At 60.6% G+C, this 56,666-nt stretch carries 56 protein-coding genes (1 of these 56 running past the window's edge); 33 read left to right on the forward strand and 23 right to left on the reverse strand.

Features of this window, described 5'->3' with window-relative positions; genetic code table 11:
- Positions 1-406: 406 nt before the first annotated feature.
- On the reverse strand, positions 407-1,627 hold the full coding sequence (locus BM416_RS10805) for a CaiB/BaiF CoA transferase family protein (RefSeq protein WP_092488064.1): 1,221 nt from the start codon (positions 1,625-1,627) through the stop codon (positions 407-409).
- A gap of 12 nt (positions 1,628-1,639) precedes the next feature.
- Positions 1,640-2,821, reverse strand: a complete 1,182-nt coding sequence (locus tag BM416_RS10810; RefSeq protein ID WP_065937843.1) for an acyl-CoA dehydrogenase — start codon at positions 2,819-2,821, stop codon at positions 1,640-1,642.
- 158 nt (positions 2,822-2,979) lie between these two features.
- Between BM416_RS10810 and BM416_RS10815 the strand changes: the two genes are divergently transcribed.
- The 20 genes from BM416_RS10815 to BM416_RS10910 all read left to right on the forward strand — a co-directional run bounded on the left by BM416_RS10815 (position 2,980) and on the right by BM416_RS10910 (position 23,485).
- Positions 2,980-3,879, forward strand: coding sequence for a LysR family transcriptional regulator (locus BM416_RS10815; RefSeq protein WP_141156404.1), 900 nt, complete (start codon positions 2,980-2,982; stop codon positions 3,877-3,879).
- 452 nt (positions 3,880-4,331) lie between these two features.
- Positions 4,332-5,453: a Re/Si-specific NAD(P)(+) transhydrogenase subunit alpha gene (locus BM416_RS10820; protein ID WP_092488070.1), complete on the forward strand. Its 1,122-nt coding sequence runs from the start codon at positions 4,332-4,334 to the stop codon at positions 5,451-5,453.
- Between the two features lie 15 nt (positions 5,454-5,468).
- Positions 5,469-5,789 (forward strand): NAD(P) transhydrogenase subunit alpha part 2, encoded by a 321-nt coding sequence (locus tag BM416_RS10825; RefSeq protein ID WP_003187417.1) that lies wholly within the window; start codon positions 5,469-5,471, stop codon positions 5,787-5,789.
- Positions 5,789-7,225: an NAD(P)(+) transhydrogenase (Re/Si-specific) subunit beta gene (locus BM416_RS10830; RefSeq protein ID WP_027608003.1), complete on the forward strand. Its 1,437-nt coding sequence runs from the start codon at positions 5,789-5,791 to the stop codon at positions 7,223-7,225. The genes BM416_RS10825 and BM416_RS10830 overlap by 1 nt, the downstream gene beginning before the upstream one ends.
- A 179-nt stretch (positions 7,226-7,404) precedes the next feature.
- Positions 7,405-8,898, forward strand: a complete 1,494-nt coding sequence (locus BM416_RS10835; protein WP_092488073.1) for an acetyl-CoA hydrolase/transferase family protein — start codon at positions 7,405-7,407, stop codon at positions 8,896-8,898.
- A gap of 318 nt (positions 8,899-9,216) precedes the next feature.
- Positions 9,217-9,432: a DUF1127 domain-containing protein gene (locus BM416_RS10840; protein ID WP_003187413.1), complete on the forward strand. Its 216-nt coding sequence runs from the start codon at positions 9,217-9,219 to the stop codon at positions 9,430-9,432.
- 259 nt (positions 9,433-9,691) lie between these two features.
- Entirely contained in the window at positions 9,692-9,877 is a 186-nt protein-coding gene (locus BM416_RS10845; protein WP_027608005.1) for a DUF1127 domain-containing protein, read from the forward strand.
- Positions 9,878-10,013: 136 nt separating this feature from the next.
- Positions 10,014-10,334, forward strand: coding sequence for a DUF2388 domain-containing protein (locus BM416_RS10850; protein ID WP_092488076.1), 321 nt, complete (start codon positions 10,014-10,016; stop codon positions 10,332-10,334).
- A gap of 113 nt (positions 10,335-10,447) precedes the next feature.
- Complete coding sequence (locus tag BM416_RS10855) at positions 10,448-10,756, forward strand: DUF2388 domain-containing protein (protein WP_092488236.1); 309 nt, start codon at positions 10,448-10,450, stop codon at positions 10,754-10,756.
- A gap of 26 nt (positions 10,757-10,782) precedes the next feature.
- Positions 10,783-11,103 (forward strand): DUF2388 domain-containing protein, encoded by a 321-nt coding sequence (locus BM416_RS10860; RefSeq protein WP_027608008.1) that lies wholly within the window; start codon positions 10,783-10,785, stop codon positions 11,101-11,103.
- Positions 11,100-13,061: a DUF7844 domain-containing protein gene (locus BM416_RS10865; protein WP_092488078.1), complete on the forward strand. Its 1,962-nt coding sequence runs from the start codon at positions 11,100-11,102 to the stop codon at positions 13,059-13,061. Before BM416_RS10860 ends, BM416_RS10865 begins: the two co-directional genes overlap by 4 nt.
- 313 nt (positions 13,062-13,374) lie before the next feature.
- A complete protein-coding gene (locus tag BM416_RS10870) occupies positions 13,375-14,682 on the forward strand; it encodes a CitMHS family transporter (RefSeq protein WP_092488081.1) in 1,308 nt (435 codons plus the stop codon).
- A gap of 68 nt (positions 14,683-14,750) precedes the next feature.
- Complete coding sequence (locus tag BM416_RS10875; protein ID WP_027608010.1) at positions 14,751-15,518, forward strand: TerC family protein; 768 nt, start codon at positions 14,751-14,753, stop codon at positions 15,516-15,518.
- Positions 15,519-15,731: 213 nt separating this feature from the next.
- Entirely contained in the window at positions 15,732-17,390 is a 1,659-nt protein-coding gene (locus BM416_RS10880; RefSeq protein WP_092488084.1) for a Na/Pi cotransporter family protein, read from the forward strand.
- Positions 17,391-17,447: 57 nt separating this feature from the next.
- The gene (locus BM416_RS10885) at positions 17,448-18,830 is read left to right on the forward strand and encodes a M16 family metallopeptidase (protein WP_092488087.1); all 1,383 of its coding nucleotides are present in this window, start codon (positions 17,448-17,450) and stop codon (positions 18,828-18,830) included.
- 72 nt (positions 18,831-18,902) lie between these two features.
- Complete coding sequence (locus tag BM416_RS10890; protein ID WP_092488089.1) at positions 18,903-19,934, forward strand: DUF5924 family protein; 1,032 nt, start codon at positions 18,903-18,905, stop codon at positions 19,932-19,934.
- A 54-nt stretch (positions 19,935-19,988) separates the two neighbouring features.
- A complete protein-coding gene (locus BM416_RS10895; RefSeq protein WP_027608014.1) occupies positions 19,989-21,137 on the forward strand; it encodes an ABC transporter permease in 1,149 nt (382 codons plus the stop codon).
- Positions 21,134-21,937: an ABC transporter ATP-binding protein gene (locus BM416_RS10900; RefSeq protein ID WP_065937854.1), complete on the forward strand. Its 804-nt coding sequence runs from the start codon at positions 21,134-21,136 to the stop codon at positions 21,935-21,937. Before BM416_RS10895 ends, BM416_RS10900 begins: the two co-directional genes overlap by 4 nt.
- A gap of 1 nt (position 21,938) precedes the next feature.
- A complete protein-coding gene (locus BM416_RS10905; RefSeq protein WP_027608016.1) occupies positions 21,939-22,877 on the forward strand; it encodes an MlaD family protein in 939 nt (312 codons plus the stop codon).
- Positions 22,874-23,485 carry an ABC-type transport auxiliary lipoprotein family protein gene (locus tag BM416_RS10910; RefSeq protein WP_092488091.1) on the forward strand — a complete coding sequence of 204 codons (612 nt, stop codon included), beginning with the start codon at positions 22,874-22,876 and terminating at the stop codon, positions 23,483-23,485. Before BM416_RS10905 ends, BM416_RS10910 begins: the two co-directional genes overlap by 4 nt.
- An 88-nt stretch (positions 23,486-23,573) precedes the next feature.
- Here the strand turns inward: BM416_RS10910 and BM416_RS10915 are convergent, their stop codons facing one another.
- The 5 genes from BM416_RS10915 to BM416_RS10935 all read right to left on the reverse strand — a co-directional run bounded on the left by BM416_RS10915 (position 23,574) and on the right by BM416_RS10935 (position 27,962).
- On the reverse strand, positions 23,574-24,803 hold the full coding sequence (locus tag BM416_RS10915; RefSeq protein WP_027608018.1) for a nucleoside recognition domain-containing protein: 1,230 nt from the start codon (positions 24,801-24,803) through the stop codon (positions 23,574-23,576).
- Positions 24,804-24,901: 98 nt separating this feature from the next.
- Positions 24,902-26,233, reverse strand: a complete 1,332-nt coding sequence (gene gltP / locus BM416_RS10920) for a glutamate/aspartate:proton symporter GltP (RefSeq protein WP_092488092.1) — start codon at positions 26,231-26,233, stop codon at positions 24,902-24,904.
- A gap of 727 nt (positions 26,234-26,960) precedes the next feature.
- Entirely contained in the window at positions 26,961-27,428 is a 468-nt protein-coding gene (locus tag BM416_RS10925) for an inhibitor of vertebrate lysozyme family protein (protein ID WP_027608020.1), read from the reverse strand.
- 2 nt (positions 27,429-27,430) lie between these two features.
- Positions 27,431-27,595, reverse strand: a complete 165-nt coding sequence (locus BM416_RS10930; protein WP_003170804.1) for a DUF1328 domain-containing protein — start codon at positions 27,593-27,595, stop codon at positions 27,431-27,433.
- Positions 27,596-27,677: 82 nt separating this feature from the next.
- On the reverse strand, positions 27,678-27,962 hold the full coding sequence (locus BM416_RS10935; protein WP_092488093.1) for a hypothetical protein: 285 nt from the start codon (positions 27,960-27,962) through the stop codon (positions 27,678-27,680).
- Between the two features lie 378 nt (positions 27,963-28,340).
- On the opposite strand from BM416_RS10935, the gene algB reads away from it, so the two are divergent.
- Both algB and BM416_RS10945 read left to right on the forward strand, forming a co-directional pair.
- Positions 28,341-29,687, forward strand: a complete 1,347-nt coding sequence (gene algB, locus BM416_RS10940) for a sigma-54-dependent response regulator transcription factor AlgB (RefSeq protein WP_092488094.1) — start codon at positions 28,341-28,343, stop codon at positions 29,685-29,687.
- A gap of 10 nt (positions 29,688-29,697) precedes the next feature.
- Complete coding sequence (locus BM416_RS10945) at positions 29,698-31,485, forward strand: KinB sensor domain-containing domain (protein WP_092488095.1); 1,788 nt, start codon at positions 29,698-29,700, stop codon at positions 31,483-31,485.
- A gap of 8 nt (positions 31,486-31,493) precedes the next feature.
- On the opposite strand, the gene BM416_RS10950 is transcribed toward BM416_RS10945, so the two are convergent.
- The 6 genes from BM416_RS10950 to BM416_RS10975 all read right to left on the reverse strand — a co-directional run bounded on the left by BM416_RS10950 (position 31,494) and on the right by BM416_RS10975 (position 37,077).
- Positions 31,494-32,270: an N-acetylmuramoyl-L-alanine amidase gene (locus tag BM416_RS10950; protein WP_027608024.1), complete on the reverse strand. Its 777-nt coding sequence runs from the start codon at positions 32,268-32,270 to the stop codon at positions 31,494-31,496.
- Positions 32,271-32,357: 87 nt separating this feature from the next.
- Positions 32,358-34,424, reverse strand: coding sequence for a GGDEF domain-containing protein (locus BM416_RS10955; RefSeq protein ID WP_092488096.1), 2,067 nt, complete (start codon positions 34,422-34,424; stop codon positions 32,358-32,360).
- The gene (locus BM416_RS10960) at positions 34,421-35,299 is read right to left on the reverse strand and encodes an endonuclease/exonuclease/phosphatase family protein (RefSeq protein WP_027608026.1); all 879 of its coding nucleotides are present in this window, start codon (positions 35,297-35,299) and stop codon (positions 34,421-34,423) included. Before BM416_RS10960 ends, BM416_RS10955 begins: the two co-directional genes overlap by 4 nt.
- Positions 35,300-35,309: 10 nt before the next feature.
- Positions 35,310-35,945 (reverse strand): thiol:disulfide interchange protein DsbA, encoded by a 636-nt coding sequence (gene dsbA / locus BM416_RS10965; protein WP_027608027.1) that lies wholly within the window; start codon positions 35,943-35,945, stop codon positions 35,310-35,312.
- A 169-nt stretch (positions 35,946-36,114) separates the two neighbouring features.
- Positions 36,115-36,741, reverse strand: a complete 627-nt coding sequence (locus BM416_RS10970; protein ID WP_065926859.1) for a c-type cytochrome — start codon at positions 36,739-36,741, stop codon at positions 36,115-36,117.
- Between the two features lie 33 nt (positions 36,742-36,774).
- Positions 36,775-37,077: a c-type cytochrome gene (locus BM416_RS10975; protein ID WP_027608029.1), complete on the reverse strand. Its 303-nt coding sequence runs from the start codon at positions 37,075-37,077 to the stop codon at positions 36,775-36,777.
- Positions 37,078-37,269: 192 nt separating this feature from the next.
- On the opposite strand from BM416_RS10975, the gene yihA reads away from it, so the two are divergent.
- On the forward strand, positions 37,270-37,911 hold the full coding sequence (yihA, locus tag BM416_RS10980; RefSeq protein ID WP_027608030.1) for a ribosome biogenesis GTP-binding protein YihA/YsxC: 642 nt from the start codon (positions 37,270-37,272) through the stop codon (positions 37,909-37,911).
- Between the two features lie 269 nt (positions 37,912-38,180).
- Here the strand turns inward: yihA and polA are convergent, their stop codons facing one another.
- Positions 38,181-40,964, reverse strand: coding sequence for a DNA polymerase I (polA, locus tag BM416_RS10985; protein WP_092488097.1), 2,784 nt, complete (start codon positions 40,962-40,964; stop codon positions 38,181-38,183).
- A gap of 74 nt (positions 40,965-41,038) precedes the next feature.
- On the opposite strand from polA, the gene BM416_RS10990 reads away from it, so the two are divergent.
- Both BM416_RS10990 and BM416_RS10995 read left to right on the forward strand, forming a co-directional pair.
- Positions 41,039-41,329: a DUF2782 domain-containing protein gene (locus BM416_RS10990; RefSeq protein WP_060756492.1), complete on the forward strand. Its 291-nt coding sequence runs from the start codon at positions 41,039-41,041 to the stop codon at positions 41,327-41,329.
- A gap of 56 nt (positions 41,330-41,385) precedes the next feature.
- A complete protein-coding gene (locus BM416_RS10995; RefSeq protein ID WP_092488098.1) occupies positions 41,386-42,339 on the forward strand; it encodes a homoserine kinase in 954 nt (317 codons plus the stop codon).
- 126 nt (positions 42,340-42,465) lie between these two features.
- On the opposite strand, the gene BM416_RS11000 is transcribed toward BM416_RS10995, so the two are convergent.
- The gene (locus tag BM416_RS11000; RefSeq protein WP_043293815.1) at positions 42,466-43,395 is read right to left on the reverse strand and encodes a zinc ABC transporter substrate-binding protein; all 930 of its coding nucleotides are present in this window, start codon (positions 43,393-43,395) and stop codon (positions 42,466-42,468) included.
- Between the two features lie 58 nt (positions 43,396-43,453).
- On the opposite strand from BM416_RS11000, the gene zur reads away from it, so the two are divergent.
- Genes zur through BM416_RS11020 form a run of 4 tightly spaced genes read left to right on the forward strand, consistent with a single transcriptional unit; the run spans position 43,454 to position 46,259 of the window.
- Complete coding sequence (zur, locus tag BM416_RS11005; protein ID WP_026136513.1) at positions 43,454-43,936, forward strand: zinc uptake transcriptional repressor Zur; 483 nt, start codon at positions 43,454-43,456, stop codon at positions 43,934-43,936.
- Positions 43,936-44,721 (forward strand): zinc ABC transporter ATP-binding protein ZnuC, encoded by a 786-nt coding sequence (znuC, locus tag BM416_RS11010; RefSeq protein ID WP_027608035.1) that lies wholly within the window; start codon positions 43,936-43,938, stop codon positions 44,719-44,721. The genes zur and znuC overlap by 1 nt, the downstream gene beginning before the upstream one ends.
- Positions 44,714-45,502, forward strand: coding sequence for a zinc ABC transporter permease subunit ZnuB (gene znuB / locus BM416_RS11015; protein WP_092488099.1), 789 nt, complete (start codon positions 44,714-44,716; stop codon positions 45,500-45,502). Before znuC ends, znuB begins: the two co-directional genes overlap by 8 nt.
- Positions 45,503-45,539: 37 nt before the next feature.
- Positions 45,540-46,259, forward strand: a complete 720-nt coding sequence (locus BM416_RS11020; RefSeq protein ID WP_092488100.1) for a PA5502 family lipoprotein — start codon at positions 45,540-45,542, stop codon at positions 46,257-46,259.
- An 81-nt stretch (positions 46,260-46,340) separates the two neighbouring features.
- On the opposite strand, the gene katE is transcribed toward BM416_RS11020, so the two are convergent.
- Positions 46,341-48,482, reverse strand: coding sequence for a catalase HPII (gene katE, locus BM416_RS11025; RefSeq protein ID WP_092488101.1), 2,142 nt, complete (start codon positions 48,480-48,482; stop codon positions 46,341-46,343).
- Positions 48,483-48,747: 265 nt separating this feature from the next.
- Here katE and BM416_RS11030 point away from each other — a divergent pair, with 265 nt between their 5' ends.
- Genes BM416_RS11030 through BM416_RS11040 form a run of 3 tightly spaced genes read left to right on the forward strand, consistent with a single transcriptional unit; the run spans position 48,748 to position 51,254 of the window.
- Positions 48,748-49,755, forward strand: a complete 1,008-nt coding sequence (locus BM416_RS11030; RefSeq protein WP_092488102.1) for a methionine ABC transporter ATP-binding protein — start codon at positions 48,748-48,750, stop codon at positions 49,753-49,755.
- A complete protein-coding gene (locus BM416_RS11035; protein ID WP_065926851.1) occupies positions 49,755-50,429 on the forward strand; it encodes a methionine ABC transporter permease in 675 nt (224 codons plus the stop codon). Before BM416_RS11030 ends, BM416_RS11035 begins: the two co-directional genes overlap by 1 nt.
- A 51-nt stretch (positions 50,430-50,480) precedes the next feature.
- A complete protein-coding gene (locus BM416_RS11040) occupies positions 50,481-51,254 on the forward strand; it encodes a MetQ/NlpA family ABC transporter substrate-binding protein (protein WP_027608041.1) in 774 nt (257 codons plus the stop codon).
- Between the two features lie 124 nt (positions 51,255-51,378).
- Here the strand turns inward: BM416_RS11040 and BM416_RS11045 are convergent, their stop codons facing one another.
- The 5 genes from BM416_RS11045 to BM416_RS11065 are packed head-to-tail and all read right to left on the reverse strand — an operon-like array spanning position 51,379 to position 55,302.
- Positions 51,379-52,014: an SCO family protein gene (locus BM416_RS11045; protein ID WP_092488103.1), complete on the reverse strand. Its 636-nt coding sequence runs from the start codon at positions 52,012-52,014 to the stop codon at positions 51,379-51,381.
- Positions 52,011-52,910: a heme o synthase gene (gene cyoE, locus BM416_RS11050; protein ID WP_027608043.1), complete on the reverse strand. Its 900-nt coding sequence runs from the start codon at positions 52,908-52,910 to the stop codon at positions 52,011-52,013. Before cyoE ends, BM416_RS11045 begins: the two co-directional genes overlap by 4 nt.
- A complete protein-coding gene (locus tag BM416_RS11055; protein ID WP_092488104.1) occupies positions 52,898-53,977 on the reverse strand; it encodes a COX15/CtaA family protein in 1,080 nt (359 codons plus the stop codon). Before BM416_RS11055 ends, cyoE begins: the two co-directional genes overlap by 13 nt.
- A 10-nt stretch (positions 53,978-53,987) precedes the next feature.
- The gene (locus BM416_RS11060) at positions 53,988-54,572 is read right to left on the reverse strand and encodes a hypothetical protein (RefSeq protein ID WP_092488105.1); all 585 of its coding nucleotides are present in this window, start codon (positions 54,570-54,572) and stop codon (positions 53,988-53,990) included.
- Entirely contained in the window at positions 54,538-55,302 is a 765-nt protein-coding gene (locus tag BM416_RS11065; protein ID WP_065937873.1) for an SURF1 family protein, read from the reverse strand. Before BM416_RS11065 ends, BM416_RS11060 begins: the two co-directional genes overlap by 35 nt.
- A gap of 45 nt (positions 55,303-55,347) precedes the next feature.
- Between BM416_RS11065 and BM416_RS11070 the strand changes: the two genes are divergently transcribed.
- Positions 55,348-55,551: a twin transmembrane helix small protein gene (locus tag BM416_RS11070; RefSeq protein WP_016978774.1), complete on the forward strand. Its 204-nt coding sequence runs from the start codon at positions 55,348-55,350 to the stop codon at positions 55,549-55,551.
- 6 nt (positions 55,552-55,557) lie between these two features.
- On the opposite strand, the gene BM416_RS11075 is transcribed toward BM416_RS11070, so the two are convergent.
- Together BM416_RS11075 and BM416_RS11080 are read right to left on the reverse strand one after the other, a co-directional pair.
- Positions 55,558-56,445: a cytochrome c oxidase subunit 3 gene (locus BM416_RS11075; RefSeq protein WP_027608047.1), complete on the reverse strand. Its 888-nt coding sequence runs from the start codon at positions 56,443-56,445 to the stop codon at positions 55,558-55,560.
- A gap of 35 nt (positions 56,446-56,480) precedes the next feature.
- Positions 56,481-56,666, reverse strand: partial view of a cytochrome c oxidase assembly protein gene (locus BM416_RS11080; RefSeq protein WP_092488106.1) — the final stretch only. 366 nt of this gene lie beyond the right edge of the window; only the last 186 of its 552 coding nucleotides appear in the window; its start codon lies beyond the right edge, outside the window; it ends in the stop codon at positions 56,481-56,483.

Below are 56,666 nucleotides of genomic sequence, written 5' to 3' on the forward strand. Positions count from 1 at the left end.
TGCTGTCAAGTGATTATTTTCAGAAGCTTTCGAAGATTTCTTCAACAACTTCAACCACTTGCGCTTGCGATCTCTCGTCAGCGGGAGGCGAATTCTACAGCGTTACACGCTGCTGTCAACACCTCTTTTTCTCCGCTTTCGACCGAGAAGATCGAATCGTTAATAGTGTCAAACAACATGACGCCATCAACTCCTTCTGGGCTTCGATGAACTGAAGCAATCCGCTGCCTTATTCTGCATAACTCGTTGTTTACCAAGGAGTTTTACGTTTCGACTGCGCCGGAAGTGGGGCGAATTATAGACGTCCAGAATCTGCCGTCAACCATTAATTTGGTTTTTCTATCAATCAACTGAAGTTGATTAAAAAACCACCAAAATATGCTCCTCTATATAGAAGAGCCCCCCCCTAGATGACTCCCGCTTCTTTTAAAGCCTTCACATTCGCCAAGCCCAACCCCAACACATCCTGCAGCACCTTGGCCGTATGCTGCCCCAATAGAGGAGGCGCAGTACGGTATTCCACAGGCGTCTTGGATAACCGAATCGGACTGGCCACCAGCGGCACCACCCCTGACAACGCATGTGGCAGCTGTATCGCCAACCCTCTTGCCTTCACCTGAGGATCGGCAAACACCTGGGCCAGGTCATTGATCGGCCCACAAGGCACACCAACCCGCTCCAGTTGTGACACCCACTCAGCCGTCGTCTTGAAGACCGTAACCTGGCGAATCAATGGAATCAGCTCAGCGCGGTTGGCTACCCGAACCTTATTAGTAGAGAACCGAGGGTCATCCGCCCACTGCGGCTGCCCAGCCACTTCGGCGAACTTGCGAAATTGCCCGTCATTACCCACGGTCAATATGAAATCGCCATCCGCCGTAGGGAAATCCTGATAAGGCACGATATTCGGATGAGCATTACCCAGCCGTTTTGGCGCCGCTCCCGTGGCCAGGTAGTTCATCGCCTGGTTAGCCAGGCAGGCCACCTGCACATCAAGCAACGCCATATCGATATGCTGCCCACCACCGTCATGATCCCGATGCGCCAGCGCAGCCAGGATCGCCACTGTCGAGTAGAGCCCAGTGAGAATGTCAGTCAGCGCCACCCCTACCTTCACCGGTCCGGCGCCCTCCTCACCTTCCGGCCGGCCGGTAAGACTCATCAGCCCACCCAACCCCTGGATCATGAAGTCATACCCCGCCCGAGCGGCATAAGGCCCCGTCTGACCGAAGCCAGTGATCGAGCAGTAGATCAACTCCGGATTCACCTTCTTGAGCGACTCGTAGTCCAACCCATACGCCGCCAGTCCACCCACCTTGAAGTTCTCGATCAAGATGTCGGACTTGGCCGCCAGATCTCTCACCAGTTGCTGCCCCTCCGGCCGCGTAAAATCGATAGTCACCGACTCTTTGTTGCGATTCGCCGACAAGTAGTACGCCGCTTCACTCGTGTTCTCGCCATCCACGTCCTTAAGGAAGGGCGGGCCCCAAGCACGCGTATCGTCACCGCTACCAGGTCGCTCGACTTTGATCACCTCAGCCCCAAGGTCCGCAAGGATCTGCCCGGACCAGGGGCCTGCCAACACTCGCGATAAATCCAATACCCGCAGATGCGAAAGCGCGCCCATGCCGTTCTCCTATTAATAGAACGCCTGAAGACCGGTTTGCGCGCGCCCCAGAATCAGGGCATGCACGTCATGGGTGCCCTCATAGGTGTTAACCACCTCTAGGTTCACCAGATGACGCGCCACCCCGAACTCATCGGAGATGCCGTTGCCCCCCAACATGTCCCGCGCCATACGCGCGATGTCCAAGGACTTGCCGCACGAGTTGCGCTTCATGATCGATGTGATTTCAACCGCAGCCGTTCCCTCATCCTTCATACGCCCCAAACGCAGGCAGCCTTGCAGCGCCAGGGTGATCTCGGTCTGCATATCGGCCAGCTTCTTCTGGATCAATTGAGTTGCCGCCAATGGCCGGCCGAACTGCTGACGATCCAAGGTGTACTGGCGAGCGGTGTGCCAGCAAAACTCCGCAGCCCCCAAAGCCCCCCAGGAGATGCCATAACGCGCCGAGTTCAGGCAGGTGAAAGGGCCCTTCAAGCCGCGCACATCCGGGAAAATGTTCTCTTCCGGCACAAACACGTTATCCATCACGATCTCACCGGTGATGGAGGCGCGCAGGCCGACCTTGCCGTGAATCGCCGGCGCACTCAGGCCCTTCCAGCCTTTCTCCAGGACAAACCCACGAATATCCCCAGCATCGTCCTTGGCCCACACCACAAACACGTCCGCAATCGGGCTATTGGTGATCCACATTTTTGCGCCGCTCAGGCTGTAGCCGCCATCCACTTTGCGTGCACGAGTAACCATCGCGCCGGGATCGGAACCGTGATCAGGCTCGGTCAAACCAAAGCAGCCAATCCATTCGCCCGAGGCCAATTTCGGCAAGTACTTCTGCTTTTGCGCTTCGGTGCCGAACTCATTGATAGGCACCATCACCAGTGACGACTGCACACTCATCATCGAGCGATAACCGGAGTCGACGCGCTCAACCTCACGCGCAATCAGGCCGTAGCTGACGTAGTTCAAACCACTGCCCCCGTACTGCTCAGGAATCATCGCCCCCAGCAAACCGGTCTCACCCATTTCACGGAAAATCGCCGGATCGGTCTTTTCATGGCGAAAAGCTTCGAGCACACGCGGCGCCAGCTTGTCCTGGGCGAATTGCTCAGCACTGTCGCGCACCATGCGCTCCTCTTCGGTGAGCTGTTGATCCAGCAGCAGTGGATCGATCCAGTTGAAGCTTGCCTTGCCAGCCATGAATGAGTCCTCGCAAAGAAAAATCAGAAGTCGTGCATGGAGCCTAGGCCGGGCAGGCAGGGAGAGCAAACGAGGTTTTTGCATACGCTTGTGCTAATTTCTCACTTCGTAACACCTACAAGCTTCGCATCTGCACTTTTTATGTGAGGACAAGGTACATGCGTAGAAAAATCCCCAGCACCACGGCCCTTGTCAGTTTTGAAGCGGCAGCCCGCCACGAGAGCTTTACCAAGGCGGCGCATGAGCTTTCCATCACCCAAGGCGCCATTTGCCGACAGATCGCCAGCCTGGAGGAGTTTTTAAGTGTCGAGCTGTTTCGGCGCTCACGGCGCGGGGTAAAGTTGACGGAGGCGGGACTTTCATACAGCCGTCGCGTGGCCACCCAACTGGACGCCGTGGAGCGCGACACCCTGTCCGTCATGGGGCAGCAAGGCGCAAACACCATTGAACTGGCCGTAGTACCCACTTTTGGTACGCAATGGTTGATCCCTCGCCTCAAGGACTTTCAACGAGAGCATCCAGAGGTGACGGTAAACCTGACTAACCGCACGCGCCCCTTTCTGTTTGCCGATACAGAATTCGACGCAGCAATTTATTTCGGCGACGCAGATTGGTCCGGCACCGAATCCCACAGGCTCATGGGAGAAAATCCCGTACCCGTGTGCAGCCCGCGACTATTGGGCGAACTTGAGCGATTCACCCCCCAGGAGATTGCAGAACTGCCATTGCTGCAGCAGACCACCCGCCCTTACGCCTGGCGCCAATGGTTCAACGCCCAGCAACTGAACGTGCCCCGCGACATGACAGGCCCACGTTACGAGCTATTCTCGATGTTGTCTCAAGCCGCCATGCATGACATGGGTATTGCACTGATCCCGCCATTCCTTATCCAGCGAGAACTGGACGAACAGCGACTGGTGATCGCAAGCCCGCAGGCCCTGACCAGTTCGAAGGCTTATTACCTGATGATTCCTGACAGAAAAGTCGAATCAGCTTCACTGCACGCGTTCAGAGACTGGTTGATAGACCAATCGCAGCGCTACAGCCCCAGCATTTAAAAGACACGCCTCACATGCTGACTTTGTAGTCAGCTAAATTTCAAGCCTACAGATGTACGTATATGTCGCATTTAAGCAGACTGTACCTGTCAGCCTGAAACAAGGCTTAAAGCCATGATTTTCGTGGCTTGTAGCGACTCCTATCAGCCAATGCCCGACTATTCACAACAACGATGGAAAAAAACACACGAATCACCTGAAACCCTTTAAACACCTGTATTTAAAGAGGTTATTTCAGAGCGTTGCGACAATCAGTCACAGGGTGACTTGTAGTTAATTTTTCGTCACCCGTCATAATCCCTTGAAGGCCGTAAAGTTCGCCTGCAAAATGCCGCGCCCCGCTGTCATTTCAGCGGGATCGTGCTGATCGGCCGCCCCAGCTGCGCCACTCGCGGTGCACTGGCCTTTTTACAAAAAGATCAAAAGCAAAAAGATCATGCAGGAGATTTGACGTGCACATTGGTGTTCCTCTCGAAACCCAGACCGGTGAAACGCGGGTGGCTGCCACCCCGGAAACCATCAAGAAGCTGATCGGCCAGGGCCATAAGGTCACTGTTCAAAGCGGCGCAGGCCTCAAGGCCAGCATCGTCGACAGTGCCTATGAAGCGGCGGGCGCGACCATTGGCAATGCCGGCGATGCGTTTGGCGCCGAGCTGATCCTCAAGGTGGTCGCCCCCAGCGACAGCGAACTGGCGCTGATCAAAAGCGGCACCGTGTTGGTGGGCATGCTCAATCCGTTCAGCAACGAAACCATTGCCAAGCTGGCCGAGCAGGGCATCACTGCCTTTGCGCTGGAAGCTGCGCCACGTACCTCGCGGGCCCAGAGCCTCGACGTGCTGTCTTCCCAGGCCAACATCGCCGGTTATAAAGCCGTGTTGCTCGCCGCCCATCACTACCCGCGTTTCATGCCGATGCTGATGACCGCCGCTGGGACGGTGAAAGCCGCACGCGTGCTGATCCTCGGCGCCGGCGTCGCGGGCCTGCAGGCGATCGCCACGGCGAAACGCCTGGGCGCCGTGATCGAAGCATCCGACGTGCGACCTGCGGTAAAAGAGCAGATCGAATCCCTTGGCGCCAAGTTCGTCGACGTGCCCTACGAAACCGACGAAGAACGTGAATGCGCCGTCGGCGTCGGCGGTTACGCGCGTCCGATGCCCACCAGCTGGATGCAACGTCAGGCCCTGGCCGTGCACGAACGTGCGAAGCAGGCCGACATTGTCATCACCACCGCCCTGATCCCCGGCCGCAAAGCACCTACCTTGCTCAGCGCCGACACCGTCGCGCAGATGAAGCCCGGCTCGGTGGTCATCGACCTCGCGGCCGCCCAGGGTGGCAACTGCCCGCTGACCGTCGCCGACCAGGTGGTGGTGGAGAACGGCGTGATCATCTGCGGCCCGACCAACCTCGCCGGCGCCGTCGCCGCCGATGCGTCGGCCTTGTATGCGCGCAACCTGCTGGACTTCCTGAAGCTGGTCTTCAACAAGGAAGGGCAGCTTGAAATCAACCTCGAAGACGACATCGTCGCCGCGTGCCTCATGTGTCGCGACGGCCAAGTCATCCGTAAAAACGCCTAAGCAGGGATTCAGACGATGGAAGAGCTTATCTCCCCCGGTATCTACAACCTGATCATCTTTGTGCTGGCGATTTATGTCGGTTACCACGTGGTCTGGAACGTAACGCCCGCACTGCACACACCGTTGATGGCAGTGACCAACGCCATTTCAGCGATTGTGATTGTCGGCGCCATGCTCGCTGCAGCGCTGACCGTTACGCCACTGGGCAAGACCATGGGCACACTGGCTGTGGCCCTCGCAGCCGTGAACGTGTTCGGCGGTTTCCTGGTAACTCGCAGGATGCTGGAGATGTTCAAGAAGAAAGCCCCGAAAGTAAAAGAAGAGGCGCCGAAGTAATGAGCATGAATCTGGTGACGACGCTGTACCTGATCGCGTCGATCTGCTTTATCCAGGCCCTCAAAGGCCTGTCGCATCCCACTACGTCGCGACGCGGCAACCTGTTCGGCATGCTCGGCATGGCGCTGGCGGTACTCACGACCGTGGGCCTCATCTATAAGCTCGGCGCTGAGCTGGCCACCGCCGGTATCGGCTACGTGATCGTCGGCCTACTGGTCGGGGGCACCGCCGGCTCGATTATGGCCAAGCGCGTAGAAATGACCAAGATGCCCGAACTGGTCGCCTTCATGCACAGCATGATCGGCCTGGCCGCGGTGTTTATCGCGATTGCCGCCGTGGTCGAGCCGCAGTCCCTGGGCATCGTCAAACACCTGGGCGATGCGATCCCGGCGGGCAACCGCCTGGAGCTGTTCCTCGGCGCGGCCATCGGTGCGATTACCTTCTCCGGTTCGGTGATCGCATTCGGCAAGCTGTCGGGCAAGTACAAGTTCCGCCTGTTCCAAGGCGCACCGGTACAGTTTGGCGGCCAGCACAAGATCAACCTGGTGCTCGGCCTCGCAACCCTGGGCCTGGGCCTGGCGTTCATGTTCACCGGCAACCTCACCGCCTTTGCGCTGATGCTGGCATTGGCGTTTGTGCTCGGCGTGCTGATCATCATCCCGATTGGCGGCGCCGATATGCCGGTTGTTGTGTCGATGCTCAACAGCTACTCCGGCTGGGCAGCGGCGGGCATTGGCTTCTCGCTGAACAACTCGATGCTGATCATCGCCGGCTCCCTGGTGGGCTCCAGCGGCGCGATCCTGTCGTACATCATGTGCAAGGCGATGAACCGCTCCTTCTTTAATGTACTGCTCGGCGGTTTCGGCAATGCGCCGGATGCCGGTGCCGCAGCCGGCTCTAAAGAAGCACGCCCGGTAAAATCCGGCTCAGCCGACGACGCCACGTTCCTGCTGACCAACGCCGACACCGTGATCATCGTTCCAGGCTATGGCCTGGCAGTGGCACGGGCACAGCATGCCCTGAAGGAACTGACCGAGAAACTGACCCACCGTGGCGTGACCGTGAAATACGCGATCCACCCGGTGGCCGGCCGTATGCCTGGGCATATGAACGTCCTGCTGGCCGAAGCGGAAGTGCCTTACGACCAGGTGTTCGAGATGGAGGATATCAACTCCGAATTCGGCCAGGCTGACGTGGTGCTGGTGCTGGGCGCGAACGACGTGGTCAACCCGGCCGCCAAGAACGACCCCAACTCGCCGATTGCCGGTATGCCGATCCTGGAAGCGTTCAAAGCCAAGACCATCATCGTCAACAAGCGCTCGATGGCCAGTGGTTACGCCGGGCTGGATAACGAACTGTTCTACCTGGACAAGACCATGATGGTCTTTGGTGATGCCAAGAAGGTCATCGAAGACATGGTCAAGGCCGTCGAGTAACACTGCGCCAGAGCAATACCCGAAACCCTGGCCTCCAGTAGGCTGGGGTTTTTTATTACCCCATGAAACCCGACCAAAGGCTCTAAATCGCTGCCCCGCATTCGACCATGGTAGCGGGCCGAAACTTTTTGAAATCACTACACTGCCCACCTTGCTTCCGTAGCCTGAGATAACAATTCATGTACCGTGATCGTATCCGCTTGCCTTCGTTGTTGAACAAGGTCATGAGCGCGGCAGACGCCGCCGCACTGATCGAGGACGGCATGACCGTCGGCATGAGCGGCTTCACCCGTGCCGGTGAAGCCAAGGCCGTGCCCCACGCCCTGGCCGAACGCGCCAAGACGTCCCCGCTGAAAATCACCCTGATGACCGGCGCCAGCCTGGGTAACGACCTGGATAAGCAGTTGACCGAAGCCGGCGTGCTGTCCCGCCGCATGCCGTTCCAGGTCGATAGCACGTTGCGCAAGGCGATCAACGCCGGCGAAGTGATGTTTATCGATCAGCACCTGTCGGAAACCGTCGAGCAACTGCGCAACAACCAGCTCAAGCTGCCGGACATTGCCGTCATCGAGGCCGTTGCGATCACCGAACAAGGCCATATCGTGCCCACCACGTCTGTGGGTAACTCCGCCAGCTTCGCGATTTTCGCCAAGCAAGTAATCGTCGAGATCAACCTGGCACACAACCCGAATCTGGAAGGGCTGCACGACATCTATATCCCGACCTACCGGCCAACCCGTACGCCGATCCCGCTGGTAAAGGTCGACGACCGCATCGGCAGCACCGCGATCCCGATCCCGCCGGAGAAGATCGTCGCCATCGTGATCACCAATCAGGCCGACTCAGCCTCCACCGTGACACCACCCGACAGCGACACCCAGGGCATCGCCAACCACCTGATCAACTTCCTCAAGCAGGAAGTGGACGCCGGGCGCATGACCAACAAGCTTGGTCCGCTGCAGGCCGGGATCGGCAACATTGCCAACGCAGTGATGTGCGGTCTGATCGATTCGCCGTTCGAAGACCTGACCATGTATTCGGAAGTGTTGCAGGACTCGACGTTCGACCTGATCGACGCCGGCAAACTGAGCTTTGCCTCGGGCAGCTCGATCACCTTGTCGGAGCGGCGCAATGCCGACGTGTTCGGCAACCTGGAGCACTACAAAGACAAGCTGGTGCTGCGCCCGCAGGAAATTTCCAATCACCCTGAAGTGGTGCGGCGCCTGGGCATTATCGGCATCAACACGGCGCTGGAGTTCGACATCTACGGCAACGTCAACTCCACCCACATCTGCGGCACGCGGATGATGAACGGCATTGGCGGTTCCGGCGACTTCGCCCGCAACGCGCACCTGGCGATCTTCGTCACCAAGTCGATTGCCAAGGGCGGCGCGATTTCCAGCGTGGTGCCGATGGTCAGCCATGTGGACCACACCGAGCACGACGTCGACATCCTGGTCACCGAAGTAGGCCTCGCGGACCTGCGGGGCCTGGCGCCACGGGAGCGAGCCCGGGTGATCATCGACAACTGTGTGCACCCGGCCTACCGCGATGCGCTGAACACTTACTTCAACTCGGCCTGTGCTATCGGTGGGCACACCCCACACATCCTGCGCGAAGCACTGAGTTGGCACATTAACCTGGAAGAAACCGGGCATATGCTCAAGGCTTGATTGATACAGATTCGAGCTGACGCAAACACAGTTTCGTCAGCTCGATGCCACACCCCTTGCTTCTTGAAAAAACTGTACTGCTGTACCGGTCATTTCCTACCGAAAATTCCCACACTCATACCATAAAATGCCTATTTCGCACTATTTCAGTGCGGACAGGTACAGTTGCCCCATTTCCGTACAGTACAGCACCTGTAAACAGTTAACTGGCCCCTCACAATACAGGTGAACTGTATCTAGAGAGTCTTGCGCCGGAGGAGGATCATTGGCATCAGTTAAACCACTACCTAATCCCGCCACAAGCGGAAGGATGTCATCATGGAACGTACACTCAGTTCCGAACTGTTCTTCGAAGAAAAAGCTGTAAACACCCAGGCTTCCCTGCCTTTGCGCGTTCTCGCCAACCTGATGTTGTGGCAGCGCCGCATCTCCAGCCGCCATCAACTGGCTCGTCTGGATTCGCGTCTGCTGGCTGATGCCGGTATCAGCGAAGCTCAACGCTACGAAGAGCTGAGCAAGCCGTTCTGGCGTTAATTGACGCCCGCTGGCCCTGACCTACCGGGTCCACTGCCAGCACTGATTTGTCAAAACAAAGCCCGCCCCGGGAGACCGGAGGCGGGCTTTGTTGTTTCGGGGACAGCCTTGTTCCAGGCTAGACAGAAGCCATTCATCTAAACCAGTACAGTTCAAAAAATATAACAGTTAAGCGGTACAATTAAACATTGGTGTATCTGTAACGGTCAGAGCCACTCGCCCACCATGGTGTTCCAGGACCTCAGGAAAGGCGCTCACCATGGACACCCAACCCTCTCTCTATAAACGGCTGTTACACAGGACAGCTTCCACGCTGGCCAAATGGCTCCGCCACGCCTACGAACGCCGCCAACTGGCGCAGCTCGATCTTCGAGAACTCTCCGATGTCGGCATCAGCCCGGGAGACCGAATGGCCGAGCTGTCCAAGCCGTTCTGGCGAGACTAGGCAGTCAAGAAGCTTTCCGAACGGATAAACAGCGGCTTAATATCCAGCCACAACGTGGCGAACCGTTTAGGACAGGCGTCTGATTCCCAATGGCTGCCCTGCGCCACCTTATTCGTTCACCTACAGGAGTCACCCCATGTCCCGTATTCGCCTGCTGAGTGCTGCTGCCCTGCTGGCCCTGGCCACCAACGCCAGCGCCTCCAGCTTCATCGTGACCACCGATTCCATCGTCGGCGCCCTGAAGGCTACTTCCGACGCCACCTCCGATGCCACTTCGTCACTGCGGGATAACAAGGTCGTGCGCGCCGCCCGTGACGACGCAGCCAGCTTCGTCGCAAGCGAAGGCGCCATTCGTGGTGTGAAGCTTGAAAGCGCCCTGGCCCAGATCCGCCAACAGGCGCCGCAACTGAACATCGCGACTGACGCACAGCTGGCCCAAGCCATCCTGGCTATTTGAGTGAGTTGACACAGTTGACACAAAGGGAGCGCCCGTCGCTCCCGATGCCGCCGCACTGGCTCTCGCCCGGGCATTACGCTAGCCTTGGCGCTCGCTTTCAATTGTCGAGTCCCATGGCTTTTTCATACCGCCTGCTAATAGTCCCTGTGTGTTTGTGTGCCAGCTGGTCGCCATTGGCTTCGGCCTTGGACGTGACCATCCAAGGTACCGTCGCGAGTGCGTACGCCACCAGCAAGGTGACCTCCGCGCCTTTCGACCGGAAAGTAGTCGTGGCGGCCCAGGATGATGCCGCTGCGTTTATCGCCACTGACGGCCAATGGCGGGGCGTACGGCTCGAATCCGCACTGGATTACCTGCGCCGTACCCATCCAAAACTTAACGCCAGCGACCTTGAACTGGCGCAGGCAATTCTCGTCCAATAATCATCTTTGTATTTCGGAGTCATTCCATGCGTAGCCCGCTGATCGCCGCCACCCTTGGCCTGCTGTTGTTGGCCGACGTTGCCCAGGCACATACCCTGGTGGCCACCAGTAACATCATTGTTCGCGCCTCTGGCCGCACCATTGATTTCACTTCGGACACCACCACCTCCATCCGCGACTCCAAAGTCGTGCGCGAAGCCCACGATGACGCGGCCAGTTTCGTCGCCACCAACGGCGAGATCCGCGGCGCACAGTTGGAAGCCGCCTTCGACACCCTGCGCACCCGCCTGCCGGAAGCGCGCGATGCCAGCGACCAGACCCTCGCCGAAGCCATTCTCGCTCTGTGAGGCGCCTTGTCGCCTGGCTCCTGGCCGGGACTGTGCTGTTGTGTGCCAGCGCAGCCCAGGCCAGCCTGCAACTGCGGCTCAAGACAGATGGCTTGAGCCCGACCGAACAGCAGGCCAGCCAGGCATTGCTCGATGAGGCGATGCGTTCGCTGCCACCGCGCTTCGTCGAGCAGTTGGACCGGCGCATCGATGTCGGCTGGACCGACAAGATGCCCGAAAATGCCTACGGCCAGGCTTCGTTGGTGTCCGAGCTGGACCTCAACCGCAACCTGCTCGACAGCCTGACCGACGGCAGCGCCGCCACGCAGAAAACCAATCGCCCCCACGGCACCGTGCGCCGGGAAATGCTCGCCACCGTGCTGCATGAACTGACCCACATCTATGACCGTGCGCGCCTGTGGCCCAAGGACGAACGCGCGCTGATCCAGCGTTGCAGCCGCCAGAACAACATCACCGGCCTGATCGGCCTGCCCGACCAATGTCGTGGCCAGAATGACCGGCGCTTCACCCTCAGCGATGACCCGCGCCTGCTGGACCTGGCGGGCTGGCCGCAATATGTCGGCCGTCGCGGTGAGCGCGAACAATACAACCGTCAGGTCGCGCGCAGCCCGGATATCTACGAAACCACCAGCCCGCTGGAATTCGTAGCGGTCAATATGGAGTACTTCCTCCTCGACCCAAGCTATGCCTGCCGACGCCCCGCGCTGTTCCGCTATTACAAGGACCACTTTGGCTGGGCCCCTCCGGAACAAGACACCTGCGCCAAGACCTACGCGTTCCTCAACGCCGGCAACGATTTCGCCAAGACACCCCTGGGCCACGTCGACCCCGAGCGGGTCTACGAAATCGACTACCTGCTGGCCGAAGCCAACCAGAACCTGGTCAGCCGCTGGGGCCACAGTATGTTGCGCCTGGTGATCTGCGCGCCGGGCCGCCCCCGTGGGCCGGACTGCCGGCTCGACCTGGACCAGCACCTGGTGCTGTCCTACCGCGCCTTCGTCGGCGATGTACAGCTGTCCAGCTGGGACGGCCTGGTGGGCAAGTACCCGTCACGGCTGTTCGTGTTGCCGCTGGCCCAAGTGATTGACGAATACACCAAGACCGAACTGCGCGGCCTGGCGTCCGTGCCGCTGAAACTGTCACGCCAGGAGATCAACGACACCGTCGAGCACGCCGCCGAAATGCACTGGAGCTATGACGGCAACTATTACTTCCTGTCCAACAATTGCGCGGTCGAAAGCCTGAAACTGCTGCGCAGCGGCAGCGCCAACCCGCAGCTGACCGGCCTGGACAACATCACGCCGAATGGCCTGCTGGAAGTGCTGCAAGCCCGCGGCCTGGCGGATACCAGCGTACTCAACGACAAACGCGAGGCCATGCGCCTGGGGTATCACTTCGACTCCTTCCGCGAACGCTACCAGGCTATGTTCGACGTGCTGCGCAAACACCTGCCGATCAAACAGACCCAGGTTGAAGACTGGCTGTCCCTCAGCGCCGAAGAGCGCCGGCAGTGGTTTGACCAGGCCGACCTGCGCACCAGCGCCGCACTGCTGCTGCTGGAACAGGCGAGCTTTCGCAAACAGCTGATGCTGGCCCAGGACGAAGTCAAGCAACGCTACCTCGGTGCACGCGAGCTGAAAAACGGCGGCATGGAGAAAGCCAACGCCACACTGCAGCAGATCCTCGCCAACAGTGGCTTCCTCAGCCGTCCGGCAGAACTGCTGGGCAGCGGTGGCTATGGCCTGCCGCAACCATCGGAAGCCAAGCGCCTGGAATCGGAAAGCGCTGAGCGCCAGAAGCAGCTGCAATCGCTCACCGGCGAGCTGGATAAAGAGGTGAGGGCGCTGCTGGAGCCGTCCCGCGCGGCCGAAATTGCCGCGTGTGAAGCCAACCTCAAGCAGGTGGGTGAACACCTGCGCAAACTGCACAAAGCAGCGGGCGGTCTCGAGCTGCCCTGAAGTACACGGGATAAACACATTCCCATGTGGGAGCAAGCCCCCTCCCACATTTGCAATGTGTACACCTGCAGACCGTACATCTTCCCACCACCAACTGTTTTGCCAACGAAAGCTGGCTGAAAGCTAACGCGTCTAGGATCGCCCCCAACTGCCGGCAACAGACCGGCTGTACACAACAACAATGGTGATCCCCGATGTCCGTCCGTACCCGCCTGTTCGCCCCAACTCCACCCGTACGCCTCGTGCCCTTCGTTCTGCGCTGACCCCACCCCGGTTCGCCATTCCCTAGCCGCGCTACGCCTGGAGTATTCCTATGCTGACTTTCCTTGGCTTTGCCATGGTCATCACGTTCATGTTCCTGATCATGACCAAGCGCCTGTCCGCGCTGATCGCCCTGATCATCGTGCCTATCCTGTTCGCGCTGTTCGGCGGTTTCGCACCGAAGATCGGCCCGATGATGCTCGAAGGCATTACCAAGCTCGCGCCCACCGGCGTGATGCTGATGTTCGCCATCCTCTATTTTGCCCTGATGATCGACTCCGGCCTGTTCGACCCGGCCGTGCGCAAGATCCTCAAAATGGTCAAGGGCGACCCGCTGAAGGTGTCGGTCGGCACCGCGGTGCTGGCCCTGGTGGTGTCCCTCGACGGTGACGGCGCCACGACCTACATGATTTGCGTGGCCGCCATGCTGCCGCTGTACCAGCGCATCGGCATGAGCCCGCGGATCATGGCCGGCCTGATCATCCTCGCCGGTGGCGTGATGAACATGACCCCCTGGGGCGGCCCGACCGCCCGCGCCGCCAGTGCGCTGCACGTGGACCCCTCGGATATTTTCGTCCCGATGATCCCGGCGATGGCCGCCGGTGTGGTGGCGATCCTGGTGATTGCCTACATGTACGGCAAGCGCGAACGGGCGCGCCTGGGTGAACTGCACCTGCAAGGCGACGAGATCGACCACAGCGAGATCAGCGTGTCGCAATACCCGGACGCCCGCCGTCCGAAGCTGATCTGGTTCAACGGTGCCCTGACCCTGGCCCTGATGTGCACCCTGATCGCCGGCCTGTTGCCGCTGCCGGTGCTGTTCATGGTGGCATTCAGTATCGCGATGATCGTCAACTACCCGTGCCTGCAACAGCAGAAAGACCGCATCGCCGCCCACGCCGGCAGCGTATTGGCGGTGGTCGGGTTGATCTTCGCCGCTGGGATCTTCACCGGCATCCTGTCGGGCACCGGCATGGTCGATGCCATGTCCAAGAGCCTGCTGGCCGTCATTCCGGAAGCCATGGGCCCTTACCTGGCGGTGATCACCGCGCTGGTGAGCATGCCGTTCACCTTCTTCATGTCCAACGATGCGTTCTACTACGGCGTACTGCCAGTACTCGCCGAAGCCGCCAGCCACTACGGCATCACCGCAGTGGAAATGGCCCGCGCCTCGATCGTTGGCCAGCCCGTGCACTTGCTCAGCCCGCTGGTACCGTCGACCTACCTGTTGGTGGCACTGGCCGGTATCGAATTTGGCGATCACCAACGCTTCACCTTGAAGTGGGCAGTACTGGTATGCCTGTGCATAATGTTCGCCGCATTGCTGATGGGGATTTTTCCGCTGTTCAGCACTCTATAATCGTACCGACTCACTCACCGCGCGGCGCTGCAGCTTGCGCGGTTTAACACTTGCTCAAAGGAATACACATGGAATGGCTGACCAATCCGGAAATCTGGATTGCCTTCTTCACCCTGACGGCCCTCGAGATCGTCCTGGGCATCGATAACATCATCATGATTTCGATCCTGGTCAGCCGCATGCCCAAGCATATGCAGGCACGCACCCGGATCTTCGGCCTGGCATTGGCCATGGTCACGCGAATCCTGTTGCTGCTGTCGATCACCTGGGTCATGCGCCTGACCGACGATCTGTTCGTGGTCTTCGGCCAAGGCATTTCCGGCCGCGACCTGATCCTGTTCTTCGGTGGCCTGTTCCTGCTGTGGAAAAGCTCCCAGGAGATGTACCACGCCCTGGAAGGTGAAGACGAAACCCACGACGAACCCAAGGGTGCCGGTGGCAAGTTCATCTACACCATCATCCAGATCGCGATCATCGACATCGTGTTTTCCCTGGACTCGGTGATCACCGCCGTGGGCATGGTCTCCCATGTGCCGGTCATGGTTGCCGCGATCATTGTTGCCGTATTGGTGATGATGCTGGCCGCCGGCACCATCAGCGACTTCATCGACAAGCACCCGTCGCTGAAAATGCTGGCGCTGTCGTTCCTGCTGGTGGTGGGTACCGTACTGATCGCCGAATCCTTCGACGTGCACGTGCCAAAAGGCTACGTCTATTTCGCCATGGCGTTCTCGCTGGCGGTGGAAGCGGTGAACATCAAGATGCGCACCGCCATCGCGAAAAAGAAGAAACAGCAGGACCCTGTGAAACTGCGCAAGGACATTCCGGGTCAATAAACCCGAGCCAGACAAAAAAGGGGCTTTTTATAAGCCCCTTTTTTTCATGCATAAAAAGCTGATTTCATGACAGTTTTGTTTCAATCCCCACTTTAGCTATGCGATGCTGGCGCCGAGCCCATTCGCCAACTACAGCTTAACTACAAGACGTAGAACGGCACGCGGCAATTCTCATTTGCGCCAAATGGCGCACACCCACACGGGGGGCCGAGCATGCTGACCTTGCTCAATCTGCTTTCCGCCGTGACCCTGCTTATCTGGGGCACGCACATCGTCCGTACCGGCATCCTGCGGGTCTACGGTTCCAACCTGCGTCAAGTCATCGGGCAGAACATGTCCAAGCGCTGGCTGGCATTTGTCGCCGGCATCCTGGTGACTGCCATGGTGCAGAGCAGCAACGCCACGGCAATGCTGGTGACCTCCTTTGTCGGCCAGGGCCTGATGGGCCTGGTGCCCGCCCTGGCGACCATGCTCGGCGCCGACGTCGGTACCGCGCTGATGGCGCGGGTGCTGACCTTCGACCTGTCCTGGCTGTCGCCGCTGCTGATCTTTCTCGGGGTGATTTTCTTCCTGTCGCGCAAACAGACGCGGGCAGGGCAGTTGGGCCGGGTCGGGATCGGCCTCGGGCTGATCATCCTCGCGCTGCAATTGATCGTCGAAGCCGCCGGGCCGATTACCCACGCCCAGGGCGTGAAAGTGCTGTTCGCTTCGCTGACCGGCGATATTTTGCTCGATGCCCTGGTCGGCGCCCTGTTCGCGATGATTTCCTACTCCAGCCTCGCCGCTGTCCTGCTGACCGCCACCCTGGCCGGCGCCGGGGTGATCGGCTTGCACGTGGCCATCGGTCTGGTGATCGGCGCCAACATCGGCAGCGGCGTGCTGGCCTTTCTCAGCACCAGCATGCAGAACGCCGCCGGTCGCCAGGTCGCCTTGGGCAGCCTGCTGTACAAACTGATCGGCCTGCTGCTGATTATCCCGGTGCTCGACCCGCTGGTGCTGTGGATGGACGGGCTGGACTACAGCGCCCAAGGCATGGTCATCACCTTCCACCTGCTCTACAACGTCAGCCGTTGCCTGATCCTGCTGCCCACCATCGGCCCCATGGCCAAGCTGTGCGCCTGGTTGCTGCCGGAGCGGGACGAGGTCAACGGCAAGGCCAAACCGCGCCACCTGGACCCCACGGCCCTGACCACACCGAGCCTGGCCCTGGCCAACGCCGCGCGCGAAACCCTGCGCCTGGGTGATCTGATCGACAACATGCTCACCGCCATGCAGGAAGTGCTGCGCGGCAAACAGACAGCCATTACCCAGGAAATACGCAGCCTCAGCGACGATGTCGAGGCACTCTACAGCGCGATCAAACTCTACCTGGCGCAGATGCCCCGCGAAGACCTCAGCGAGCAAGACAGTCGGCGCTGGGCCGAAATCATCGAGCTGTCGATCAACCTGAAACTGGCCGGCGACCTGATCGAACGCATGCTGCGTAAAGTCCAGCAGCAGAAAACCTCCCAACGCCGTCAATTTTCCGAAGTGGGCCTGGAAGAACTCACCGGCCTGCACAGCCAATTGATCGCCAACCTGCGCCTGGGCTTGTCGGTCTTCCTCAGTGCCGACCCGGAAAGCGCGCGCCAATTGCTGCGCGAAAAGCGCCGCTTCCGCGCCCAGGAACGCCGCCTGGCCCATGCCCACGTCAGCCGCCTGCAGCGCAAGATCGTGCAGAGCCTGGAGACCAGTTCCCTGCACCTGGAGCTGATTGCCGACATGAAACGCTTGAACTCGTTGTTTTGCAGCAGTGCTTATGTAGTCTTGGAAACGTCCGACACCGGCGCACTCTCCGCCGAAGATATTGCCGACATCACACATTCGCCCTGAACGTACGATGGCCCGTGAAGTCAGTTAAAGCTGACCTCACTCGCCAGGAAGCTTGTTATGCGTCGCCTGTTGTTCGCTTGCCTGCTCATGGGTTCTGCCCACGTCTTTGCCTTTGACCGCTTGCAGGTTGAGGGCTACACCTTGCCCAACGGCCTGCAATTGCTGCTTAAACCGGGCACCGAGCGCGGCCATGTGGCGATTCGCCTGGTGGTCGGCGTCGGCCTGGACGACTTCAGTTGCGAAGACAAGGAACTGCCGCACCTGCTCGAGCACTTGCTGTTCAGCGGTATCGACGGCGGCGGCGAAGGCGAGCTGGAAGACCGCATGCAAGCCCTGGGTGGCGAGTGGAACGCCTACACCAGCAACGCCGATACGACCTTTGTGATCGAGGCGCCCGCGCAAAACCAGCGCAAGGTGCTCGACCTGCTGTTGGCGATCATCACCCGCACCCAGTTGACCGACGCCAATATCAACGCGGCCAAACAGGTAGTCGAGCGCGAAGACGGCGGTCATTACTCCCACCTGCAACGCCTGCTCGACCGCCAGGACCTGGGTCACACCGCCAGCAATCAACTGGCCATCGAGCTGGGGCTCAAATGCGCCGAGCGTGCCGAGGTCGATCACCTGACCCGCGACCAGCTGGAGACGCTGCGCAAAAATTGGTACGCCCCCAACAACATGACCCTGATCATCGTCGGCGACCTCGACAAACTGCTGCCCGCCTACCTGGAACGCACCTACGGCCAACTCGACCCGATCGAACCCAGTGAGCACCCGGCGCTGCCGCAGATCCAGCACGCCGCCGCCAGCCACCGCGACCTGATCCACGGCTGGGTGGGCGACAGTGCCAAACTGCACTGGCTGTTCCCCGAGCCGGTGCTGGACGACCAGCATGATGAAACCTACGACCTGCTCAAGGATTACCTGGACTGGGCGCTGTACCGCCAACTGCGCCTCAAGCATGGGTTGTCCTACGGCCCCTGGAGCGAGCGCGAAGTGCTCGGCGGCGTTGGCTTCCTCAGCCTGAATGCCGACCTCGAGCGGGACAACCTCCCCGAAGCCGAGCAGGTGCTGCAAGACCTCAAGGCGCAACTGCTCAAGGACGGCCTTGACCCAACGGTATTCGCGCGCCTCAAACAGGCCGCCATCGCCCGCCAGGCCTGGGCCGTGCAGGGCAACAGCGCGCTGGCCGACTATTATTGGAGCGCCTCGGGCGATTACGACAACGGCCACTTCAGCGACCCGGTCAAACGCATCAAGGCCGTGAGCCTCGGGCAGACCAGCCAGGCCATGCGCGAGTTGCTCAAGCAACCGGGTTACTGGCGCATCGAGAAACCACTGCTGAGCTACGACATGCTCAACTGGATCGGCGCCGGCGTCCTCGGGCTGATCGCCATTGCGTTGATCGGCGTGCGCCGTTATCGCAAACGGATCGCGTAATGAGGCACCGAACCCTGGCCTAAGACGTTATTCTGTCTGGGATTTTTTCCTACAAAGACTGCGAACCGCCGAATGCAAAACCTGACCCGCTTAATCACCCGCGTCCTCGAACTGATGAAGCGCTACCCAGGGGTGATTGCACTCGGCGGTTTTATCTCGGGTGTATGCAGCTTCATCCTGGTAGATCGCCAGCAGGGCATGGCCAGTTGGATCGCGGTGATCATGCTGGTGAGCTGGCTGTGGCTGATGCTGGAAAACAGCTTTACCCAGCTGTTCACCAAAGTCTTCAAGCGCGAAATACCCGAACCCCTGCTGCGCTACGCGACCCAGATGATCCACCAGGAAAGTCTGTTCTTCGTGCTGCCGTTCTTTTTCGTCACCACCGCCTGGAACAGCGGCCAATCGGTGTTCACTGGCCTGCTCGGCGCAGCCGCGCTGGTTTCGATCATCGACCCGCTGTACTACAAATGGCTGGCGCCCAAGCGCTCGTTGTTCCTCGCGTTGCACACCCTGACCCTGTTCGCCGCGCTGCTCACTGCGCTGCCGATCATCCTGCACCTGACCACCGCCGAAAGTTACAAGCTCGCCCTCGGCGTCGCCATGGCCTTGTCGATTCCAAGCCTGGCGGTGAGCCTGCCGCTGCGCAGCCTCAAGGGCTGGGCGATGCTGCTGGGGGTAACGGCCATCATTGGCTGCGCGGGCTGGTTCCTGCGCAGTTGGGTGCCGCCGGCCACGTTGTGGATGACAGAAGTGGCGATCAGTACCCAGTTGCAAGACCGCACGCCCGGCGACGACCTCAAGGAAGTCAACGCCAGCCAGCTGCGCAGCACCGGACTCTACGCCTACACCGCGATCAACGCGCCGCGCGGCCTGGATGAGCGCATCTACCACGTGTGGAAATTCAACGGCAAAGAGGTCGACCGCATCGCCCTGGACATCCACGGCGGACGCAAGGAGGGCTACCGCGCCTGGACCCACAAGCAGAACTTCCCGCCCGAAGCGGTAGGGCGCTGGCAAGTCCAGGTGTTGACGGAGGACGGCCAGGTGATCGGCGTGCTGCGTTTTAAAGTGACGGACACAGCACAAACCGACAACCCAAAGTAGGCAGGATCGTGCTATTACGTAGGAATTGTGGATAGCCAGACAAGCTCGGAGCTTATGACCAGTAGTACTACGGCCGGCACAGCCCACCTCGATACGTCCACCGCTCCCCCGTTACTGCGGATTACAGGGGACTGGACGCTTGCCCACTACGCGAACCTGAAGAAGCTGTCGGACAAGCTCGACGGCCAATACGATGCTGGTGCGCGCATCGATCTCAATGGTCTCGGCGCCCTGGATACCGCCGGCGCCTCGCTGCTGGTGGAGCTGCTGGGGCCCACCCGTATCGAACAATCCGCCGAGCAGACCGACTGCAGCCTGTCCGCCGCCGACCGCGCGCTGCTCAAGACCGTCTACCGCTCCCTCAACGATTTTTGCGTGCCGGACAAAGCGCCGGAAGAAGCCACCGGCATTCAGGTGCTGGCGCGTATCGGCGCGGCCGTGGACAAGGTCTGGCAAGACAGCAAGCAACTGCTGGGCTTTATCGGCCTGATCCTCGAAACCTTCGCCCGGGGCATTTTCCGGCCCAAGCGCTGGCGCCTGACGCCGATGGTCGCCCATCTTGAACAGGTCGGCCTCGACGCCGCGCCCATCGTCGCGTTGCTGACCTTTCTGGTGGGTGCCGTCGTGGCGTTCCTCGGCGCTACAGTGCTCAAGAGCTTTGGCGCAACGATCTTTACCGTGGACCTGGTGGCGTTCTCTTTCCTACGGGAATTCGGCGTATTGCTCACCGCCATCCTGATTGCCGGTCGCACCGCCAGCGCCTTTACCGCGCAAATCGGCTCGATGAAGGCCAATGAAGAAATCGACGCCATCCGCACCCTGGGCCTGGACCCGATGGAGTTGCTGGTATTGCCGCGCGTGCTGGCGTTGCTGGTGGCACTGCCGATGCTGACGTTCATGGCGATGCTGGCGGGGATCGTCGGCGGCGGCGTGGTCTGCGCCGTGGCCTTGGACATCTCGCCGGCGATGTTCCTCTCGCTGCTGCAATCGGACATTGGCGTGCAGCACTTCCTGGTCGGCATGGTAAAAGCCCCGTTCTTCGCCTTCCTGATCGCCGCCATCGGCTGCCTGGAAGGCTTCAAGGTCAGCGGCAGCGCCGAATCGGTCGGCGCCCACACCACCTCCAGCGTGGTGCAATCGATCTTTGTGGTGATCGTGCTGGATGCGGTGGCCGCGTTGTTCTTCATGGAGATGGGCTGGTGAGTCGTCTGCACCGTGCGCCCACCGAGGCGGTGATTGAAGTGCGTGGCCTGTGCAATCGCTTTGGCAGCCAACGCGTGCACGAGCATCTCGACCTGGATCTGTACAAGGGCGAAATCCTTGCGGTGGTCGGCGGCTCCGGCAGCGGTAAATCGGTGCTGCTGCGCAGCATCGTCGGCCTGCGCCGGCCCAGTGAAGGCGAAGTGCGGGTGTTCGGTAAGAACCTGCCGAGCCTGCCGGAACATGAACGCTCGCTGGTGGAACGGCGCTTTGGCGTACTGTTCCAGAAGGGCGCGCTGTTCTCCTCGCTGACGGTGACCGAGAACGTCGCGCTGCCGCTGATCGAACATGCCGGGCTCAGCCGCCGTGATGCCGAGCACCTGGCCGCGGTCAAGCTGGCCTTGGCCGGACTGCCGCTGTCGGCGGCCGACAAATACCCGGCCTCGCTGTCCGGCGGCATGATCAAGCGCGCGGCCCTGGCACGCGCCCTGGCGCTGGACCCGGACATCCTGTTCCTCGACGAACCCACCGCCGGCCTCGACCCGATTGGGGCGGCGCAATTCGACCAACTGATCCTGACCCTGCGTGATGCGCTGGGCCTGAGCGTGTTCCTGGTCACCCATGATCTGGACACGCTCTACACCATCACCGACCGCGTGGCGGTGCTAGCGCAGAAGAAGGTGCTGGTGGCCGATGCCATCGATATCGTCTCGGAAACGGACGACGCCTGGATTCACGAATATTTCCACGGCCCCCGTGGCCGCGCGGCTTTGGATGCCGCTCAACCGCTCAACGAGGTATGACATGGAAACCCGAGCCCATCATGTGATGATCGGTCTGTTCAGCGTGATCGTGGTGGTCGGCGCGATGCTGTTTGGCCTGTGGCTGGCCAAATCCAGCGTCGACAGCGCCTTCCAGGATTACGAAGTGATCTTCAACGAAGCGGTCAGCGGTCTGTCCCAGGGCAGCTCGGTGCAATACAGCGGGATCAAGGTCGGCGATGTCATCAGCCTGCGCCTGGATCCCAAGGATCCGCGCCGCGTACTCGCGCGCATTCGCCTGGCCGGCCAGACGCCGATCAAGGAAGACACCCAGGCCAAACTCGCGCTGACCGGCATCACCGGCACCTCGATCATCCAACTCAGCGGCGGCACGCCGCAAAGCCCGGAGCTCAAGGGCAAGGACGGCAACCTGCCGGAGATCATCGCCTCGCCATCGCCGATCGCGCGATTACTCAATAACAGCAACGACCTGATGACCAGCATCAACCTGCTGCTGCACAACGCCAACGACATGTTCTCCGCGCAGAATGTCGAGCGCCTCAGCAACACCCTGGACCATCTGGAACAGACCACCGGCGCGATTGCCGATCAGCGTGGGGATATCAAGGTGGTGATGCAGCAATTGATGCAGGTGAGCAAGCAGGCCGGGGCCGCCCTGGAGCAGACCACGGCACTGATGCGCAACGCCAATGGCCTGCTCAGTGATCAAGGCAAGCAGGTCTTCGGCAGCGCCGAACAGGCGATGAAATCCCTTGAGCAAAGCACCGCCACCATCAATACCTTGCTGACCAACAACAAGGACTCGGTGAACAGCGGCATGCAGGGCCTCAACGAACTGGCGCCGGCCGTGCGTGAACTGCGCGAAACCCTCGGTTCACTGCGCGCCATCTCCCGCCGCCTGGAAGCCAACCCCAGCGGCTACCTGCTGGGCAGCGACAAGAACAAGGAGTTCACGCCATGAAGCGTGCTTACCAAATGATCGCCCCTGTGGCCTTGGCGCTGATCAGCGCCTGTTCGATCCTGCCCAAGGCGGATCCATCGGACGTCTACCGACTGCCTGCGGCCCAGGGCACGACCCAAGGTGCGCCAGTCAACTGGTCGCTGCGCCTGGCCAAGCCGCAGACCAGTGAGTTCCTCGACAGCCCGCGCATCGCCGTGGTGCCCAATGGCGATTTGATCAGCAGCTATGCGAACTCACGCTGGAGCGACCCGGCGCCCGTGCTGCTGCGCAATCGCCTGATGGACGGGTTCCAGCGCGATGGACGCGTGACGCTGTTGAGCACCGACGACACCAACCTGCAGGCCGATTATGAATTGGGCGGGCAGTTGCAGGCGTTTCAGAGCGAGTACCGGGGCAGTGCGGTAGCGGTGGTGATACGCCTCGACGCACGCCTGGTGCGTGGGAGTGATCAGCGGATTATTGCCAGCCGGCGGTTTGAAGTGCAGCAGGCGGTGACTGACACCAAAGTGCCGGCGGTGGTGGCCGGGTTTGGGTTGGCGGGAGATCAGTTGAACAGGCAGGTGGTGGAGTGGGTTGTTCAGCAGGGCAATGGTGCGGTGAAACGCTGAGGGCCTCATCGGGGCCCCCTCCCACATTTGGATCTGTGAACACATTCAGAATGTGGGAGGGGGCTTGCTCCCGATAGCTATCTAAGCCTCAGCCAAAGAACCAGTAGCACACCGCAATCGCCGCCACCACACCGGCGAACTCAGCCAGCAACGCGCAGCCTACGGCATGCCGCGCCCGCTGGATGCCCACCGAACCGAAGTACACCGCCAACACATAAAAGGTGGTTTCCGTACTGCCCTGAATCGTCGCCGCCACCAGCGCCGGGAAGCTGTCCACGCCCTGGGTCTGCATGGTCTCGATCAACATCGCCCGGGCCGCGCTGCCGGAGAAGGGCTTGACCATCGCCGTCGGCAAGGCGTCGACAAAGCGCGTGTCCATGCCCGTCCAAGCCACCACATGGCGAATGCCTTCGAGGCCCAGGTCCAGCGCGCCGGAGGCACGCAACACGCCCACTGCACAGAGCATCGCCACCAGGTACGGCAGCAGGTTCTTGGCGACGTCGAAGCCTTCCTTGGCGCCTTCGACAAATGCTTCGTAGACCTTCACCTTGCGCAGTGCGCCGATCAGCAGGAACAGCATGATCAGGCCGAACAACGTGAGGTTGCCGAGGATCGACGACAACCCGGCCAATGCGGTGGCCGAGAGCGTCGCCAGCAGGGCCATGAACCCACCCAGTACCAATGCGCCTGGAACCAGGTAGGCCAGCACCACCGGGTCCCACAGCCGCAGGCGCTGCATCACCGCCACCGACAGCAGGCCCACCAATGTGGATGCGCTGGTGGCCAGCAGGATCGGCAGGAATACCAGGGTCGGATCGGGCGCACCTTGCTGGGCGCGATACATGAAGATCGTCACCGGCAACAGGGTCAGGGAGGATGCATTGAGCACCAGGAACAGGATCTGCGCGTTAGTCGCCGTGTTAGGGATGGGATTGAGCTCTTGCAGCGCCTTCATGGCCTTCAGGCCGATAGGTGTTGCTGCGTTATCCAGGCCCAAGCCATTGGCGGCAAAGTTGAGGGTGATCAGGCCAATGGCCGGGTGACCGGCCGGCACTTCCGGCATCAGGCGCAGGAACAGCGGGCCCAGGGCCTTGGCCAGCCATTCGACAATCCCGGCTTTTTCGGCGATCCGCAGGAAGCCCAGCCATAACGTCAGGGTGCCGAACAACAGCACCATCACTTCCACCGACAATTTGGCCATGGCGAAAATGCTTTCGACCATCGCCGCGAAAATCCCGGCGTTACCGCCCACCAGCCATTGCGCCAGTGCTGACACCATTGCCACGACAAAGAAGCCAAGCCACAGGCCATTGAGCATCAGTTGAATCCCCCGAAAGATGGGGCGAATGATAGCGGGGCTGGCAGAAACGACAAACCCCGGAATTATCCGAGGTTTGTGTCAGCGCAATCGTACGATCAGCCGCGAGTGATCTCGCCGGCCGGCAGCGCTTCCTTGCTGCGCCAGTGCGGCAGGGAGTTCCAGTAGCGCTCGCCCTTGGCGTCGTCGTACATGCCTTCCCAACGGGAGATGACCAGCACGGCCAGGGCGTTGCCGATCACGTTCAGGGCGGTGCGGGCCATATCCATGATGCGGTCGACACCGGCGATGAACGCCAGGCCTTCCAATGGGATGCCCACGCTCCCCAGGGTGGCCAGCAGCACCACGAAGGATACGCCCGGTACCCCCGCGATGCCTTTGGAGGTGACCATCAGGGTCAGGACCAGCATCAGTTGCTGGCCGATCGACAAGTCGATGCCATACAGCTGGGCGATAAAGATCGCCGCGATGCTCTGGTAAAGGGTCGAACCGTCGAGATTGAACGAGTAGCCGGTCGGTACCACGAAGCTGCAGATGGCCTTCGGCGCGCCGTAGGCTTCCATTTTCTCGATCACACGCGGCAGCACGGTTTCGGAACTGGCGGTGGAGTAGGCCAGCACCAACTCGTCCTTGAAGATGCGCATCACTTTCAGGATCGAGAAGCCAAACAGGCGGGCGATCAGGCCCAGCACCGCAAAGGCGAAGAACAGGATGGCGACGTAAACCAGGATCACCAGCTTGGCCAATGGCAGCAACGAAGCGAAGCCGAAGTTCGCCACCGTCACCGCGATCAGCGCGAATACGCCGATGGGGGCGTACTTCATGATCATGTGGGTGACTTTGAACATGCTCTCGGACACGCCCTGGAACATGGTCACCAGCGGCTCGCGCAGATCCGGCTTGAGGCTCGACAGGCCCAGGCCGAACAGCACGGAGAAGAAGATGATCGGCAGCATCTCGCCACGGGCTACAGCGGCGAAGATGTTAGACGGGATCAGGTTGAGGATGGTCTGGATGAACGCATGCTCATGCTGCACCTCGGCGGCGGTCGCCTGGTACTTGGAAATATCGACGGTACCCAGGGTACTCATGTCGATACCTGCGCCCGGGTGGAACAGATTGGCCAGCAGCAGGCCGACCACGATGGCGATGGTGGTGACCACTTCGAAGTAAAGGATGGTTTTGACGCCGATGCGCCCGAGCTTTTTCGCGTCACCGACACCGGCAATGCCGACGATCAACGAGGAAATCACAATCGGGATCACGATCATCTTGATCAGGCGGATAAAGATATCGCCCGCTGGCTGCAACACATTGCTGATCCACCAGGCCTTTTCAGCACTGAAATGGTTGAGCACTGCGCCGATTGCAATCCCTAGCACCAAACCGATGAGGATCTGCCAGGCGAGGCTTAGCTTTGCCTTCTTCATGTCATTACCCTTACTTCAAGTGAACTTAAGGCAAATGCGCCAGCTGCAACGCTCGAGAGCGAAAAAGTGTGTGCATCTGCCTCCATGGAAGGTCACCGCAGCATGGCCGAAATGGCTTACTGGCAGGCGAAAAAAGGCGCAACTATTCCCATGCAAGGGGACGACGTCTAATGCCGTAAACGCCTACCCCATGCCAAATCGGCATGACTTTTTTTCATAATAACTGTCCGAACGGTCAGTTCAAATGTGACATTTTGTCCGGTGAATATGCCGTGAACCGGCCAATTCAGGCTCGCGCAGAGATTCTGGTCGTCTTGGAGAGGTTGGCAGAAATGCCCGAGAACTCTGCCGTCGAGCGTCGGAAACGTCCTATGGCGCGCGCAAAACTTTCTCGATAGATGGTCGCCCCGACACACTCAGAAATGGTTGGTCGAAAGCAAAATCAGGATTTGCGGCTATGGGCGGCATATGAGGCGGGAATAAGAGTCACAAGCCCGCCGCAAGTTCAGCAAGCCGTGGGCTTGTGAACCTGCGTCGCAGCTTTTCGCCTGACCCGGCCCTTGCGCAGGCACTCCCTGTGCCCGTAGGTCACGCCGATCCCGATTGATCAGAGCAACCCGGCCCCCTGGTCATGCATCACCCTTGGCGGGCAATGCAGACAGAAAGAAGCGCGGGGCTTCTTTCCATGGACGCTGATTGCGCAGACGACAGACGCGTCAGACGCAACCTAGTACCAATTCGGATCTTTCTTCAGCTGCTCCATGAGCAGCTTTTGCATGCCTTCGTCCGGCTTACCGATAAACCGGTAATCGGCGTGCCGCGTCGGGGACTTGTCCGCCGGCAAACCGGCCGGGACTTCCACCAACATGGCGTAGGCATCTTCCTTGTCGAGGCTGAAGGCGACGATCAGGCGCTTTTGAAGGCATGTATCCGCAGTTTCGCAGAGCGGCCCCACCAGGTACTTGTCGCCATCTTCTTCCACGGCATTCATTTGCTCGGCCGTGCCCGACAGGTTCATCACCCATTCCGGCAGGCGCTCTTCTTTCTTCACCACGCCTTGCCAGGTCTCGCGGTATTGCGGATCCGCACTGAGCAATTCGTTGGCTCGGGATTGGCCGTCGTTGGCGGCCATCGCCAAGCCGCTGCCGCCCAAGAGCAGGGCGGCAGCAATGGCTTTGAGGGACAAAGTGGTCATATTCAGCCTCGGCCGCGACGACCAAAGAAGAACGAAGCAATGAACATCACCAGGAAGACGACAAAGAGAATCTTGGCGATACCCGTGGCGGTGCCCGCGATACCACCGAAGCCCAGGACTGCAGCCACAATGGCGATGATCAGAAATGTGATTGCCCAACTCAACATGGTGATTCTCCTTACGCTTCTTTAAGAGGTAACAGCGGTAGTGCCGGACGGGCGCTCGACATCAAGCGACCGACGTTCTTGCTTAAAACACCCAACGCTCTTGAGTCGGCAGCTCGCCCAGGGTGGAATCCTGGTCGGCCACACGCAATTGCGGGGCGGTTACATCGGCGCTACGGGTGCCAATGGAACTGAAATGGGTCTGGGTCGTTACCGGACGGTCGAACGACGGGACTTGCTGCGGACTCTGCTGCCATTGCTGCAACTGCTGGCCTGCAATCAGCGTGACCATCAGGGCCAGGCTGGCAAACAGCCCTTGTTGCAAGCGCAGTGGCGATACACGCAGTTGGCTGAGGCTTTGGCGAGTCATGCTGCATTTCTCCCGCATTCTGATTATTCGTTGGGATAGCTATTGCAGAGCGCATGCCAGCTTTTTTATAAAATAAAATCCAATTAAATCAATGAGTTAAATATATGCATTAGGTCAATCGCCCAGCATCCTGCACGATGCCCCCCACTACGCCGTGCGAAATGCACGATGGTCAGTGGTCGGATGAAGGGATAGAAAGCACAGAGGGAGTTGCCGAAAGGGAAGACAGCATGAAAACGCTATCAGGCGGGACTTCGTAGGAAGCAGCGCAGATAGCTGCACGACATCGCCTTTTATCGATCAGAATAAACCATGCAACTTGCCCGATTATTCCGGGACTAAACACCATCATTTATATAGTTAAGGAGCGCGGGACAGATGGAATCAGCCAAGGAACTTCAAGGCCGCATTCTTTTAGTGGATGACGAGTCCGCGATCCTCCGCACCTTCCGTTATTGCCTGGAAGATGAAGGCTACACCGTCGCCACCGCCAACAGCGCCGCCCAGGCCGATGCCCTGATGCAACGCCAGGTGTTCGACCTGTGCTTCCTGGACCTGCGCCTGGGTGAGGACGATGGCCTGGTGGTATTGGCCCAGATGCGTATCCAGGCACCGTGGATGCGCGTGGTGATCGTGACCGCCCATTCCGCCGTGGATACCGCCGTGGACGCGATCCAGGCCGGTGCCGCCGATTACCTGGTCAAGCCTTGCAGCCCCGACCAACTTCGCCTGGCCACCGCCAAGCAGCTGGAAGTACGCCAACTTTCCGCGCGCCTGGAAGCATTGGAAGGCGCCGTACGCCAGCAGAAAGACGGCCTCGACTCCCACAGCCCGTCAATGATGGTTGTGCTGGAAACCGCACGCCAGGTGGCAGGCACCGATGCCAACATCCTGATCCTCGGCGAATCAGGCACGGGTAAAGGCGAATTGGCCCGGGCCATACACGGCTGGAGCAAGCGCTCGAAGAAATCCTGCGTGACTATCAATTGTCCGTCGCTGACGGCAGAACTGATGGAAAGCGAGCTGTTCGGCCATAGCCGTGGCGCCTTTACCGGCGCCAGTGAGAGCACGTTGGGCCGGGTCAACCAGGCGGACGGCGGTACTCTGTTTCTCGACGAGATCGGCGACTTTCCCCTCACTCTGCAACCCAAGTTGCTGCGATTTATCCAGGACAAGGAGTATGAGCGCGTGGGCGACCCGGTCACCCGTCGCGCCGATGTGCGCATCCTGGCCGCCACCAACCTGAACCTGGAAGACATGGTGCGCGACGGCCGCTTCCGTGAAGATTTGCTGTATCGCCTCAACGTCATCACCTTGCACCTGCCACCGCTGCGCGAGCGCAGTGAAGACATCCTCACCCTGGCAGACCGTTTCCTGGCGCGCTTCGTCAAGGAATACGCCCGCCCGGCGCGAGGATTCAGTGATCAGGCGCGCGAAGCGCTGCTCAACTATCGCTGGCCAGGCAATATCCGCGAACTGCGCAACGTGGTGGAACGCGCCAGCATCATCTGCCCACAGGAAAAGGTCGAAATCATCCACCTCGGCATGGCCGAGCAACCGACCAATAACGCCCCACGCATTGGCGCGGCGCTGAGCCTGGACGAGCTGGAAAAAGCCCATATCGGCGCCGTACTGGCCACCAGCGATACCCTGGACCAGGCCGCCCGCACCCTCGGCATCGACGCGTCGACCCTGTACCGCAAACGCAAACAGTACAACCTGTGAGCTGCACCCTATGAAGCTAGCGATGAAACTGCGCACTCGATTGTTCCTGAGTATCTCAGCGCTGATCACCGTCGCCCTGCTGGGTCTGATCCTGGGTCTGGTCAGCGTCATGCAAATGGCCAAGACCCAGGAGTCCCTGATTCGCAGCAACTTCGTCACGCTGGACCTGGGGCTCAAACTGCGCCAAAGCCTGGGCGACCAATTGATCATGATGCTGGAACATCGCCCCGATCCGCAGGCATTGCAAAGCTCCAAGCAGCATTACTTCGACCTGCTGGACCAAGGCATCGCCCATGAGCAACGCGACGGCCATAACCACGGTTTCAGCCAGGCGCGAGCCCAATACCAGGACCTGCTGGACGCCTTCGAGCAATCCCAGCAGGCGTCGCCACCACCGGGCAGCAAGGAAAAACTCACCGAAACCTTCAATGTGCTGCGCAACGGGCTGATTGCCGAACATAAACAGGCCCTGGAAAACATCAGCGCCAGCGAGCATAAATCCCGCGCACGCGCCTTGCTGATCGCCGGTTTGCTGGGGTTGGTGGGCCTTGCAGTGCTGATCATCGGATTTGTCACGGCCCATGGCATCGCCCGGCGATTTGGCGGCCCGATCGAAGCGCTGGCAAAAGCAGCGGACAAGATCGGCCAGGGCGATTTTGAAGTGACGCTACCGATCTCTTCGGCAGCGGAAATGAACCTGTTGACCCGCCGCTTCGGCCTTATGGCCGAGGCGGTGCGCGAGCATCAGGCGACTAATGTTGACGAGTTGCTGGCCGGCCAGCAGCGCCTGCAAGCCGTGCTCGACAGCATCGACGACGGCCTGCTGATGATTGACCGCCAAGGCCGCCTGGAGCATCTCAATCCGGTTGCACAGCGCCAGTTGGGCTGGGACGAGGAACGCCTCGGCCAAGGCCTTGGCGAAGCCCTGGTGCGCCCGGAGTTGGATGAACAACTGCAACTGGTGTTGCGCGGCGGCAATCTGGAGCGCGCGCCGGAGGATCTGGAAGTCGAAGTCGAGGGCGAACTGCGCCTGCTGACCTACAGCCTCACCCCCGTCAGCCATACCCAGGGACATATCCTTGGGGCGGTGATGGTGCTGCACGACGTCACCGAACAGCGCGCCTTCGAACGGGTACGCAGCGAATTCGTCTTGCGCGCCTCCCATGAACTGCGCACGCCGGTGACCGGCATGCATATGGCGTTCGGCCTGTTCCGTGAACGCGCGAAGTTCCCGCCGGAATCCCGTGAAGCGGACCTGCTGGATACGGTCAATGAAGAAATGCAGCGCCTGATGCAGTTGATCAACGACCTGCTCAATTTCTCGCGCTACCAGAATGGCCTGCAGAAACTCACCTTGGGCCCCTGCGACGTGACCGATCTGCTCGAACACGCCCGCGCGCGCTTTGCGGAGCCCGCCAATGCGCAACACATCGAACTGCTGGTAGAAGTGCAATCCGATCTGCCACGGCTGTATGCCGACCAGGCGCAATTGGAACGGGTGCTCGACAACCTGCTGGGCAATGCCCTGCGTCATACCGCCGACGGTGGGCAAATTCGCCTGCAGGCGCGACGTCATGGCGAGCGGGTGATTATCAGCGTCGAAGACAACGGCGAAGGTATCGCTTATGGCCAGCAAGGGCGCATCTTCGAACCCTTTGTCCAGGTTGGGCGCAAGAAGGGCGGCGCCGGCCTGGGGCTGGCGCTGTGCAAGGAGATCGTGCAATTGCACGGCGGCCGCATGGGGGTTTATTCGCGGCCGGGGCAGGGCACCCAGTTCTATATGGCGCTGCCCTTGTAGGCGCCAGCTTAGCGCCGGTTCAGGGCACGCAGGATGGCAGCACTTTCGGCATCCGGCACGCCATCGAACCGGGATGGCCGGAAGCGCATCTGGAACGCCGCGATCACATGGCGCGTGGCGACATCCAACTCACCCGTCTGGGGTGTCGGGTAACCGAGGAGCGCCAATTCTTCCTGGAACCAGGTGATGCTCGGCAATTCAGCGGCGTACTGCACCTGGAAACGGGCGACAGCCTGGGCATCCGGCCACACACTCAGGCCTTCATCGGCCAGGCGCTTCCAGGGGAACAGCGGCCCCGGATCGAGCTTGCGCAGGGGTGCGATATCGCTATGGCCGATGATGTTCCTGGGATCGATGCCATTGCGCTTGCTGATGTCCTTGAGCAGCACCACCAGCGATTTCACCTGGGCCTCGGAGTAGGGGTACCACAAGCGGCCTGTGGGGGTGTCCTTGTAGCCAGGGTTTACGATCTCGATGCCGATGGAGCTGGAGTTGAGCCAGGTACGCCCCATCCACTCGCTTTCTCCCGCATGCCATGCACGTTGGCTCTCATCCACCAGCTTGTAGATGGTGGCGCCGGCGTCGTCACCGATCAGGTAATGAGCGCTGACCTGGCCGTGGGTCAGCAGGGCGAGGGAACGCTCAAGATTGGTGGAGGTGTAGTGCACGACCACGAACTGTACGCGATTGTCGTGGTTCGCCGAAGGGTGGCGGGTGTCCAGGCGCGGACCACTGGCGCAACCGGCGAGCAGAAGAAATACACAGGCGAAGTACAAGGATTTCATGGCGGAAGACAGTACGCTGAAGACGATAATGCAACAGTGTAACGTACCGTTTGTGGCCAGCGGTCAAATTACACGATGGAACGCCTTTTACGCCGCCTGCACCTGATTACGCCCAGCCGCCTTGGCTCGATACAACGCCTCGTCGGCCCGCTTGAGTGCCAGCTCGCTGCGCTCACTCGGCTGCAGTTGCGCCACGCCCATGGACACGGTAATCGTCACCGGCTCGCCTTTGAAGTGGAACGGGCAGGCGGCAATCGCGGCACGCAGTACTTCCCCCACTGCCAGGGCATCCGACAGGGACGAGTCAGGCATCAGCAACACAAACTCCTCACCGCCAAACCGCGCGATAAAGTCATTGGGGCGCAGGCGCTTGCGCAGGACGTTGGCGATGATTTTCAGCACCTTGTCACCCGCCAGATGGCCGTAGCCATCGTTGATGCGCTTGAAGTGATCCAGGTCCAACATCGCCAGCGACAGGCTATTGCCACGCTGGTGCCAGGCATTGACCTCATGGTCCAGACGCTCGCTCCAGGCCGCACGGTTAGGCAAACCGGTGAGCGGATCGACCAGGGCCTTCTGGCGTTGCACCTCCAGGTGCTCACGGTAACCCTGGGCTTCCTGCTCCATATTGGCGACCCGCTCGGCCAGGCCTTTCAGGCGCGCCGCCACTTCCTGCTCGCGCTGATCACGTTGTTGCTGGTGCTCGTCCATGGTCCCGAGCAAACCCTCCAGATGGCTTTCGAGCACCTGCTTGAGGCTGTCCAGGTCCGCGGCTTCCTGGACACTGCTTTGCAGGCCGTCGACCTGTTCGCGAATCTGCGTGTCCAACTCCCTGGCAGCGGAGCGGCTGTCGGCATGGCCGTCGCTGGCCACCTGCAGATGGCCCTGGAAGGCTTCAAGGCGTTCGTTGAGCTGTTTGAGGTAAGCCTCAAACTCGTGCTGGCCGCTGTCGGTGATCGCCAGCATCAGCACCGCCAGGTCATCGAGGATCGGCAGCAATTCGTACCAATTCAAGCCGTGGGCCAAGCGCTCACGCATGGCTTCGGCCTGGGGCCGATGGCGCTCGGGGAGGGCCAGCTCCTCCAGCAGGCCGATCAGGGTGTCTTCGATGTGCTTGGCCACGGAGCTATACGATGGCTCCGGTGAATCCGGCAGGGAGTAGAGGCCATCCGATTGAAGTTCATCGGGGTCCGGTTCTTCGACGTCAAGAACCGGAGGGAACGAGAGGCTGCCGATCACCGTCTCCTGCGGCGCCTCGACGGCAACCTGCGGCGCTTCGATAAAAGCGGCGAGAGCACTCTCGGTGCTGGGCTCTTGCAACTGTGGCTCGGGCTCCCCGGGCTCGACAGGTGCTGGAGAAGCGTCGACAGGCGCAGCCACTGCGGCCCTTTGAACAGGCGCCTCGTACACAAACTTTTCACTGGCGACATCGGCAGCCTTGGCGGGCGCTGTGGCTTCAGGCTGCGCGGCAAGCGGCGCCTGAGACGGCGGCGCAAAGGCTCGCAACGCGTGCGTCAACTCGTCGGACTGTTCGGGCTCCTGGGGCTCGGCGGCGGGCTTGGAGGCAACAGGGGCCGGCGGCGGACTGGGGATGGGCTCGCTGGCCGGCGCCTCGCTCGAAGCGTCCTTGGCACCAAACAGGCGTTGCAACAAACCCGGCCCGGGACGCACGGTTTCACCGTCCGGCTCCAGATTATCCAGCGCCTGCCCTTGCAGGCTGCTCAACTCGCTGAGCAACAAGGGAATCTCACGCGCCTGGCTGACGCGGCCATCCAACTGCTTGGCGAAGGCTTTCAGCGGACGGGCGACCTCACGGGGCAGCGGCAGCTTTTGCAACTGCGTGACCAGGGAGGTCAGTGCGGTGCTCATCTGGTCGATCCGGGTTTCGCGGCGTTGCTCCGAATCCAGTACCGCCTTCTCCAGGCGCGGCAGCAAAGCGGCGAGGGCGGCATCCATATCGTCGGTACGCACGACGTCGCGCATTTCCTTCATGCATTGGTCAACCGCGCGGTCGGTGCCTTCCGCCGCCAGTGTGCTGCGCACCAGCCCACGACGCAGCAGGTCGAGGCGAGCAGTCCAACGGCGTTCGAGCTTTTCTTGTTGCTCGATGCTTAACAGGTATTTCTCTTTCCAGCGCTGGGCGTCGTCGCTCATGCAAGGGGTCCGCGAGGGCCGGGGCTCAACGCGGGCAATGCATCAGCCGTGAGCGAACCCGGCAGACGAATCTCTACCGCGACCGGCAGGTGATCGGAGATGGGCTGCGCCAATACCTGCACACTCTCGAGTGTGAGGGTCGGGCTGAGCAGGATATGGTCAAGACAGCGTTGCGGGCGCCAGCTGGGGAACGTGGCTTCGACTTGCGGCGCCAGTAGCCCGAGGTCACGCAACGGGGAATTCAGCAGGAGGTCGTTCGCATGGGTGTTCATGTCACCCATCAACACCTGATGCTTGTAGTTGCCAATCAGGTCGCGCACGTAGGCCAACTGCAGGTTGCGCGTACGCCCCCCGAGCGCCAGGTGCATCATCACCACCACCAAGGCCTCAGGCCCTTCGCCAAAACGCACGAGAATCGCCCCGCGCCCCTTGGGGCCCGGCAATGGGTGATCTTCGATGGAGGTGGGCTTCAAACGGCTGAGCACACCATTACTGTGCTGCGCCAGACGCCCGAGGTTGCGATTGAGCTGCTGATACCAGTAGGGGAAGGCCCCGAGGTGCGCCAGGTGTTCGACCTGATTGATATAGCCGGAACGCATGCTGCCGCCGTCGGCCTCCTGCAGGGCGACCAGGTCGAAATCATTCAACAGGTCGCCGATCTTCTGCAGGTTACCGGCCCGGCCGTTGTGGGGCAGCAAATGCTGCCAGCCACGGGTGAGGTAGTGCCGGTACTTCTCGGTGCTGTTGCCCACCTGGATATTGAAGCTGAGCAGGCGCAGGCGGTTGTCTGCCGGCAAACCTGTGGACTCCAGGTGATGTTCGTTGACCTGCGGTTCACGCAGGCCAACCACACGTTCAGTACCCCAGCGGCGCATGAGGAGCCCCTTACTTGGCTGCGCGTTCTTTGGCGATCAACTGGTCGGCAACGTTGAGGGTCGCTTCAGGACCACCGGTGGTGCCCAGGTCGAAACGGTACTTGCCGTTGACAATCATGGTCGGTACGCCTTGCACGCCGTACTTCTGCGCCAGCTCCTTGGCCTGTTTGATCTGGCCCTGGATGGCGAAGGAGTTGAAGGTGGCCAGGAACTTGTCCTTGTCGACGCCTTGGGTAGCAATGAAGTCAGCCATTTCGTCCGGCTTGGTCAGGCGCTTGCCTTGTTTCTGGATGGCGTCGAATACCGCGTTGTGGACCTTGTGCTCCACACCCATGGCTTCCAGGGTCAGGAACAGTTGGCCGTGGGCATCCCATGGGCCGCCGAACATGGCGGGGATGCGCTTGAAGTTCACGTCCTTGGGCAGCTTCTCGACCCATGGGTTGATGACCGGCTCAAAAGCGTAGCAATGCGGGCAGCCGTACCAGAACAGCTCCACCACCTCGATCTTGCCCGGTACCGAAACCGGCACTGGGTTGGCCAATTCAACGTAGGTTTTACCGGCTTCAAGCGGCACATCGGCAGCTTGCGCGGTCATGCCGAAGAGGCTGGCAGTGACGAGAGCGGCGCTGAGGATCAGATTACGCATGCTTTACTCCTGGACAAATAAAGTCGCCTCACGCGACCTTTGTTGTGACAGGTCTACGCGGGCATGAGTTCGTTAGTGTAACGGCAGCGGCCACAAAAAAGGGCGGCCTCAGCCACCCTTTTTATGCTTGCATCGATGGATTAATCGAGCGTTAACGTTGCCGGGGCACTTAGTGCAGGCCCTGGATGTAGCTGGAGACGGCGGCGATGTCCTCGTCACTCAGCTTGCGAGCGATGGTGCGCATGATTGCCGCGTCGCCATCATTGGCTCGCCCTGCCTCTTCCTTACGGAAATCGGTCAGTTGCTTGGCAATGTAAGTGGCGTGCTGGCCGCTCAGGTGCGGGAAGCCGGCGGCGGCTATGCCCGCGCCATTGGGCGAGTGGCAACCGGTGCAGGCAGGCAGGCCTTTATCCAGGTCACCGCCGCGGAACAGTTTCTCACCACGGGCCACCAGTTTCGGATCAGCAGCTCCCACACTGCCTTTCTGGCTGGCAAAATAAGCCGCGAGGTCTGCCAGGTCCTGATCACTGAGGTTGGTCAGCAGGCCGGTCATTTCCAGGACCGTGCGCTTGCCATCCTTGATGTCGTGCATCTGCTTGGTCAGGTAACGCTCACCCTGGCCGGCCAATTTGGGGAAGTTCGGTGCCGGGCTGTTACCATCCGGCCCATGGCAGGCACCACATACGGCGGCTTTCGCTTGACCGGCAGTGGCATCACCTTTAAGGGGGCCCTCTGCGGCGACGGCAACACCGGTGATGCCCAAGGTCAACAGCAGACTCACGATCAGTTTGTTCATCAGCTAATCCAACTACGGCTAAGGGTTTAAGAGTTATCTACCGGGTTTACTCACCATCAACTCAATGATGGCCTGGTAATCCTCGGTACTGCAGTCCATGCACAAACCACGCGGCGGCATTGCCTTGAAACCCTGGGTCACGTGTTGCACCAGCGTGTCCATGCCCTGCGCCAGTCTTGGCGCCCAGGCTGCCTGGTCACCCCGTTTCGGGGCGTTCGGCAGTTGGCCGGCATGGCAAGCCACGCAAACTCGGTTGTACACCGCTTCCGGATCCTGTGTAGCCTGAGCGCCATACAGCGGAACCAGGGCACCGAAAGCGAGCAACCATCGGGTCATACATCGACCTTTTCAGGGTTTGAGAGCGTTTTGCGTTCTAATGCGCAATAAAGGTCTATCGCTCCCGTGAACTTCATCCTTCGCTGGGACAAAGCACACACAAAATCTGCGGCATTATATACTGGCGCTACTGAAACGGAAACGACACCGCTTGCCGCACCCTTTTTCGGCACCGCCCACATCGGAAATCTCATGCAACTCAAGAACCCCATCCTCGGCCTGTGCCAACAGTCCACCTTCATGCTCAGCGCCGCCAAAGTTGACCAATGCCCCGATGACGAAGGCTTTGAAGTCGCCTTTGCCGGTCGCTCCAACGCCGGTAAATCCAGCGCACTGAACACCCTGACCCACGCCAGCCTCGCGCGCACCTCGAAAACCCCGGGCCGCACGCAGTTACTCAACTTCTTCAAGCTAGACGATGATCGGCGTCTGGTCGACCTGCCGGGCTACGGTTATGCAAAAGTACCTATCCCGCTGAAGCTGCACTGGCAGCGTCACCTGGAGGCTTACCTGGGTGGCCGGGAGAGTTTGAAGGGGTTGATCCTGATGATGGATATCCGTCATCCAATGACCGACTTCGACCTGCTGATGCTTGATTGGGCGGTCGCCAGCGGCATGCCGATGCATATCCTGCTGACCAAGGCCGACAAGCTCACCTACGGCGCCGCCAAGAACACCCTGCTTAAAGTGCAGTCTGAAATCCGCAAGGGTTGGGGTGACACAATCACCATCCAGCTGTTCTCGGCACCCAAGCGCATGGGCCTGGAAGATGCCTATACCGTGCTGGCCGGCTGGATGGAATTGGCTGATAAAGGTGCGGAACTCGCCGAGTAACTTTTCTGCGGGCAAAAAAAACCCCGGACTTCGTATGGGGAGGGGAAGTTCGGGGTTCAAGTACCGGACCGCTAGGGCGGGGTCCGGATATCTGCCAACACTTAACACAACATAGGAGCATTGAAGGGCTTCACCACCCATTCAGTAACTCTGAGTAGCAGTTCACAGGTTAAGTTCCGGCAGGTTCAAAAAACTATTGGAAATAACTGCAGCGGATTTCCGATCTAAAGCACTGCGCCACCACGCTCGGTGGTGGCGCCGCCGCGAAATCAGTGCGCTTCGTCCCAGTTGTCGCCTACGCCAACGTCCACCACCAACGGCACATCCAACTGCGCGGCCGCACTCATGTGCTCGCGAATCTTCTCGCTGACCTCGGCCACCAGATCCTCACGCACCTCCAGCACCAGTTCATCGTGTACCTGCAGGATCACCTTGGCATCCAGGCCCGACGCGGTCAGCCAGTTATCCACCAGCACCATGGCTTTCTTGATGATATCCGCCGCCGTGCCCTGCATCGGCGCGTTGATCGCCGTGCGTTCTGCGGCCGCGCGCTCCTGGGGCTTGTTGGAGTTGATATCCGGCAAATACAGCCGACGTCCGAAGAAGGTTTCCACGTAGCCTTGATCGGCAGCCTGGGCGCGGGTGCGCTCCATGTACTCGCGAACGCCTGGGTAGCGGGCGAAGTACACATCGATGTAGGCCTTGGCGGTCTTGGTATCGACACCGATGTCCTTGCCGAGCTTCTGTGCCCCCATGCCGTAGATCAGGCCAAAGTTGATCGCCTTGGCACTGCGACGCTGATTGGAGGTGACCTCAGCCAATTCGACCTTGAACACCTCGGCCGCCGTGGCGGTATGCACGTCCAGGTCGTTACGGAACGCATTCATCAGCCCCTCGTCCTTGGACAGGTGCGCCATGATCCGCAGCTCGATCTGCGAATAGTCCGCCGCCAGCAGTTTGTAGCCCTTGGGCGCGACAAACGCCTGGCGGATGCGCCGCCCTTCGGCGGTGCGCACCGGGATGTTCTGCAGGTTCGGGTCGCTGGAAGACAGCCGCCCGGTCGCCGCCACCGCCTGATGATAAGAGGTGTGAACACGTCCGGTCCGCGGGTTGATCTGCTCCGGCAAGCGGTCGGTGTAAGTGCTTTTCAGCTTGCTCATGCTGCGGTACTGCATCAGTACCTTGGGCAGCGGATAGTCATCTTCGGCCAGCTTGGCCAGCACTTCCTCTGCCGTGGATGCCTGGCCCTTGCCCGTCTTTTTCAGCACCGGCAGGCCGAGTTTCTCGTAGAGAATCGCGCCGAGCTGCTTGGGCGAACCCAGATTGAATTCTTCGCCGGCGATCTCGAACGCCTGGCGCTCCAGTTCGACCATCTTGTTGCCCAGCTCGATGCTCTGGACACCGAGCAGCTGCGCATCCACCAGCGCGCCCTGGCGTTCGATACGCGCCAGCACCGGCACCAGGGGGATTTCGATGTCCGTCAACACACTCGCCAGGCTCGGTATGGCGGTGAGCTGTGCGTGCAGTGCCTGATGCAGGCGCAGCGTCACGTCCGCATCTTCGGCAGCATAAGGGCCAGCCTGCTCGAGCGGGATCTGGTCGAAGGTCAGTTGCTTGGCGCCTTTGCCGGCGATGTCCTGGAAACTGACGGTGTCGTAGTCCAGGTACTTCTTGGCCAGGCTGTCCATGTCATGGCGGGTCGCAGTGGAATTCAACACGTAGGATTCAAGCATGGTGTCGAACGCGATACCGCGCACGCTGATGCCATTCGCCGGGTCACCGCCGATGGCACAGTTGGCCAGGATATTCATATCGAACTTGGCGTGCTGGCCGACCTTGAACTTGCTCGGGTCTTCCAATAATGGCTTCAAGGCCAGCAGCACGGTGTCGCGATCCAACTGCTGCGGCGCACCGATGTAGGAATGGGTCAGCGGGATGTAGGCGGCTTCATGGGGCTGCACGGCGAAGGAAACCCCCACCAGTTGCGCCTGTTGAGCGTCGATCCCGGTGGTTTCGGTGTCGAAAGCGAACAACGTCGCGTCGTTGAGCTTCTTCAGCCAGGCATCGAATGTGGCTTGGTCGAGGATCGTGGTGTAGGTCGTTTCTGCGGGCGCCGCGGGCGCGGCCTCAACAATGTCCTCGGCAACAGGCGCGGCCTTGAGCTCCACTCGCTTGGCGTCGCGCTGAATTTCATCGAACCAGCTCTTGAACTCCAGCAGGGTGTAAAGCTCCAGCAACTTTTCGCGATCCGGTTCAATCAGGTGCAAATCGTCCAGACCCACGTCCAGCGGCACATCGATCTTGATCGTCGCCAACTGATAGGAGAGGAATGCCATCTCCTTATGCTCTTCCAGCTTCGCCGGCAGCGCCTTGGCACCGCGGATCGGCAGGGTCGGCACAATGTCCAGCTGCTCATAAAGCTCTTTGAGGCCGCCGTTCACGCCCACCAGCAAGCCGGAAGCGGTCTTCGGACCAATGCCCGGAACGCCCGGGATGTTGTCGGACGAATCGCCCATCAACGCCAGATAGTCGATGATCTGCTCCGGAGCGACGCCAAATTTCTCCTTTACGCCCTCGATGTCCATCGAGCTACCGGTCATGGTGTTGACCAGGGTAATGTGCCCGTCGACCAACTGCGCCATGTCCTTATCGCCGGTGGAGATCACCACCGGACGGTCAGCGGCGGCACTGCTGCGGGCCAGGGTGCCGATCACGTCATCGGCCTCGACGCCTTCGACGCACAGCAAAGGGAAGCCCAGGGCGATCACGCTTTGGTGCAGGGGCTCGATTTGCACGCGCATGTCATCGGGCATGCTTGGGCGGTTGGCCTTGTATTCGGCGTACATGTCATCGCGAAACGTCCCACCCTTGGCGTCGAACACTACCGCGAACGGGCTGTCCGGGTACTGCTTGCGCAGGCTTTTGAGCATGTTCAACACGCCCTTGACCGCACCGGTCGGCAGGCCTTTGGAGGTGGTCAGCGGTGGCAGCGCGTGGAACGCGCGGTACAGGTAAGACGAACCGTCCACCAGGACGAGGGGGGCTTGGCTCATGAGCAGGATCAACCTTTTCGGCGGGTCAGGCGCTAGAATAGCCGGACCAATGAAAACAAAGGGACAAGGTTATCATGCGTACATTCAATCGCCTGCTGTTGACCGGCCTGATTGCACTCGCTCCGATGGCTGCCATGGCGGCAGACAGCGCGCCTTCGGGTGATCCGGAAGTGACCATTCGCACGGAAGGCGACCGGACCATCCAGGAGTACCGTCAAAACGGTTTCCTGTATGCAATCAAGGTGACCGTAAAAGGCGCGCCTCCGTATTTCCTGGTACGCGCGGACGGAACCGACGCGAACTTCATCCGCTCTGACCAGCCGGATATGCTGATCCCGTCATGGAAGATCTTCGAATGGAAATGATTTCTTAACTTCAATTGGCGCCGCGCACCGCGGCGCCCGTACTGGCAGTTTTAACCATGTCTGTGTTCACCCCCCTGGCTCGGCCCGAGCTGGAAACCTTTCTCGCCCCCTACGGGCTCGGCCGCCTGCTTGACTTCCAGGGGATTGCCGCTGGTAGCGAAAACACCAATTTCTTTATCAGCCTGGAACAGGGCGAGTACGTCTTGACCCTGGTTGAGCGCGGCCCCGTGCAGGAAATGCCGTTCTTCATCGAACTGCTCGACGTGCTCCACGACGCCGACCTGCCGGTGCCCTACGCCCTGCGCACCACCGATGGCGTGGCCCTGCGCGAATTGGCCGGCAAACCGGCACTGCTGCAACCGCGCCTGGCCGGCAAGCACATCAAGGACGCCAACCCACAGCATTGTGCCCAGGTCGGCGACCTGCTCGGCCATCTGCACCTGGCGACGCAAGGCGAGAAAGTGCTGGAGCGCAAGACCGATCGCGGGCTGGACTGGATGCTCAGCGAAGGTGCGCAGCTGATTTCGCACCTGGACGATGCGCAGCAAAGACTGCTGCAAGCAGCATTGACTGAAATCGAAGCCCATAAGGCCGAGATCCTCGCCCTGCCACGTGCCAACGTGCACGCCGACCTGTTCCGTGACAACGCAATGTTCGAAGGCACGCACCTGACGGGCTTGATCGACTTCTACAACGCCTGCTCCGGGCCGATGCTGTACGACGTGGCGATCGCCCTGAATGACTGGTGTTCGCACGCCGATGGCGTGATTGATGGCCCGCGCGCTCGAGCGCTGCTGGGTGCCTACGCCGGCCTGCGGCCGTTCACGGCCAAGGAGGCCGAGCTATGGCCAACCATGTTGCGGGTGGCGTGCGTGCGGTTCTGGCTGTCGCGCCTGATCGCCGCTGAGTCCTTTGCCGGGCAGGATGTGTTGATCCACGATCCCGCCGAGTTCGAGCATCGGTTGACGCAGCGTCAGCAGGTCACCGTCCACCTGCCATTCGCGCTCTAAGGACCAACCCGGTCAAAATGTGGGAGGGGGCTTGCTCCCGATGGCGGTGGACCAGTCAACTGATCATCGACTGAAACGCCATCATCGGAAGCAAGCCCCCCTCGCACATTTGATCTGCGCTGCGGCTTATAACGACTCCAGGCACCCTGCCAAGTCATTCCCCAATTTCTCCAGCACCTGCTCATAACCCTGGGCCGTGGCCGGGGTGTAGCCGCCCAGCGCATCCAATTCCGCCAGCTTCACCGGCAAACCTGCCACCAAGGTTTCGGCCAGACGCGGACGCAACGGCGGCTCACTGAACACACAGGTCTTGCCCACTTCCTGCAAACGCGTACGCATCGCCGCCACATGCTGGGCGCCAGGCTGCACTTCGGCAGCAACGCTGAACACGCCGGTGTGCTTGAGCCCGTAGGCGTCTTCGAAGTAATCAAAGGCTTCGTGGAACACGAAGTAAGGTTTGTCACCGATGCTCGCCAGGCGTTTTTTCAGGCGCGCATCCAGTGCATCCAGGCGCTCGTCGAAAGCCTTGGCATTGCTCTGATAACGCGCGGCGTTCACTGGGTCGGCGGCACTGAGGTCAGCGGCCATACGCGCTGCGATCACCCGAGCGTTCACCGTGGACAGCCACAGGTGCGCATCCAGGCTCCCCGGGCGGTGATCATGGTCATGTTCGTCGGCATCGTCGGCGTGGGAATGGCTATCTTCGGCGAACCGACGCAATTTCAGCCCCGGAAGGTCTTGAACCGCTACGGTCGGTGCGGTACGCCCCTTGAGCACGCGAGGCAGGAAGCCCTCCATGTCCGGCCCGATCCAATACAGCAGATCGACCGACTGCACGCGCCGTACGTCGGATGGGCGCAAGGCGAAGTTATGGGGCGATGCACCCGGCGGCAGCAATACCTCCGGAACCGCCACACCGTCCTGCACGGCAGCGGCAATCAACTGCAATGGCTTGATGCTTGTGAGCACCTTTACCTCGGCCTGAGCGGCACCAGCGAGGAACAAACTGGTGACAAATACGACAAAAACGGGAAAAAGTCGGGACACGATGACCACTCAATGACGTAGGAACGGGTAACATAATAACGTCTCTATCAAATATCTGTCGCCGCTCATGCCTAAAACACCGCTTGCCAGCCGTCCACACGACCACTCTCACTGCGTGCATACCGCGCTGTCGGAGGCCGACACCCTGTGCGCACAGAAAGGCTTGCGCCTGACCGCCCTGCGTCGCCGGGTGCTGGAACTCGTCTGGCAGAGCCACAAGCCCCTGGGTGCCTACGACATCCTGGGTGTGCTCAGCGAGCAGGACGGCCGCCGGGCCGCGCCGCCTACCGTGTACCGCGCGCTGGATTTCCTGCTGGAAAACGGCCTGGTGCACCGCATTGCCTCGCTCAACGCCTTTGTCGGCTGCAACCACCCGGAACACGCGCATCAGGGCCAGTTCCTGATCTGCCGCGAGTGCCACGCCGCCATCGAGCTTGAACAAAAGAGCATCAGCGACGCCATCATCAAGAGCTCCGCCGACGTTGGCTTCCGGGTCGAAGGGCAGACGGTCGAAGTGGTCGGCCTGTGCTCGGGCTGCCAGGGGGCTTGATGAGCAATGCGTTAATTCGCCTGGAGCAGGTCGGCGTCACGTTTGCCGGGCAGAACGTGCTGGACAACATCGCGTTGAGCGTCGAACCGGGGCAGATCGTCACCCTGATCGGCCCCAATGGCGCCGGCAAGACCACCCTGGTGCGCGCCGTACTCGGCCTGCTCAAGCCCGACACCGGCAGCGTGTGGCGCAAGCCCAGGCTGCGCGTGGGCTACATGCCGCAAAAGCTGCACGTTGATCCGACCCTGCCCTTGTCCGTACTGCGGTTTTTGCGCCTGGTGCCCGGTGTGGATCGCGCCCGCGCGCAGGCCGCCCTCAAGGAAGTCGGTGCCGAGCAGGTCATCGACAGCCCGGTGCAAAGCATCTCCGGCGGCGAAATGCAGCGCGTGCTGCTGGCCCGTGCCCTGTTGCGCGAGCCCGAGTTGCTGGTGCTGGATGAACCCGTGCAGGGCGTCGACGTCGCCGGCCAGGCCGAGCTGTACAGCCTGATCACCCGCCTGCGCGACCGCCATGGCTGCGGCGTGCTGATGGTCTCCCATGACTTGCACCTGGTGATGAGCACCACCGACCAGGTGGTATGCCTCAACCGCCACGTGTGCTGCTCCGGCCACCCGGAACAAGTCAGCAACGACCCGGCGTTCGTCGAACTGTTCGGCAAGAACGCCCAGAGCCTGGCGATCTATCACCACCATCACGATCACGCCCATGACCTGCATGGCGCTGTCGTTGACGATCCCGCGACGCCCCACACCCACGTTCATGGAGATAGCTGCAAGCATGGCTGATTTTCTGCTTTACGCCCTGCTGGCAGGCTTGGCTCTGGCGCTGGTGGCGGGCCCGCTGGGCTCGTTCGTGGTCTGGCGGCGCATGGCGTATTTTGGCGACACCTTGTCCCACGCCGCGCTGCTGGGCGTGGCCATGGGCTTCCTGCTGGATGTGAGCCCGACCATCGCCGTGACCGTGGGCTGCCTGCTGCTGGCGGTACTGCTGGTGACCCTGCAACAGCGCCAGCCACTGGCCTCGGACACCCTGCTGGGCATCCTGGCGCCGAGCACGCTGTCCCTGGGCCTGGTGGTGCTGAGCTTTATGCATGAAGTGCGCATCGACCTGATGGCCTATCTGTTCGGCGACCTGCTGGCGATCAGCCCCACCGATCTTGCCTGGATTCTCGGCGGCAGCGCTGCAGTATTGGTGCTGTTGGTCGCCCTGTGGCGCCCACTGCTGGCCATCACGGTGCATGAAGAACTGGCCAGGGTCGAAGGTTTGCCCGTATCTGCGTTGCGCATGGCCCTGATGCTGCTGATTGCCGTGGTGATCGCTGTCGCGATGAAGATTGTCGGCGTATTGTTGATCACGTCGCTGTTGATCATTCCCGCCGCCGCCGCCCAGCGCCACGCCCGCTCACCGGAGCAGATGGCGATCGGTGCCAGCCTGTTGGGGATGCTGGCAGTGTGCGGGGGCCTGGCGTTGTCATGGTTCAAGGACACGCCGGCCGGACCGTCGATTGTAGTCACGGCGGCCGCCCTGTTTTTGCTGAGTTTTGTCCTGCCCCGTCGAGGGGTGTAGACTTGCTCGCTTTTTGCGCAAATAGAGAGTCGCAGGAATGAAGCTGTTCACCTCCCGTTATCTGCTCCTTGCCGCGTTTTCCCTGCTGCTGGGCGCCTGTCAAAGCACACCGCCCGCCGCCCCAGAGGCCCCGGATCCGCGTGCTGCGGCCATCGCGCAGCTGGAGCAAAACCTGGCCAGCAGTGAGCTGGCCACCGCCGAAGACCAACTGGCCGCGCTGCAGGCCCAGTCGCCCAATGACCCGACGCTGGAACCCTACCAACGGCAATTGGCCGAGGCTTACCTGCAGCGCAGCCAGATCGTGCTGCAAAAAGGCGACGTAAACGCCGCCGCCACCGCCCTGAGCCGTGCCCGTGCACTGATGCCCAAGGCGCCGGCGCTGACCGGTGGCGTCAACAGCGCCATCACCCACGCCCGTAAAGTCGAGCTGGATAAAGCCGAAGAGGCCCTCAAGGCCGCCGAAGCCAAGCCCGCTGCCAAGGTCATCGACCCGGCCGCGCCAAGCACCACCGTGGCGCTGAACCTCACTGATATTGAAGCGCTGCGCCATCAACTGGATGCGATTGCCACCGACGTGGTGAATTACCAGTGCGATGTGACGATCCAGGCACCGCGCACTCAGGACTACCCGTGGCTGGCCACGTTGCTGACCAAACGGGTGAAGCGTATTGATTCGGGGTATGACCTGAAGATACACCGGCAGATTCTGAATCATATTCAGGCGCAGGTTGTGCTGATTCCGCGCAAGGCGGAATAACGCATCGGGGGCAAGCTCCTCTCACATTTGAATTGTGAGAGGGGCTTGCCCCCGATAGCGATCCAACAAGCAACCAATAAATTAAGCCGGAATCGCCTTAGCCTTCGGCTCACGATCCCAAACCCGATGCTGTGCAATCGCGGCAAAAAACGCCTTGAACGCCTTCGCATCAGAACCCACGATCAACCCCGCATCCGTCTCCAGCTTCAGCAGATCCAGCAGTGGTTTCGCGTCACTGGCAACCGCAATCGCCTTCAGGTGTTTGTAGGCTTCCAGAACGTAATGCAGCGCCACACCATCACCGCTCAGTGCTTTCACCGACTCTTTTCCGCCCGGGATAAACACGGCGTCAAACGCAATCGACGGCATGCCTTCCATCGACGCATCCACCGGCAGGCGCTTGCCATCCGCCGTCTTCACCGGCGCCGAGGTCGGCCCCAGCAACTTGGCATGGGCACCTTCTGTCTCCAGGGCTTTTTTCAGCGCATCGATTGCCGCGCCATCCACACCGTCAGCCGCGAGAATCGCGACTTTGCGCGTCTTGATATCGCCAGACAGCAGGTTCACCTGGCTCAATGCCGGCGACTCTTTCAGCGAAGACTCACGCGGCGCTACCGTGCCTTTGGTCGGTGCCGGCAGACCAAGGTTCTGCGCCACGCGCTTGGCCAGTTCCAGATCGATATTGGCCAGAATCTCGTTGACCTGACGCGCGCGGATAAACTCGCGCTCCACCTTGCCCAACTCGAAGCTGTAGGCCGCGATGATGTGCTCTTTCTCGTGGTGGCTCATGCTGTGGAAAAACAGCGCAGCCTGGGAGAAGTGGTCGCCAAACGACTCACTGCGCTCACGCACCTTATTGGCGTCTACACGCTCGTAATAGGTCTCGAAACCACCATCCTGGGCGGCCGGCGGCGTTTCTTTCGGCCAACCACCATCAATCGAATTCGGCTCGTACGCGGCTCGGCCCTTGTCGATCACGGTCCGATGCTGGGCGTCGCGCTGGCCGTTGTGGAAAGGTACTACCGGCCGGTTGATCGGCAGCTCATGGAAGTTCGGCCCACCGAGGCGGCTGATCTGCGTATCCGTGTAGGAAAACAGACGACCTTGCAGCAACGGGTCGTTGGTGAAGTCGATACCCGGCACGATATGGCCCGGGCAAAACGCGACCTGCTCGACTTCGGCAAAGAAGTTATCCGGGTTGCGGTTCAGCACCATCTTGCCCAGCGGCGTGATCGGCACCAGTTCCTCGGGGATGATCTTGGTCGGATCGAGCAGGTCAAAGTCGAACTTATGCTCGTCTTCTTCCGCAACGATCTGCACACCCAGCTCCCACTCAGGGTAGTCGCCGCTTTCAATCGCTTCCCACAGGTCACGGCGGTGGTAATCGGTATCTTTACCGGCAAGCTTTTGCGCTTCGTCCCACACCAGGGAGCAGGTGCCGACCTTCGGGTGCCAGTGGAACTTCACAAAGCTCGACTTACCTTCGGTATTGATCAAGCGGAAGGTGTGAATGCCAAACCCCTGCATGGCACGCAGGCTTTTTGGAATGGCGCGGTCAGACATCGCCCAGATCACCATGTGCGCCGATTCCGGCTGCAACGAAACAAAATCCCAGAACGTATCGTGGGCCGAGCCGCCGGTAGGAATTTCGTTGTGCGGCTCAGGTTTTACCGCATGCACGAAGTCGGGAAACTTGATCGCATCCTGAATGAAAAACACCGGCATGTTGTTGCCGACCAGGTCGAAGTTGCCCTCGTCGGTAAAGAACTTCACCGCGAAACCGCGCACGTCACGCACCGTATCGCCCGAGCCACGCGGGCCCTGCACGGTGGAGAAACGCACGAACACCGGGGTTTTATGCTCGGGGTTACGTAGGAAACCCGCCTTGCTCAGCGCGGAATGGTTTTCATAGGTCTGGAAATAGCCATGGGCGCCGGTGCCCCGGGCATGCACGATGCGCTCGGGGATACGCTCATGGTCAAAGTGCGTGATTTTTTCACGCATGATGAAGTCTTCCAGCAGCGAGGGGCCGCGGGCACCGACTTTCAAGGTGTTCTGGTTGTCGGAGATCTTCACGCCTTGGTTGGTACGCAGGGCCTGGCCGGTCGCATCGGAACGGAATTCCTCCAGGGCTTGCAGCTTGGCGTTGGTGTTGCCACGGTCCAGAGTGTCGGTGCCTGCAAGTTCACTCTTCGACGGGGTGGCTGGCTTCTTGGTACTCATCAGTCAAAACTCCTTATTCAAAGTGGCCAGAGCGGTCCCCGGCTCGTTTGAGCAAAACCCCAGGCACGGCACCTGGGAAATCGAGTTGCTTAAGTAGTGACTGACACGGTTTTCTGCCGTTCCTTTTTTATGACCTTTGATCGCGTTATTGCCAAATCACTGGTTGAATGCGAAATAAATGCTAAGAAACGCTATACGGACAGGCTAAAATGCGCGCCCGGCTAACCGCTGATCCCTTTTCAATGCGCCCCACAAGGTTCGCTACGTGATCGAGTTTCAAAACGTCCATAAAACCTACCGCGTCGCCGGTAAGGATATTCCCGCGCTGTACCCCACCAGCCTGCGCGTCGACAACGGCCAGGTGTTTGGCCTGATCGGCCACTCGGGTGCAGGTAAAAGCACGCTGCTGCGCCTGATCAACCGCCTGGAAGAGCCAAGCGGCGGCCAGATCACGGTGGACGGCGAAGAAGTCACCGCCCTGGACGCCAACGGCCTGCGCCGTTTCCGCCAGCAGGTCGGGATGATCTTCCAGCACTTCAACCTGCTGGCGTCCAAGACCGTTGCCGACAATGTGGCCCTGCCACTGACCCTGGCCGGCGAATTGTCGCGCAAGGACATCGACCAACGTGTCGCCGAGCTACTTGCCCGCGTCGGCCTGTCGGACCACGCCAGGAAGTACCCGGCGCAGTTGTCTGGCGGCCAGAAGCAACGCGTCGGCATCGCCCGCGCCCTGGCGACCAAGCCGAAAATCCTGCTGTGCGACGAGGCCACCAGCGCCCTCGACCCGCAAACCACCGCCTCGGTCCTGCAACTGCTGGCCGAGATCAATCGCGAGTTGAAACTGACCATCGTGCTGATCACCCATGAAATGGATGTGATCCGCCGCGTGTGTGACCAGGTAGCCGTGATGGACGCCGGCGTGATCGTCGAGCAAGGCTCGGTGGCCGACGTGTTCCTGCACCCCAAGCACCCGACCACCAAGCGCTTCGTGCAGGAAGCCGAGCAGGTCGATGAAGGCGAGCAGCGTGATGACTTCGCCCATGTACCGGGTCGCATCGTACGGCTGACGTTCCAGGGTGAAGCGACCTACGCGCCATTGCTGGGTACCGTCGCCCGCGAAACGGGGGTGGACTACAGCATCCTCGCCGGCCGCATCGACCGCATCAAAGACATCCCCTACGGGCAACTGACCCTTGCGGTCACCGGCGGTGACATGGAAGCGGCCTTTGCCCGCTTTACCGCCGCAGACGTCCACATGGAGGTGCTGCGCTGATGGACGTTTTCTTGAGTTTCTTCGCCAATATCGACTGGTCCGAAATCTGGCTCGCCACCGGCGACACCATGATCATGCTGTTCGGTTCGCTGTTCTTCACCGTGGTATTGGGCCTGCCTTTGGGCGTGCTGTTGTTCCTCACCAGCCCACGCCAGCTGTTCGAGCAAAAAGGCCTGTATGCACTGCTGTCGCTGGTCGTGAACATCCTGCGCTCGCTGCCGTTCATCATCCTGCTGATCGTGATGATCCCGTTCACCGTGCTGATCACCGGTACATCCCTGGGCGTAGCGGGCGCGATCCCGCCGCTGGTCGTAGGGGCCACGCCTTTCTTCGCGCGCCTGGTGGAAACCGCCTTGCGTGAAGTGGACCGCGGCATCATCGAGGCCACCCAGTCCATGGGGGCCAGCACCCGCCAGATCATCATCAACGCGCTGCTGCCCGAAGCACGCCCCGGCATCTTCGCGGCGATAACGGTGACGGCGATTACCCTGGTGTCCTACACGGCCATGGCCGGTGTCGTCGGTGCCGGCGGCCTGGGTGACCTGGCGATCCGTTTCGGTTACCAGCGCTTCCAGACCGATGTGATGGTGGTCACCGTGGTAATGCTGTTGATCCTGGTGCAAATTCTGCAAACCGTCGGCGACAAGCTGGTGGTGCACTTTTCTCGAAAATAACGGCCATTGCCGGTCAAAAGCCGGCACATGCCCGAACAAGGAGCTTGTTGGATGAAAAAACTACTGGTTGCTTTCGCCGCCGTTGCCGCGTTTTCCGCCCACGCCGCCGAGACCCTGAAAGTCGCTGCCTCGCCGGTGCCCCACGCGGAAATCCTGGAATTCGTGAAGCCTGCCCTCGCCAAAGAAGGCGTGGACCTGCAAGTCAAAGTCTTCACCGATTACGTACAGCCCAACGTCCAGGTAGCGGAAAAACGCCTGGACGCGAACTTCTTCCAGCACCAGCCATACCTGGATGAATTCAACAAAGCCAAAGGCACTCACCTGGTGAGCGTCGGCGCTGTGCACCTGGAGCCCCTGGGCGCTTACTCCAGCAAGTACAAAAAACTGGAAGACCTGCCTGACGGCGCCAACGTGGTGATCCCGAACGACGCCACCAACGGAGGCCGTGCGCTGTTGCTGCTGGCCAAGCACAACCTGATCACCCTGAAGGACCCGACCAACATCCTGTCGACCATCAAGGACATCACTGCAAACCCGAAAAACCTGAAATTCCGCGAACTCGAAGCCGCCACCCTGCCGCGCGTGCTGACCCAGGTCGACCTGGCGCTGATCAACACCAACTATGCGCTGGAAGCCAAGCTGGACCCGTCCAAGGACGCCCTGGTGATCGAAGGCAATGACTCGCCTTACGTGAACATCCTCGTGAGCCGCGAAGACAACCAGGATTCGGACGCGATGAAGAAGCTGATTGCAGCCCTGCACACCCCTGAGGTGAAGCAATTCATCCAAGAGAAGTACAAAGGCGCGATCCTGCCGGCGTTCTGATCCGACGCGATCTCAAAAAAATGTGGGAGGGGGCTTGCCCCCGATGGCGGAGTATCAGTCGACATAGATGTTGACTGAACGACTGCCATCGGGGGCAAGCCCCACATGTGTTGTGCATTGCCTGTTACTTGCGCTGCAATAGCCCCGGCAGTTGCGCCACCAGCTTCTGGTTGTTCAACGGCGCACGGATAAAGCCGCGCTGGGTACCATCCGGACCGATCAGCGCGAGGTTGCCGCTGTGGTCGACGGTGTAGTTGGGCTTGCTGGTGTCTGCCGGGATGAACGGGATGCTCACGGCATTCGAAACCTTCTGCACATCCTCCACGTTCGCGCCGGTGAGGCCTTGGAATTGCGGGTCGAAGTAGCCCAGGTACTGCTTGAGCTGGGTCGGGGTGTCGCGGTTCGGGTCGACGCTGACCAGGATTACCTGCAACTTGTCCACAGCCTCCTTAGGCAACTCGCTCTTGATCTGGCGCAGTTGGGCGAGGGTGGTCGGGCAGATGTCGGGGCAGAAGGTGTAGCCGAAGAACAGCAGGCTCCACTTGCCTTTCAACTCGTTGACCAGCACCGGCTGGCCTTCCTGGTTGGTCATGGTCACCGGCGGCAGCTGGCGGCTTTGCGGCAGCAGGATGATGCCGGCATCAATCAATGCCGTAGGGTCGCCCTGGCCCTTGCCCGAGAGCACTTTGTTAACGGTCAGGCCCATGATCAACGCGACGATGGCCACCAGGATAAAGACGGTTTTTTGAGTTCGAGTCATAGGTTCAACAGTAAGTAGTGGTCTACGAGCAGGGCGATAAACAGCAGGAACAGGTACCAGATAGAGTACTTGAAGGTGTTGATCGCCGCGTGCGGCTGAGCGCCACGGTACAGCACCCAGGCCCATTGCAGAAAGCGTCCGCCCAAAACCAGCGCACAGGCCAGGTAGAGCGGGCCGCTCATGTGGATCACATAGGGCATCAGGCTCACCGCCAACAGGGCGAAGGTATAGAGCAGGATATGCACCTTGGTGTAGTGCTCGCCGTGAGTGACCGGCAGCATCGGGATATCGGCCTTGGCGTATTCCTCCTTGCGGTGAATGGCCAGGGCCCAGAAGTGCGGCGGCGTCCAGGCGAAGATGATCAGCACCAGCAACAAGGGCTCGGCGCTGACATGGCCGGTAACGGCGACCCAGCCCAACAGCGGTGGCGCGGCACCGGCAAGGCCTCCGATGACAATATTTTGTGGCGTCGCACGCTTGAGAAAACCGGTGTAGACCACCGCATAACCTAGCAGCGAAGCCAGCGTCAGCCATGCCGCCAGGGGGTTGGTAAACGCCAGCAACAAGGCCAACCCTGCAACGGCTAGAAACAAAGCAAAGGCCAGCGCCGCCACCGGCGACACACGCCCCTCCGCCAACGGCCGCTTATGGGTGCGAGCCATCACTGCATCAATCCGCCGGTCCACCACATGGTTCACCGCCGCCGCGCCACCGGCACACAGGGCTATCCCCAGGTTGCCGAAAATCAGCACCGCCCACGGCACGCCGGCGCGGGTCGCGAGGAACATGCCGACCAGGGAGGTGATGAGCATCAGCACCACCACTTTCGGCTTGGTCAGCTCCAGGTAATCGCGCCAGATCGCCTGGCTGTGGCGCGCGCCGATCAAGGTCGCCATGGCATCTCTCCTTTAAGGGTGATGAGGCCCGATACGTGTTTGCGCGGGCTGAAGCGCCAGCCGAAGGGCAACTGGTGACGCACCCGGACCAAACTGGTGCGGGCGTGGTAATTGACCAGCACCAGGGTCAATAACAACGCTGCACCGCCGGCGTTATGGCCGACCGCAACCGGCAGCGGCAGGTGGAAATACACGTTGCTCAGGCCCAGGCTGATTTGTGCCGCCAGGGCAATCAACAGCAGGCCCGCGAGCCGCGTCATACCCACCGCGCGCAGCTGCCAGGCCAGACCCGCAAGCACCAGGGTGACCAGCACCGCACCGATGCGGTGGGTCAGGTGGATGGCGGTGCGCGCGTCACTGTCGAGCTGGCCGCCAAGGTAATTGGGGCCGATGTGCTGGGTCAGGTGAAAGCCGTTGGCGAAGTCAGCCGCAGGCCACCACTGGCCATGGCAGGTGGGTAAATCGATGCAGGCCACCGCTGCGTAGTTGGAACTGACCCAGCCGCCCAAGGCGATCTGACCGATCACCAGTACCAGGCCGGCCGTGGCCCAATATTGCAGGCGCTTGGGTACGATCAACGCGGGCAACACCCCAGACAAGCGCAGGGTCAGCAGGAACAACAGGCTCAAGGTCGCAAAGCCGCCCAACAAATGCCCCGTCACCACCTGGGGCCACAGCTTCAAGGTCACCGTCCACATGCCAAACGCCGCCTGGGCGAACACCACCATCAATAGAAACAACGGCAGTTTCACTGGCTGGCCCGGATCACGCCGATGGCTCCACGAACGCGCCGCCAACAGCACAATCAACAGGCCCAGGGTGCCGGCGAAGTAGCGATGGGTCATCTCGGCCCAGCCCTTGTCAGCCTCCACCGGCGTATCGGGAAAATGCAATTCGGCATGGGCCAACTGGGCCTCGCTTTGCGGCACGCTGATAAAGCCGTAGCAGCCCGGCCAGTCCGGGCAACCGAGGCCGGCGTGGGTCAGGCGGGTGTAGGCGCCAAGCAGCACGACGATCAGCGCCAGCAGAGTGGCAAACAACGCGAGGCGAAATCCAGGTTTGGCCATGACGATGCCCTTATCCGATGTTCGACAGTTTCAACAGGTGGCGCAGGTCATTGAGCAAGTCCTTGCCCTTGACCTTGGCGTCGTAGCGCAGCACCAGGTTACCGTGGGGGTCGACGATCCACAGTTGCGCAGCGCCCGGCGCGGCGGCGTTTTTGGTGAAGGTAGAGAGGTCCAGTGAGTAGCGCTGCAATTGCGGGTATTCAGCCTTGAGCTTGGCGTCATAGTCGGCACCGACCGGTTGCGCACTGGCCAAGGCATGGCTGGCGCGTGAAGCGTCGCGCCCCAGGCCGATCTGCAACTGGCGCGCGAGGTACACCAGTTGCCGGCAATCGGCGGCGCAGGCGGCAGGCGCGGTGACCAGCAACTGCCAGCGCTGTTCATCGGCCTGCACGCCAATATCGGCGCGGGTCTGACCGTTACCGATCATTTCTCCGTGGTAGCTGCGACTGTCCGGCACCCAGAACTGCAGTTTGTACATGAAGGTGGCCAGCACCATCGGACCGATCACCATCAGCAGGATCAGCATCAGCTGCCAGCGGCCTTTGCGCCGATCAGGTACCTCAGACATGTTGAGTGGATTCGTGGCCGTTCCCATGGGGCTTCTCCTTTGTGGTGTGCCATCCGAGGTAGAGGTAAAGAGCCAGTAGCGCCAGGGACATGGCGAACCACTGCACCGCGTAGGCCAAGTGTTTTTCCGGACCCATCGCAACGATGGGCCAGGTGGTTTCGTACGTGCCGGGGCCGGCTTCAGCACGCAGTTCATAGGCAAAACCGTTGCGGCCCAGCTCGGCCCACAGCGCGGCGGGGTGCAACGCGGTCAACAGGCGCGGCCATTGCACGGTCGTGGGGTCAGCATGCAGCTGGAAGGTTTCGCCGGGCGCGACATACACCCAGGCGTCGAGATTCAAGGGCTGAGCGGGAGTAGTGAAGACGGGCGGGGTGCGCCGATCCGGCCACGGCAACCAGCCCCGATTGAGCAATAGCCACAGGCCGCTGGCCTGGTCATGAAAGGGTTGCAGCAGCTCGACACCCGCCTTGCCGTCGCGCATGCGGTTATCCAGCAATACGCTGTGCTCGGCATCGAACTGGCCGCGCAGATGCACGCGGCGAAAGGCCGGGTCCGCCATATCCCCGAGTTGCACACTGCTGATCGGCTCAGCGGCGCGGCGTTCGGCATAGCTGTCCACCAGCAACTGCTTCTCATGGCCGCGCGACAGCTGCCAGACGCCCAGGCCCACCATCAAAGGCAGCAGAATCATCACCACCACGGTTGGTGCGATACCTGGACGAAAGCGTTTCATGGCGCTGGCTATACTTGTTTTCATTGCCCGCCCATCCCCTTGATGCCCACCAACGCCAGGAACCAGACCATGCTCAAAGCAGCCATTGCCCTGATGCTGATCGCGACCGTCGTGAGCCTGTTCAGTGGCCTGTTCTTCCTGGTCAAGGACGAGGGCAACTCCAACCGCCTCGTCACGGCCTTGACCGTGCGTGTGGTACTGGCCGTGATCACCGTGGCATTGATCGCCTGGGGGTTTTTCAGCGGCCAGCTGGTATCTCATGCGCCCTGGTAAGTCGCCTCACAGCACATAGACGAAGAAAAACAGCCCGATCCACACCACATCCACGAAGTGCCAATACCAACTGGCTGCCTCGAAACCGAACTGATGCTCGGCATTGAAATGCCCGCGCAGGATGCGCATCAGCATCACAAACAAAATGATGGTGCCGATGGTCACGTGAGCACCGTGGAAGCCCGTGAGCATAAAGAACGTCGCGCCGTACACCCCCGAACCCAAGGTCAGGCCCAGCTCTTTATAGGCGTGGATGTATTCCTCGGCCTGGAACCCGAGGAATGCCAGGCCCAGCAAGACGGTGATCGCCAGCCAGATCTTCAGCGCGCCGCGATGTCCCTTGCGCAAGGCGTGGTGGGCAATGGTGATGGTCACGCTGGAACTCACCAGCAGGATGGTGTTCACCAACGGCAAGCCCCACGGGCTGATGGTGCCCTCCGGCGCGGGATAGAGCTTAGGGTCCGGGTTGTTGAGCAACGGCCAGGCAAACTCGAAGTTCGGCCACAGCATGTGCGCAATACCTTTGGGGCCTTCGCCGGCCAACGCGGGGCCGGACAAGTGGCGCACGTAGAACAGCGCACCGAAGAACGCGATAAAGAACATCACCTCGGAAAAAATGAACCAGGTCATGCCCCAGCGAAACGAGCGGTCCATCTGTGCGCTGTACAAACCGGCGCGGCTTTCCTTGATCACTGCACCGAACCAGCCAAACAGCATGTAGGCCAGCAACAGCCCTCCGACGAAAAAGATCCACGGCCCGTGGGATTCCGGGCGTGCCGCCTTCAGGTCGTTGAACCACACGGCCAGGCCATACACGGTGACCAGCATGCCAATCGTGGCAATTATCGGCCATTTGCTTTGCGCTGGTACGTAGTACGTATCATGAGTCGACATGTATTCGCTCTCCTGATTGAGCGGGCAAACAGTAGCTAGCCGCCGGTACGGACAGCCACGGGCGGTTGGCGCGCAGTGATATCAAACAGCGTGTACGCCAGGGTCAAATGCTTCACATCCTTGGGCATGTCACGGTCGACAATAAAACGCACCGGCATCTCGATGCGCTGGCCAGGCTGCAGCACTTGCTGGGTGAAGCAAAAGCATTCGGTCTTGTGGAA

This window comes from Pseudomonas sp. NFACC42-2, from assembly GCF_900116055.1.
GTDB lineage: Bacteria > Pseudomonadota > Gammaproteobacteria > Pseudomonadales > Pseudomonadaceae > Aquipseudomonas > Aquipseudomonas marginalis.

What these genes read in the sequence shown, in the direction of transcription:
- BM416_RS10805 (WP_092488064.1), bottom strand. Translation starts at nt 1,627, where the DNA reads ATGGGCGCGCTTTCGCATCTGCGGGTATTGGATTTATCGCGAGTGTTG.
- BM416_RS10810 (WP_065937843.1), bottom strand. Translation starts at nt 2,821, where the DNA reads ATGGCTGGCAAGGCAAGCTTCAACTGGATCGATCCACTGCTGCTGGAT.
- BM416_RS10815 (WP_141156404.1), top strand. Translation starts at nt 2,980, where the DNA reads ATGCGTAGAAAAATCCCCAGCACCACGGCCCTTGTCAGTTTTGAAGCG.
- BM416_RS10825 (WP_003187417.1), top strand. Translation starts at nt 5,469, where the DNA reads ATGGAAGAGCTTATCTCCCCCGGTATCTACAACCTGATCATCTTTGTG.
- BM416_RS10830 (WP_027608003.1), top strand. Translation starts at nt 5,789, where the DNA reads ATGAGCATGAATCTGGTGACGACGCTGTACCTGATCGCGTCGATCTGC.
- BM416_RS10835 (WP_092488073.1), top strand. Translation starts at nt 7,405, where the DNA reads ATGTACCGTGATCGTATCCGCTTGCCTTCGTTGTTGAACAAGGTCATG.
- BM416_RS10840 (WP_003187413.1), top strand. Translation starts at nt 9,217, where the DNA reads ATGGAACGTACACTCAGTTCCGAACTGTTCTTCGAAGAAAAAGCTGTA.
- BM416_RS10845 (WP_027608005.1), top strand. Translation starts at nt 9,692, where the DNA reads ATGGACACCCAACCCTCTCTCTATAAACGGCTGTTACACAGGACAGCT.
- BM416_RS10850 (WP_092488076.1), top strand. Translation starts at nt 10,014, where the DNA reads ATGTCCCGTATTCGCCTGCTGAGTGCTGCTGCCCTGCTGGCCCTGGCC.
- BM416_RS10855 (WP_092488236.1), top strand. Translation starts at nt 10,448, where the DNA reads ATGGCTTTTTCATACCGCCTGCTAATAGTCCCTGTGTGTTTGTGTGCC.
- BM416_RS10860 (WP_027608008.1), top strand. Translation starts at nt 10,783, where the DNA reads ATGCGTAGCCCGCTGATCGCCGCCACCCTTGGCCTGCTGTTGTTGGCC.
- BM416_RS10870 (WP_092488081.1), top strand. Translation starts at nt 13,375, where the DNA reads ATGCTGACTTTCCTTGGCTTTGCCATGGTCATCACGTTCATGTTCCTG.
- BM416_RS10875 (WP_027608010.1), top strand. Translation starts at nt 14,751, where the DNA reads ATGGAATGGCTGACCAATCCGGAAATCTGGATTGCCTTCTTCACCCTG.
- BM416_RS10880 (WP_092488084.1), top strand. Translation starts at nt 15,732, where the DNA reads ATGCTGACCTTGCTCAATCTGCTTTCCGCCGTGACCCTGCTTATCTGG.
- BM416_RS10885 (WP_092488087.1), top strand. Translation starts at nt 17,448, where the DNA reads ATGCGTCGCCTGTTGTTCGCTTGCCTGCTCATGGGTTCTGCCCACGTC.
- BM416_RS10890 (WP_092488089.1), top strand. Translation starts at nt 18,903, where the DNA reads ATGCAAAACCTGACCCGCTTAATCACCCGCGTCCTCGAACTGATGAAG.
- BM416_RS10895 (WP_027608014.1), top strand. Translation starts at nt 19,989, where the DNA reads ATGACCAGTAGTACTACGGCCGGCACAGCCCACCTCGATACGTCCACC.
- BM416_RS10905 (WP_027608016.1), top strand. Translation starts at nt 21,939, where the DNA reads ATGGAAACCCGAGCCCATCATGTGATGATCGGTCTGTTCAGCGTGATC.
- BM416_RS10910 (WP_092488091.1), top strand. Translation starts at nt 22,874, where the DNA reads ATGAAGCGTGCTTACCAAATGATCGCCCCTGTGGCCTTGGCGCTGATC.
- BM416_RS10915 (WP_027608018.1), bottom strand. Translation starts at nt 24,803, where the DNA reads ATGCTCAATGGCCTGTGGCTTGGCTTCTTTGTCGTGGCAATGGTGTCA.
- gltP (WP_092488092.1), bottom strand. Translation starts at nt 26,233, where the DNA reads ATGAAGAAGGCAAAGCTAAGCCTCGCCTGGCAGATCCTCATCGGTTTG.
- BM416_RS10925 (WP_027608020.1), bottom strand. Translation starts at nt 27,428, where the DNA reads ATGACCACTTTGTCCCTCAAAGCCATTGCTGCCGCCCTGCTCTTGGGC.
- BM416_RS10930 (WP_003170804.1), bottom strand. Translation starts at nt 27,595, where the DNA reads ATGTTGAGTTGGGCAATCACATTTCTGATCATCGCCATTGTGGCTGCA.
- BM416_RS10935 (WP_092488093.1), bottom strand. Translation starts at nt 27,962, where the DNA reads ATGACTCGCCAAAGCCTCAGCCAACTGCGTGTATCGCCACTGCGCTTG.
- algB (WP_092488094.1), top strand. Translation starts at nt 28,341, where the DNA reads ATGGAATCAGCCAAGGAACTTCAAGGCCGCATTCTTTTAGTGGATGAC.
- BM416_RS10945 (WP_092488095.1), top strand. Translation starts at nt 29,698, where the DNA reads ATGAAGCTAGCGATGAAACTGCGCACTCGATTGTTCCTGAGTATCTCA.
- BM416_RS10950 (WP_027608024.1), bottom strand. Translation starts at nt 32,270, where the DNA reads ATGAAATCCTTGTACTTCGCCTGTGTATTTCTTCTGCTCGCCGGTTGC.
- BM416_RS10955 (WP_092488096.1), bottom strand. Translation starts at nt 34,424, where the DNA reads ATGAGCGACGACGCCCAGCGCTGGAAAGAGAAATACCTGTTAAGCATC.
- BM416_RS10960 (WP_027608026.1), bottom strand. Translation starts at nt 35,299, where the DNA reads ATGCGCCGCTGGGGTACTGAACGTGTGGTTGGCCTGCGTGAACCGCAG.
- dsbA (WP_027608027.1), bottom strand. Translation starts at nt 35,945, where the DNA reads ATGCGTAATCTGATCCTCAGCGCCGCTCTCGTCACTGCCAGCCTCTTC.
- BM416_RS10970 (WP_065926859.1), bottom strand. Translation starts at nt 36,741, where the DNA reads ATGAACAAACTGATCGTGAGTCTGCTGTTGACCTTGGGCATCACCGGT.
- BM416_RS10975 (WP_027608029.1), bottom strand. Translation starts at nt 37,077, where the DNA reads ATGACCCGATGGTTGCTCGCTTTCGGTGCCCTGGTTCCGCTGTATGGC.
- yihA (WP_027608030.1), top strand. Translation starts at nt 37,270, where the DNA reads ATGCAACTCAAGAACCCCATCCTCGGCCTGTGCCAACAGTCCACCTTC.
- polA (WP_092488097.1), bottom strand. Translation starts at nt 40,964, where the DNA reads ATGAGCCAAGCCCCCCTCGTCCTGGTGGACGGTTCGTCTTACCTGTAC.
- BM416_RS10990 (WP_060756492.1), top strand. Translation starts at nt 41,039, where the DNA reads ATGCGTACATTCAATCGCCTGCTGTTGACCGGCCTGATTGCACTCGCT.
- BM416_RS10995 (WP_092488098.1), top strand. Translation starts at nt 41,386, where the DNA reads ATGTCTGTGTTCACCCCCCTGGCTCGGCCCGAGCTGGAAACCTTTCTC.
- zur (WP_026136513.1), top strand. Translation starts at nt 43,454, where the DNA reads ATGCCTAAAACACCGCTTGCCAGCCGTCCACACGACCACTCTCACTGC.
- znuC (WP_027608035.1), top strand. Translation starts at nt 43,936, where the DNA reads ATGAGCAATGCGTTAATTCGCCTGGAGCAGGTCGGCGTCACGTTTGCC.
- znuB (WP_092488099.1), top strand. Translation starts at nt 44,714, where the DNA reads ATGGCTGATTTTCTGCTTTACGCCCTGCTGGCAGGCTTGGCTCTGGCG.
- BM416_RS11020 (WP_092488100.1), top strand. Translation starts at nt 45,540, where the DNA reads ATGAAGCTGTTCACCTCCCGTTATCTGCTCCTTGCCGCGTTTTCCCTG.
- katE (WP_092488101.1), bottom strand. Translation starts at nt 48,482, where the DNA reads ATGAGTACCAAGAAGCCAGCCACCCCGTCGAAGAGTGAACTTGCAGGC.
- BM416_RS11035 (WP_065926851.1), top strand. Translation starts at nt 49,755, where the DNA reads ATGGACGTTTTCTTGAGTTTCTTCGCCAATATCGACTGGTCCGAAATC.
- BM416_RS11040 (WP_027608041.1), top strand. Translation starts at nt 50,481, where the DNA reads ATGAAAAAACTACTGGTTGCTTTCGCCGCCGTTGCCGCGTTTTCCGCC.
- BM416_RS11045 (WP_092488103.1), bottom strand. Translation starts at nt 52,014, where the DNA reads ATGACTCGAACTCAAAAAACCGTCTTTATCCTGGTGGCCATCGTCGCG.
- cyoE (WP_027608043.1), bottom strand. Translation starts at nt 52,910, where the DNA reads ATGGCGACCTTGATCGGCGCGCGCCACAGCCAGGCGATCTGGCGCGAT.
- BM416_RS11055 (WP_092488104.1), bottom strand. Translation starts at nt 53,977, where the DNA reads ATGGCCAAACCTGGATTTCGCCTCGCGTTGTTTGCCACTCTGCTGGCG.
- BM416_RS11060 (WP_092488105.1), bottom strand. Translation starts at nt 54,572, where the DNA reads ATGGGAACGGCCACGAATCCACTCAACATGTCTGAGGTACCTGATCGG.
- BM416_RS11065 (WP_065937873.1), bottom strand. Translation starts at nt 55,302, where the DNA reads ATGAAAACAAGTATAGCCAGCGCCATGAAACGCTTTCGTCCAGGTATC.
- BM416_RS11070 (WP_016978774.1), top strand. Translation starts at nt 55,348, where the DNA reads ATGCTCAAAGCAGCCATTGCCCTGATGCTGATCGCGACCGTCGTGAGC.
- BM416_RS11075 (WP_027608047.1), bottom strand. Translation starts at nt 56,445, where the DNA reads ATGTCGACTCATGATACGTACTACGTACCAGCGCAAAGCAAATGGCCG.